The sequence below is a fragment of the Paenisporosarcina sp. OV554 genome (assembly GCF_003058165.1).
Taxonomy (GTDB): domain Bacteria; phylum Bacillota; class Bacilli; order Bacillales_A; family Planococcaceae; genus Paenisporosarcina.
Genome location: NZ_QBUC01000011.1, coordinates 57672 through 114206, shown reverse-complemented (window position 1 = coordinate 114206; position 56535 = coordinate 57672). Strand labels below are relative to the sequence as shown.

Below are 56535 nucleotides of genomic sequence, written 5' to 3'. Positions count from 1 at the left end.
CGACGTGTGCAGCTGACGAATACTAATCGATCGAGGACTTAACCACAATTTTGAATGGCTTTCAATGGCCCGTTTATCCAGTTTTGAGTGAACAAACACTCAATTAGTCTAGTGATAATGGCAAAGAGGTCACACCCGTTCCCATACCGAACACGGAAGTTAAGCTCTTTAGCGCCGATGGTAGTTGGGGGTTTCCCCCTGCAAGAGTAGGACGTCGCTAGGCAATTAGAAAGCCGATACCTGTTAAAAGGTATCGGCTTTTTTGTGTTTGTTTATGAGGGACTAGGACTTTTCAAAGAGGTACTGATTTTATTGTATTCAATTTTCTATAGATTTGAAGGTGTGTGAGAAAGAGGAGGAACAAAGAGTTCGAGGAACCAAGGGGGCGAGTCTCGGAGCGTATTCCATACGCGAGAAACGAGAAGCCCGCAGGTGACGAAGAAATCTGCCGTTCATCGTCTTTCGCAGCCTAGCGCCGATGGTAGTTGGGGGCGCGCCCTGCAAGAGTAGGACGTCGCTAGGCAAGTAAGAAGCCGGTACCGAAAGGTACTGGTTTTTTTGTGTTCATTTTTTCTATTGAGTCGAAGGTGTGCGAGAAAGAGGAGGAACAAAGAGTTCGAGGAAACAAAGGGAAGAGACTCGGAGCGTATAATATACGCGAGACTCGAAGACCTGCGGTTGACGAAGAAATCTGCCGTTCATCGTCTTTCGCAGCCTAGCGCCGATGGTAGTTGGGGGCTCCCCCTGTGAGAGTAGGACGTCGCTAGGCAAAATAAAAAACCGATACCTTCCGAGGTATCGGTTTCTTACCAATTCTTTATGCATCGTAAGCTGGATAATAAAAAATCTCCCTTTAGACTTCGCACTCTAAGTAGCAATAACCATCCACATCGTTACTTAGAAGAATGATAACCTCACTATGTAGGTCACGTTTTGGCAATCCCTATTACAAACTAAATTCATCAATTGCCTGGTCTATTTCGTCCTGAGATATCCCAATATAACGATCTTGTAGTGCAGGATATCCATCTTTTATAATATCATGTCGATATTCCTTAAAGTATTGTGCAAACTCAATGGTAGTTTGGTTATATTACGTAAAGAGTTTACTAGATATAAACTATCGATTTTGAATAATCAGTCTTATTTCGACAAAAAATACTATTATATTATGCTATGTTAAATAATAACAACTAGAATTTCGCAACAGACACCATTGAGTACCTATACTAATTTGTAGAAAGGGGGCAGGTTTTTTTTTATGGACTTCTTGAAGAAGTATCGCAATAAAAATTGGAGGAGAATGAAGTTGAAGATGAAAAAGAAAGGTAATCTAAAAAAAATGTTCAACATTGTTGCGACATTACTCATGGTACTTTCCTTAATTGTACCGGGAATAGCAACTGCGGAACCAAATAAAAAACTGCACCAATCATTAAATGACTCTAACGTACTTTCGGGGAACAAATTGAGCAGTAGTTTACTAGAAACATTCGAAAAAGAGGACAGAGTTACTTTTCTCATAAAATTTAAAGAGAGTGCAGACGCGGAAAAAGTAGCAGAGCAAGCAAAACAAGATGCCGGTAATGCAAATCTTTCGGCAAAAAAATCAATGCTCATGCAACGTTCCGCTGTTGTATCTGAATTGAAAATGACATCTCTTGAATCGCAACAAAATGTAAAACAGTATTTGGATCAGCAAGTGAAGGCAGGGAACGCTAAAGATATTACGTCGTATTACATTGTCAACGGAATGGCTGTTACAGCTACAAAAGAAGTGGCGCAAAAAATAGCGACATTCGCTGAAGTTGAAAAAGTTCTACCGAATGAAACACGGGAACTATATACAACGAAAACCAAAAACGCAGTAACACCTGATTCCCAAATCGCCAATGTAGAATGGAATGTTGACAGGGTCAATGCCCCTAAAGTTTGGGACATGGGTATTGACGGTTCGGGAACAGTCGTCGCGAGCATCGATACAGGTGTCCAATGGGATCACCCTGCATTGAAAGAAAAATACCGCGGCTACAATGCAGCGACAGGTGAAGTGAATCATGATTTCAACTGGTTTGATGCGACTGCAGGACAAGCAGCACCTTATGATGACCAGGGGCATGGTACACATGTTACCGGTACGATGGTAGGTGGCGAGCCAAATGGTTCTAACCAAATTGGTGTAGCACCGGGTGCGAAATGGATTGCTGTCAAAGCATTTTCAGCGGATGGGGGATCAGATAGTGATCTATTGGCAGCAGCGCAATGGATTTTGGCCCCGACAGATGCAAATGGCAATTCACGTGTCGACATGGCACCAGATGTTGTGAATAACTCATGGGGTGGGGGTGCTGGTCTTGATGAGTGGTATCGCGACGTCGTTAAAAACTGGCGTGCTGCACAAATATTTCCTGGATTCGCAGCTGGAAATACAACGATATTTAACCCAGGGGGACCAGGATCAGTAGCATCTCCGGGTAACTATCCGGAATCATTTGCAACTGGTGCGACCGACATTGACAATAAAGTGGGAGCTTTTTCCTTACGCGGTCCATCACCGTATTCGGAAATTAAACCAGATGTCTCTGCACCTGGAGCGAACATCCGTTCAGCAGTCCCGGGGAGTGGTTATGAAGGCGGTTGGAATGGAACATCGATGGCTAGTCCGGCAGTTTCGGCGATAGCGGCAATGCTCCGCCAAGTGAACGCGAACGTAACAGTCGATGAAATGGAACAGATTCTTTTAGATACGGCAGTCCCGTTGACGGATATTGAATATCCACAGACTCCGAACGATGGGTATGGATATGGACTTGTCGACGCTTATATGTCTGTTTCTGCAATCATTAATGGTCTTGGAAAGCTTGAAGGCCAAGTGGCGAAAAAAGGGGAGGATAATGAAGCCCCAACATTCACTCATACTGCGCCGATAGCTACATATGTAGGAATGGATCTCGATTTGAAAATCAAAGTGAGTGACAACATTAGCTTAGCATCCGTCGTACTGAACTACCAAGGTGCAAACGGAGAATGGAAAGCAGTGAATGCCTCTCAGAAGTCTGGAGATTATAAGTCCGGAGAATATGTAGCAACGATTCCAAGTGAGGAAATCGCTGGTGATTCGATCGCTTACAAATGGACAATCAATGACTTCGGGAATAACGAAGTAGTAAGTGAAAATCACAGAATCGAAGTGAAACCAGCTATTACAGTTGGCTATTTCGAAAATTTTGAGAAGACACCAATAGGTTGGGCTTCATTTGGGTTGATGGATACTTGGGAGTGGGGTGTACCGACATCCGGCCCTGGTAAAGCTGCATCTGGTGAAAAAGTGTACGCCACAAATCTTGAAGGTCCGTATGGGAGTAATATGAACGCAACACTCCTTATGCCTCCAATGGATTTGCCTGAAGGAAATGCCTACTTGCAATTCAAACAATGGAATGAATTCGAGCAATCATCAGCAGGGGCAGCTTATGATTACGGACATGTTTTCATATCCACTGATAAGAAGGAATGGACACAACTACTCAAGATTCAAGGTCGATCAAGTGCTTGGTCTGAGACGGAAGTCGATTTGTCAGCGTATAGCGGTCAGCGCGTCTATATCGGGTTCAATGGATTTTCTGATGGAAACGTTGAAGAGGATGGCTGGTATATCGATGATGTCTCTTTAGTTGATACATCACATATATCAAAAGGGATTAAACAAGGTGACAAAGGGAGTAAATTGAATACCGAAAAAAGTGGTCTTGATGGTGTCAAAAAACCAAACAATATAAATCCCGACGTGATTACAGAGAAAGGGAAAGATTTATTCGAAGAAGCGATTGACCCAACAAAAATAAAACCCGCATTGCCTGAAAAAGAAACAACACTAGGCGAAGGGAATTTCAACCCGATGGTCTTACCAATTGGAGCACAAGTGAGTGTACTTGAAACAGGACGTTCAGTCTATTCAAACCTTGCTGACGGGAAGTATTCGTTAATTCATGGCATAGGTACATTTACTACGAAAGCAGAAGCTTACGGATTCCAATCTAAAGAACAAACCGTTAAAATCGAGGCGGATAAATCGACACAAGCGAATTTCATATTAGAAGAACTGCCAAAAGCAACGGTTAGCGGTACAATTACAGACAAATCAACAGGTGAAGGAATTGAAGGAGCGAAATTACTTCTCCTTGAAGATGCAAATATCACACCTGTAGTGACAGATGTAAATGGTAACTATTCCATCACTGCTTATGAGGGGGACTATACGCTTGTAGTGTTTGCAAGAGGTTACGGTGGTCAGAGAACTACCATTTCAATCGGCAACGATACGGCACTGGATCTTGAGCTTGAGCCGTATTATACGTACCCAGGTGGGGAAATTGGCTATGATGATGGAACAGAAGAAAATGCATATGCGTTTTTTGCAGCTGGAAATGCTTGGGGAGTGAAAATGACTCTTCCTGCTGGAAAAGAATCTGCAATCGTATCCGATGGCGTCTTCCGCTTCTCGGATGAGAGTTGGCCTATACCTGGTGGAACTGCTTTTGCAGTAGAGGTGTGGGATGCAACAGGTGCAGATGGTGCACCCGGTAAGAAACTGGCTGGTCCATTTAGCGCGCAAGCAAAACGTGACGGTACATGGACAGTCGTTGATTTGACAGAATACAATATTGAAGTTGATAGCGATTTCTACATGGTCTATGTCCAGACGCAGGGTAGAACGAATGCACCTGGACTTGCGTCAGATACAAATACCCGGAACTCTAATAGGAACTATCAATTTGATGCAGGTTCATGGACGCCTTCACTTACAAGCGAAGGAAACTTCATGATCCGTGCTCGTGTCATCTATGAAGTGATTGAACCGGTTATTACATCACCAGTACAAGGCTTTAGTACTAATGAGAAAAACGGGGTAATCAAAGGAGCAGCGTCTACATCGACGACAATCCAATTGATGAATAACGGAAAAGAGGCAGGTTCTACTTTAGTTGGTGATGATGGAAAATTCGCTATCCCAATGGAATTTGTTGAAGGTGCAAATGAGATGATCGCTGTGTCGAAGATGGGTGGTAAAGTAACAGGTAAATCTGCGCCAGTTACAATCATGCTTGACACGATCAATCCTAAACTGACACTCGACAATCCGAAAAACGGAGATAAGACGAATCGTGAAACGGTGACAGTTGAAGGGACGGTTTCAGATGTCAACCTCAAATCAGTCCAAGTGAATGGTTTTGAGGCAGCAATTGTTGACGGCAAGTATTCGAAGCGGATTTTGCTTGATAATGGTGTGAACGAAATTACAGTTGTCGCAACCGATATTGCGAACAATCAAGTCTCAAAGACAGTTACATTAACAGCAAAATTCAAGCACAAACTATCGCAACGTTAACACCGAAGATCTTCATTTAGTTACTGGTAAGAGTGTGAAAATTGAGTTTGATAGTGAGCCAGGGCATAAGACAAGCTTTTTGTTGTTCAGGCATTCTCACAAAATCCTCTATTATAAAATCAATGTTGGTAGCACTCTTTTATCAAATTTTTACGACCGTTAAAGTAATTGAAAAAATCTATAATGCTATGCTGAAATCAACTCAATCATAGTACGCAAAGCGGAAGCACCGCTAAACAGGGAATCTTCCGTTTAGCGGTGTTTTTATTCAGTCCGTGAGATTACTATTCTTATTAGGATATAAATATGAGATTGAGAAATATCTTGTAATAGTAGTAGTTGTGGTTATCTGTTCAATAGCCCTGATTGTTGGTGCAAGCTGTAGATACATCAATGTTTATAGAGGGAGGTTAATTGAATAAATATAAAATAAACTGATGATAGATAGGAAAAAGAAATGCGTAATAAAAAGGTACGAGGACTACGAAGAAAAACAAAGGATATGATTAATCGAATTGAGGAAGAAACAAAAGAGTTCCCTTCCGATTTTCAGAAGATAACAGGGAATTGGAAAAATATAAATAAAAAATCATCAAAACTATTTACTTACTTTATTCGTCTAATATATGTAAAGGTTTTAGAATATTGAACAACACAAAGGAGATTTTAATCATGAAATATTTAAACACAAAAAAAAATATTCGGAACAATCGCATCAGCTACAATTTTAATGAGTGCATATGGGACAACCTTAGCATCAACATCATCGAAAACACTCAGTAATCTGCACAATTAACTGTTCAACAGCAATAATAATATGATTTTATAAAATACATATTGTATGTTAGTTATTTGTGTTACTCAAATCTATGATAAAAGGGATTTTCCCTTTTTAAGGAAGTCCCTTTTATCGTAGATTAAGAACACCCTTGCTAACCTTCTTAGCAAGAAAACATAAGTAGAACTGTGTTGTTGAAGTCTAATTTATATAATTAAAACTATTTTAAACTAATACGACTTATTTATAGAACACCTTCTAAGAAAGGAGCTTTTTAGATGAAGGGGAATTTGCACATAGAAAAGAAACTTGTAGAATGTATAACCGATAACAAAGAAGCTTTTTATAGATTAGCGTATAGTTATGTGAAAAATGAAAATGATGCAGTAGATATACTACAAGATTCTATACAAAAAGCCATTTCATCAAAACGACACATAAAGAATGAACAATATATAAAAAGTTGGTTTTATCGAATAGTAGTGAATACATCACTAGATTTTTTAAAAAAACAGAAAAAGTTAATGTTTGTTGATGAAGAAGCACTTGAGTCATACGCTGATGGAGTAGAAAATCAGTATTCAAATATTGATCTAGAAAGAGCTTTAGAATCTCTTTCTCTAAAATACCGAAGTGTGATTATTCTTCGCTATTTTGAAGATTTAAAAATAGAAGAAGTCGCAGAAATATTAAACGAAAACCCAAATACAATTAAAACACGATTAACCAAAGCTCTAAAATTACTCCGAATTCAAATGGCATGATCTTATTTTTAGGAGGAAAATGATATTGGATAAAAAATTAGAAAAATTAAAATCTGATTACCAGAACATCCCGATCCCAGATAATTTGGATTTCATCGTAGCGAACGCCATTAGTCGTTCTAACGTAAGAAAATTTCCATTTAAATCAGTAATTGGTTTAGCAGCATCTGCTATTTTTATTCTCTCCATAAATAGTAGTCCAACATTTGCGAAAACATTGTCGGATGTTCCGATTGTTGGAACGTTAGTGGATGTCCTGACATTTACTGAATACACTGTAGATGAAAAAACTTATCAGGCACATTTAAAGGTTCCTGCTGTTTCTAACTTAAAAAACAAGGACCTTGAAAATAGTTTAAATCAAAAATATTTGAACGAAAACAAACAACTCTATGATACGTTTACGAAAGAAATGGACGAGATGAAAAAAGAAAATGGAGGTCACTTAGGCATAGATAGTGGCTATGAAGTAAAGACAGACACGGATAATATTTTATCGATTGGAAGGTACGTAGTGAATACCGTTGGATCTTCATCTACAACCATGACATATGACACCATTGATAAGAAAAAAGAAATCTTATTAACCCTTCCACTACTGTTTAAAGATGAAACATATATTAATTTGATTAGTGAGAACATAAAAGAGCAAATGAAAGAACAAATGAAACATGACGAAAACAAGTTATATTGGTTTCGAGATGAAGGGGATGAAACGACGATTGGATTGTTTGATAAGATTAGTAGCAAACAAAATTTTTATATTAATAAAGACAATCAATTAGTCATTTCCTTTGATAAATATGAAGTTGCTCCTGGGGCTATGGGCATTATTGAATTTATTATTCCATCTGATATTCTTTCGGATGCCTTAGTTAGCAACCACTACATTAAATAGTCACCTAAAAGTCATCATTTATCAAATCGCAATCAGATTTCCTAGATGTGTTGCGGAGCAGTCTGCGAAAACTAATTTGGCTTGTGCTGCGTTTCTCTGCCCTTCGCAGCTTCGGCAGACTTCGCAATTGACAAAGACGCTGGCAAGCCCTGCCCCAACCTGCAATCGAACTGCCGTTGAGGTGTTCGCAAAAACCTCAGACGGCTAGGCTTTCGAGTTGCACAGGTCTTTCCCCTATTTATGAACTCACGTCTGTACCATTACGTTCAAGCCGTATAACTAACAAAAGGAGAATCAGAGATAATGACCAGATCCCAAAGTAAGAAACGCGGACCCTGGATTGATGTTGCCTGTATCAGTATGATTGTAGTTCTGAGTATGACCCTCACTTTTCTCGGATCCTCAAAAGAGAGCGATGCAAAACAAAATACAAACAACGGCCCAGAAGTAAAAAAAGATGTGTCGACTATAGAATCAGCTTTTCCTGGAATACTTATTACAACTGAAGTTAAAAACGATGACTATTCTCCTTATGCCATTCAGTATCCACAAAGTAAAGTAGTCTCATTTAATGATCGTGTCAAAAAATACATAGATGAACAACGGGATAATTATTTAATTGCAATGGAAGAAAATAAGCGAATCGATAGTACGACTCCTGGAGAGTTGAACATTGCTTTCGAAACATTTCCACATGCATCCGGATCGTATTCATTAGTTATGATTTCCGGAACGTATTTAGGCGGTGCAAATGGTTTTAACAGTTTTAACACCATTCATTTTGACCCAGAGTCAGGTGAAATTATTGAGATTGCTGATTTATTTGGACATGACGAATCTAAGCTTGTAAAACTTTCATCACTTGTACGAGATGGCATTCAGAAAGATCCAAGCTTAACAAATAGAGTCCTAAAAGAAGATATGATGTTGGCTACCGAACCGAAGTGGAGCAACTTCGAGAACTTTGCCCTCATAGACGATTCGCTCGTCCTATATTTCGATGAGTACGAAATCGCTAGTGGTGCCGCAGGTGCACCGGTTATTGCTGTGCCACTTGCTGCGCTAACTGAACAATTAGTAGCACCTTATAAACTGGATGTAGAAGAAGTATTACCAAAACCTCCTGTTGAAGAAGTTTCAGATGAAGCAGGAGAAGAACCGATAGAAGAACCGGATGACAGTGATGCGTCTGAAAATATAGTTGTTGTTCAACCTGTAGAAAAGGGTGCGAAGCAAGTCGCCCTAACGTTTGATGATGGTCCAGATCCAAAAGTAACGCCGCAAATCCTTGCCACTCTAGCAAAGTATGATGCAAAAGCAACATTCTTTATGCTAGGCAGTCGAGTAGAATCATATCCGGAAATCGCGAACGATGTGTTGACTGCTGGCCATGAGCTCGGCAACCACACTTGGACACATGCAAACTTAACGAATATGGCGACGGATTCGATTACAAAAGAAGTTTCAAGGACAAATAACATCATCGAACAAGCCACTGGACAAGCACCCACTGTTTTTCGTCCTCCTTACGGTGCTTTCAATGATGACATATTAAACGAGCTGCAATTACCCGTTGTTTTGTGGGATGTAGATACACTCGATTGGAAACACCGCGATGCTGCTCAACTTTTAACGTCTGTGAAAAGTAGCGTCCATGACGGCAGCAACGTTTTAATGCACGATATTCATTTATCGACTGCTCAAGGATTAGACAGTGTGCTTGCTTACTTAACAAGTGAAGGATATGAGTTTGTAACCGTTTCAGAACTAGAATGATAAGTTGAAAGATTGACCCAAGAGCTTGCTGTTGGGTCAATCTGACACAAGTATTGAAATCAGAATTTTCAAACTACCCTTAACTGTTTTATGCAACACCAGTGAAGTTATATAGAGTAATTAATGATGAATACAACTATTCCTTGTTGAGCTAACGGATGCTTTAGTTGAATAAGAAAATATATATTTTTTAAAAAAAGGTATTGAAATTGTGAATAAGATTAATTTGGAGGAAAAGTAGCCGTCTACTTTCCTTTTTTTTTATGTGTTTTTTAAACTCAGTTTATCTCATTTCAGCTTCTCTCCTCAAATTTCAAGTAGCAAGTAAATCTACAACAATTTACACAATATTTACAGAAAATCAATAATGATTGTGTATTATTTGTTTATACAAGAGGTAATTTGTGTGATTGTGTTATATTGTGCCGTCTATTGTCATGTATTCCCCCTATTCTGGGAGGTGAACTTCAAAATATCGGCCTACCAGGATTAAAGCACTGTTTCAGTTTAATGAGAACAGTAGAAGGAGAAATCAAGGTTCCAATATTGGAAACGAAAGGGGGATTTCCGTGACGAAAAATCTCCTCTCATCCCGATCGATAGGAGGATGCCCACCATCCTTGTAAAGAGGGGCGACCTTCTCCAGCACAATGGAGTCGTCGACATAATCGATATAATCAATGAGTTCCGCATCAAAGTTTCGCTACGGTTTTGTTTTTTACTCAATTTTACAAGCTTTTTGAACAGACTCTTAAAATACTTAAAATTTGGAGGTTTCATGTAATGAAAAGAATTTTATCTATTTCACTCGTATTCACGATGATATTCGTTATGTTATCGACCACCGCAGGCGCACTTACAAACAAGTCGGACGACAATATCGTCAAAATCGACAATATGCAGCCGGTTTACGGTCAAACGATCACCGCCGGTGCAATCATGGATCATGGTTCAATGAGCAAAAATCTAACATTTCAATGGCAAGTACAGGAATCACGTATAAGCGATCAATATATTAATGTGAAATCGGGTGGTACATCCAAAAGCTACACCGTAACGTTAAATGATATTGGTAAAAAATTGCGCGTTGTAGTTGGTTTACCATCAAATGGTGACAGAAAAACTTCATTGCCCACGAACGCAGTATTAAATGCCAATCCCCTTATTGCATCGATGAAATTCGATAATAATTTAAAGGACGATGCAAATCAAGAGAACTTGGAAGGGAAAGGAAATTATAGTTATGTAGACGGTGTATTACCTGGGACCAAAGCTCTGCACTTAGAAAGTGGAGACGGCAATTATGTCGGTACACCGCATAGCTTGAATTTTGGTAATGACAGTTATACCACATCCTTCTGGTATAAGGGTGACACTAACAATAATCAGGTAATATTATCAAACAAGGATTTTACTAAGAGCTCTAATGAAGGCTGGGCGATTTATACATCAGCCAATTCGGTCAATATGAATTTAGGATTCCCGACCACATCAGTAAAATTTGGGCGCGACACGTTTAATGCTTCCGATTGGCGTTACGTGACATTTGTTGTAGACAGAGATAAAATGCTCGGATCGTTGTATATTGATGGTTACAAAATGACTGAAACTTCGCTGGGGATCGGATCTTTAGATACATCGAACCCATTAAATATAGGTAGCGACGGATTGGGCAAACATGGCGATAATTCATTCGATATAGCTGATCTGAATGTTTGGAAAGGTGCATTTGGCAGTGATGTAGTTCAAGCTAATTATAAGAGTTACGCTGTAAATAAAGTAGATGTGAATGCACTTAACGACACAATATCAGAAGCAAATACACTAATAGCAGACGGTCTCGGCAACGGCTTCAGCCAAACCGATTTTGATCATTTGAAAAAAGTTTTGAATACGGCAACTACGGTTGCAACAACGCAAAAAGTAAAATTATATACACAGGAAACCATCAATTATTACGAACGTGAACTAAACAACGCCCTATTCATCTATCAAAAAAGCAATAAAACATTAACTCCCGCCGGTTTAAATATGATTATAGACAGCGACCCAGAAATCAGTTCTAATCCCGCAAAAATAGCGCAAATTGAAAAAGGCTACAGAACAGAACTGAGACTATTCCCACAGGCCGACGTACTTTTTATCCCTGGCGACGTTACCGGCGGTAACAATGCCAATGAATATGTGTGGATGAAAAATCTGACAGACATACATACTAAACTTACAAATGAGGGTTTGTTAAAAAATACGAAGTTTTATATGGTAAGAGGCAACCATGATATGGGCGGAGCCGAACAATTTATTCCTGTCGGTTCGGCGGGCGCGTGGAACGAGTCAACGAATTCATACGATAACAATTTCTTTAACGATTCTTATAGGGTAAAGGTAAAAGGATATAATTTTGTAGGTTTTGACGGAAATTATAACAACGAAAAAACGGTGGGAAAAGCCACCAATTTCCTCGACCAAATTAAAAAAGAAGAGGATTACGATCCAACCAAACCCATATTTGTATCTTCTCACTACCCTATAAGCGGAACTGTGTGGGGATCGGCTTGGAGCAGCGCGGCAAGTAATAATGTAGGTAAATATATTGCCAACAATAATTTTTCGCAGGTGGTATATATGTCAGGTCATACGCAATACGACCCGACCGACGAACGTTCTCACTATCAAGGTGCGGCTACGTATCTCGACAGCGGTGCGAGTTCATATTCCAGTTATATTGATAACGGTCCGTACGGCGGATATATAGAAGGCTCGTATATTAACTATAAAACCACACCTCGCATCGTGAATTTCGTAGAGGTTTACGGTTCAAAAATGATCATCAAACAGTATAACTTAAGTACAGATGAATATGTAGGCATACCTTCTGTAAAAGTCGTTGGCGAAGGTAAAGAGGCCTTTACCTATAGCAGGAGCGATATAAGAGAACTCATAGCTCCGCAGTTTGAAGAGGGTATTACGTTCGATTCCTACAAAAACAACGAACTTGCTTTTACAATAAAGCAAGCAAATGACAATGTGCGCGTTTTGGAATATAATATTCAGCTTATCAACAAGCTCACCGGGAAAGTGGACAAATCGTTTAACAGCCTTTCACTGCCGCTAGACAAACCATTCGATGAATACAGACAGTATAAGTTTACAGATTTGTCGCCGACAACTCCATATATACTCAGGGTATTTGCCGACGATTCCATGTATAACCGTTCGTCGCAGGACATTGACATTGAGGCTCAAAGTGTTAATTTAAACAGCATCACTGCGCCTGCTGACATAACAGGGTTGACAATCGGAACGGCGAAGACAGCGGACGCCCTTGGATTGCCAAAGACAGTATCCTTGGATACTGATGCAGGCAGGGGAGAAGCCAATGTGACATGGAATGTAGATGCTTCAAACTATGATCCCACTGTAAAGACTGCACAAAACTTCGCTGTCAATGGAACTGTAACTTTGCCAACTGGGGTGAAAAATCCCAATAACGTCCCTTTGACAACAAGCATTAAAGTAACGGTTAATAAGATCACTCAGTCTCAGATGACGGCAACGGCGACAAGTCAGGAAACGATTGGTGAAAATAATTCAGCATCCATGGCGATTGACGGAAATTCACAAACTTTTTGGCATACAAAGTGGGATAAATCTGATGTTCTCCCTCAATCGATCACCTTAAATCTTGGAGGAACTTACCCAATCGATAAGGTCGCGTATTTACCAAGGCCATCAGGCAACAACGGAAATATTACAGGATATAACGTTTATGTAAGTACAGATGGAGTGACCTTTACTAAAGTTGCAAGCGGAACTTGGGCAAACGACAATGCGGAGAAAGTAGCAACTTTTGATCCGACAGATGCATCATATGTCAAGCTCGAAGCAACGGCGGGTGTTAACGGCTGGGCAGCGGCCGCGGAGATTAGCGTCCTTGAAACAGAAACTGTAAAGAATTAGCTTCTAGCTTAAAAGAATTTATTGAACGCTGGACACGGTGAATTAAGGAAAGACCATTACAAGTGAGGATTGGCACATGGTTAAAGATGCAGATATCAATCATAACGACAAGATTAATTTTGCAGATTTAGTTTGGATCGCCAATAAGATTTTGCAATAGCACCAGATAATAAGGAGAGAAAAGTAAATCTTTTCTCTCCACTTTCTATGAAATGAGGTCCCATTATGATTCGACGTTCATTCCTGTCATTGTTTATCATCTTATTATTTTTTGGAACTGCCACAACTTCGCTTGCGCATTCCATAAATATGAATTACTCGGATTTAAACATTGAAGGGAACGAGATTCTCTATGATCTTTTTATTGAACAAACAGACTTGTTTCCACAATTCGGTACTGACTTGGATAATCTGGTAAACGATGAACTGGCCTCGCAAAAAATCGAATCCTACCTACAGAAAGGTCTTCGCATAGATGCGGATTCGAAGCCCTTAACGATGGAATTGGTTTCGATGAACATGGCGCAAAAGGGTGCCGTAAGAGGCATGGAAATTCAACTGGCGTTTATCGCCGATGAAGAAATCGAACAATTTAATCTTCATTACGATCTGGTGTTTGACGATGCGCCTGCTCATACGAGTGTACTCATGGTCCATGCAGGGGAATATTTTCAGCAGGATATGATTGATAGCACTAATAGAGATATTCTGATTAACCTTTCCCAGGACCTGCCCCAGCCTGAAATTGGATCCGTCCTATGGAAATACTTTGTACTTGGAATCGAACACATTTTGACCGGGTACGATCATTTGCTGTTTTTGCTATCCTTAGTATTAATCGCATCTCGCTTCAAGGATGCGTTGAAAATTGTTACTGCTTTTACAATCGGCCACAGCATAACACTAATCTTGGTGGCCACCGACCGTATTCAGGTCAGTTCGCATTGGGTCGAAGCCTTGATTGCCCTGACGATCTGTTATGTGGCAGTGGAAAATATGTTTGTTCAAAAGGCGAAATGGCGGTGGCTACTGACGGCCTTATTTGGCCTGATTCACGGCATGGGCTTCGCCGGGGCTTTGGCCGAAACGGGACTTCCAAAGAGCAATCTGATTGGCTCACTCCTGACGTTTAATTTAGGTGTGGAAGCGGGCCAGCTCATGTTCCTATGCCTATTACTTCCCGTCTTGCTATGGCTGCGAAGGTTCCCATGGTATCGTAAAATGATGATCTCAACGTCTTGCCTTATTTTTGTGCTGGCATTTTATTGGTTGATTCAAAGATTGTAATTAGGCCATGTATTGATCAATACGAGAGTTAGCGGTATTTTTGCTAGCTCTTTTTTATTATTGCGTGTCTAACCAAGTCAGGTCCTTATATTGATGAGGCATATGAAAAGAGAACTTAATGTTTTACCTTTGAAGTTACCACTCTCAACTATATAGGAACTATTCTTATATTGTGAGCTTTTACGATGAACGAAGGAAACACTCCACTCACGTTGTAAAAATGCGCTTCACGTTGTAATAGTAAAATCATGGAAATTTATATCACTCTATCTGTTCACTTCACACCAACAGAAAGGCTGCTTCCAAACGAAGCGTGCAGCCCTCTTTTAAAATATAAGAAAGTATAAAATTCCGGTGTTACTATGTCTAGCTCCAAGCGCCAGTCTGCATGCCACTTTTCATGGCGTCAAGCTAGAGAGGCGCATTCCGCTTTTCTTACATCTGTTCAAACGGAAGTATAGGGGGATCCAACTGAATTTCTTTATCAGCGTGTATCGTGGAAATTTCCGCTGAGTTTAACAATCTTTTGATTTCGTAAGCGGGGAGCTCCATGGCCACACCATTGTAAACGGTCTTATACGATCTAGTTATCGAGTAAGGGACTTTTTCTTTTTCTAACAGTGTTTGAATGTCTTTATGAAAACGTATATGGCTGTCTTCTACATTTTTCGTTGCTTCTTCTAACGATAATGTCAGTCCTTTTGCCTGTGCTTCTATGACAGCTATCTTAGCTGGCTTAGTTTTAAACTGGATAATTACGGAAACTTGCTTATGGCTCGTTAAATCGATTTCTGGATCAACATATATGGGCGTGTTCATCATTTCTTTTACCTCCAGTTCATTCTCCGTCTTCGTATCCACTTTTCTCCCATCTACAATGTCAAATTGACAACCTAAATAGATGACACATAATCCTATGATAACCACTCTATAATAGTTCTTCATCGCAGCAGGTTCTCCTTTTAATTTTATTGCCAATGCAAACTTAATGAGTTTCAATTTCTAGTACTACTTTACCCTTGTTTAGGACATTTGATCTCTTTGCTAGGTAATTGAACAATAATTCACTCCAATTTATTTTGTCCTTTCAAAAAGTACTGGCGAGAATAGGGCAGTAAAAGAAACGAGTTAAATCTATAATGCCAACTTAAAAGAAAAGGATGGTTTCCAAATCACAAAGGGAACCATCCTTAAAATTGTTTATATAAGGTTTTCTCAATCGTTTCAAAATCCAATATGTGAAAAGAGTTTCTTCTATTGAAACTTTGCAAGAAACATTCAATCGATTGATAGCATTAATAAATGAAATTAAAACTAAAGATGACGAATTCTCATTTTGATTTGTTGAAAGTAAAAGAAGCAGTTAGTGTTGTTGAATCTTTTGAAATAGTAAAGGGAAAGTTTTTTTAACAAGCTGAAGCGAGGGACATAAATTTTTTTTTGCTTCTTTTTGAATTTGGAGTAATCTCTTTCTGTAGATCTAAGGTAATGAATTAGATTTGATGTTTTAAAGTAAAGTTGATTTTTCTCGGTACATTTTATTGATTTTACCCATAATGCACGAAAATCCCCCTAAATACGACAAATTGATAGATTGAATTTTAGTCTGATTTTATTGTGAGATAGAAAAGGCGCTCTATTACCCGAATTGACAGTGTTTTCAGCTTTGTTTATGATTGGGGCAATAAGAGATTGAATTTAATAACTAGCCTTCCGTTCAATGTGCTAGCAAAAAATCCGAAAAGTACAAAAATGGCGAGAAAATCTTGAATCAGCTGACACCTGACAACGTCCAGCAATTCAACAATTGAAGTAGATCAGGGATTTGTCATTACTCCTGGTATTGATATTACTAGTTCGGAAGTCTGTCACGAAGGAAGAGATTAAACCCAAAATGGCGGATTGTATCCCTAAAATTGGGGGCAAATGAAAGTCTGATTCCAAAGGAAATCGCCTAGAGGAAACAGACTTTTTCTAATTGGGGTAACACTTTGAAATATACATCTCTATAGAACTTATATAAACAAAGTTTCATGATAAAAATAATTCCATTCATATTACTTAGGAACATAAGGGGAGATTTATATGTTAGAAGGGAAAATCATTAAATTTTACCGACAAAAAGCGGGTCTAACACAGGAACAATTAGGCAGAGGAATTTGCTCAGTCACTCACGTTAGCAAAATCGAGCGCGGGCAAACGTCTTATTCTTCTGAAATCATCGGATTGTTCTCAGAACGCTTACACATAGATATAGAAGAAGGGATTATCCGTCTTGGGAACATGGAGAAACAGCTCCATCGCTGGCATAACTCAATCATTATGCAAAGGATGAAGGCGGTGGAGAAAACTAAAAAAGAGCTAGAAGAAACCCCATTTATCAGCTTTTCTAACTATGATCCCCTGTACCGATTGCTGCAGGCTAGATATTATATCTTGCAGAGTGATTTCGATAAGACATATGTCATTTTGCAGCATATCAAAAGAGACTATCCAGAGCTACCGCCTTATGAAAAGAACCTGCTATTGCACGTATTGGGCATATATTACATAGCTAATTACAATAGCTCAAACACTGAAAATCATCAAAAGGCTGTAAAAGTCTTGAAGGAAATAGATAAGGATGAGTATGGCAACCCTGAATACTATTACCACTTGGCCGTAGCCTATTACTGGATCGATTCCAAAGTAAAGGCCTATGCATTTGCGGAAAAAGCGTTACGGCACTTCAAGGAAACGAATAACTTCTTGAGGGCAATCAACGCTGAGTCCTTGATGCTTCTACAGATTGGGGGAGATATACATCTTGATTTCAAAGAGATGAAGGAATCCTATTATAATCTGATTCATGACAGTGAAACACTGAATGCACCTGATAAAAAAGGGATGCTCCTGAACAACTTAGGCTATCAATACTTTAAAAGAGAAGATTATGCCAATGCACAGAAGCTTTTTAGAGAGGCGCTCCGTATGGCGGAGAAGCCTTCTGTTTTATTTCTTCAACGTCTGCACAATTATTTGAAAAGCTGCTTTGAAGGAAAGCTGCTGCGAAAAACGGCAATGCTGAACAAGGCTCAGGAAGGGATGTCCGTGGCAAAAGAATTGGACAACCGTTTATACAAAATATTATTCAAGCTTCTCATCTATCGTATAGAGGATAAACTTGATCAGTATTACAGCTTCATAGAGAAGGATGCTATCCCTTACTTCAAGTCCAACAATCATGCGACTTTAACTAACAGGTACTGCAAGCAATTATACTATCACTTCGTGGAGATGAAACAGTATGAGAAAGCTGTCCAAATTTCAAACATCTTTATGAATGCTATATCTTAGAGCACAGTTATTTTTCTCCTTCCGATTCCCGAAAAACTCATGCTGACACGAATGCTTATAGGGAATTGCTTTTTTATTGTACGCCGGTTACAGATTGGATTTTTGGAACTAACAAAAATACTTTAAAGTAACATCACTTATGTATGAGACATAATTAAACCACCATACATCGAACTGTACGGTGGTTTAAGAGGTAGGTAGGGAAGTCATTTCCCTATTTGACTATATATTAGTTGTTGTTATCATCTGTATCGTCGTAATAAGTTCCAGCTGTTTGCTCTGCGTTAAACTTCCAATCCACTTGTAATTTATCGCCTTGGAATTTGTTTTGATCTTGTCCATTATCTACAAACTCGAACAATACGAACATCTTTTCCTTACCTGCAGCAGGAATTCCATCTGGTTTCGTAGTATTGCCTTCGTATACATCAATTGCAGTTAAATCTGGCTTTTGATTTTGTAGGTCGTATAGTGTTGTCTCAACAATGGGAGTAGTCGCACTGCTCGTGTTATACATAATGGTCACTTTAATATGTTTTGCGAAATCATCAGTATTATCTGATTTCAAATCTTCGACATTATATTTAGTATCTAGTAATACTTTACTAATATCTAATGTACCGTTGTTTTCTAAAGTAAACTCACGGTAAATTTCATCGCCTGGTTTAATGTTGTCGATATTTACAACAAAATTAGGATTTACTGCTAAATCTAATGTACCCGCAGCAAATGTGTTCTGTGTATTAACAGTATCGCTAAAGTATGCAAATGTTCCTCCCCCAACTAATGATAATCCTAATGCAGCTGTCATAACACCTTTACTTACCGTCTTTGTAAAGCTCATTCTTAAATCCCCCTTATTATTATTGAATCAAAATTTATTAAACTCTTATGTATTTTTGTAGGTACATAGGAGATATAACCAAATTACAATGCTTTTTTTACTTCTAGCTGTTTAATTGCACCAAAAATGGAACGTAATGCAGAAATGATCAACAGTATACCAGGAACTATTAACAAAAGAGCTGACCCTGCTTTAGAATTCGCATAATTCATAGCATATCCTACATAAGGAATCGTATAGTTCGTGTACTTTCCAACTACATCTTGTGAGGAAACAGTCCATAAATCAGGACCGTCATTATTATCACCTTTTGTTTTATAAGATACTTGTCCATTCGCTTGCTTTACATCCAAAATTCTATGTGTAATTAACTTCTCATCAACGCGAAAAGTTATAATATCACCTTTTTTATAAGAAGAAGAATTTCCTAACTTGATAGAGATGATAGAACCTGTTTGAAATGTAGGTTCCATCGATCCTGATAATACTGTTTTTACTTGGTATCCTGAAATTGTTGGTTCACCTCCTGATACTCGAGAAGAAAGAACAACAAATGCTAATAAACATACGGCAATTAGGAAAACGCTTCTAATGATGCTACTCACTGCGCTCAATATTTTCTTCTTCATGTTCTGTCACCTCCTCATTATTATTTGAATTCGTTGATGCTTCTTGATTAGATGTTATTTCATCCGGAGATTCAGAGTTGTCTTGATGTTGATTGACTTGTGTATTTTCCTCGGAAGCTGTTTCTTCTGATGTTGTTCCATCTGGAGATTCAGAGTTGTCTTGATTTTGATTGACTTGTGTATTTTCCTCGGAAGCTGTTTCTTCCGATGTTGTTTCATCCGGAGATTCAGAGTTGTCTTGATGTTGATTGGCTTGTGTATTTTCTTTAGAAGCTTTTTCTTCCAGTTCATTTATTTGCAATGTGATAGTAGAGCGAACTGCTTCTAGTTGTTGAAAATCAATCGTTCCTTGTACTTCTTGCAAAATTCTATCTATGTTTTCAAAACCCTTACGTACATATTCAAATGTACGGTTATCAGCTTCTCCTTGATCTTGAATCTGATTATTATATGTGGACATTTCATCATAAACATTCTTTAGTGTGCCTAATTGGAGGTTTAATTCCTGTTCGATTTCTGTGATTTCAGCAAGCCTTTCATATAATGCTTGTAATGATAAACCTGGTGAAGTAGCAATGATAGTTTCAAAGTTGACATGCATAAGCTTTGCAATCTCTTGTGCATATTCCTCTAACTGTTTAATGGTTGCTGGAAAAACAAATGCTGCAGACATTGTTATGGGATCTGATGAAACTTGGCTAGAAAATGACGCTTCTGTTTCTCCTACTATCTGAATTCCTGCATAGAAGGAAACGCAACATAAGCAGGGAAGTATGACAACTCTATTGAATGTTCTCTTCATTTGTACCCTCCTTCGTAAAGCAACTCTATCTTTCTGCCCTCATTATTTCAGAATTGAGCGAATATTTAAATGGGGTTATTTTTATCATAAAACAAGGCGGAATTTTGTCGAAATTGCTTATTGGAGCAGATAAATGCTAATAGCCGCATTAAAAATAACCCAATAGGGAGTTGGCTAGAACCGATTGACTTTGTTTAGAATTTTCTAAATAATTCTAATTGTGATATCACATTTTAAAGAAGGGGTGAGTGTATTGAAAAAGAAAGATCAGAAGAAGATGAGTAAAAAAGTTGTTATTCCTGCTGTATTGGCTCTGGCAGTTACATTTGGAGGAATCGTACCAAATGCAGCTACATTTGCTGCTCAACCAGCAAGCGCATCAACTTTACTATTTAAAGCTGAAGGATTAAGTAAGCAAGAGGTTGTGAAAGCTTTCCTTCAATCACAAGTAGCTGGAATTCAAACGAAGGCAACTTCAGGGGATCAATTCAAAATTATTAGCGAGCAAGCGGATAGTACAACAGGTACATACCATGTACGTACTATTGAGCAATACAAAGGAATTCCAATTTACGGTTCTGGACAAGTTGTTGCATTAGATGCAAACAATAACGTATATGCATCTTTTGGCAAAGTAACACAAAAACAATTAGCGCGTTCGATTATTCCAACCGAAGCATCTATTTCAAAAGATGATGCAATCGCAATTGCCAAAGAAGGTGTTGAATCACAAATTGGTGCAGTAAAGAATTACGATGGAATTGACTCTGAGTTAACAATCTATAATTATGGAGGGCAATATCATTTAACTTACCTAATCAAAGCATCTACTTCTATTCCAGCGCCTGGATACTTCCATTACTTTGTAGATGCAACAAACGGAGAAGTAATTGATAGCTTCAATGCAATTCATGAGGCTGATGCACCGGCAGTTACTCCAGTAATGGCAAGAGGGTTAGACGTAACCGGTACTATGCAAAACTTTATTGCTGTAAAAGATGCTGCATCTGGTAAAAACTATTTACAAGGTGCTGCTATTGCTGGTGGCACAACCGCTAACCCTAATATTGTATCTGTCAACACTTTCGACGCGAGACGCATGGGTGAAAATTCTTTCATTCTCCTGTCAGCATTTTTTGGATTCACGGGATTTGAAGTAGAAACAAAAACGAACTTCTTTGCAGATCCTGCTGCTGTTTCAGCGCATACAAACTCTATTAAAGTGAACAATTATTATCAAAATATTCACAAGCGTAATAGCTTAGATGATAAAGGTACGGGATTGATAAGTACTGTTCATATTGGGTCGAAGTGGAATAACGCCGCTTGGAACGGAAAGCAAATGTTATACGGAGATGGTGATGGGGTTACATTTAGCTCATTAGCTGGTGGCATGGATGTCGCTGGTCACGAAATGACGCATGGTGTTATTTCAAATACTGCAAATTTAACGTATCAAGATGAGTCTGGTGCCATCAATGAATCACTAGCTGATATTTTTGGCGCATTGTCTGAAATGCATTCTAATGGCGCTACTAGCCCAGCAGAATGGGACATGGGTGAAGATATTTACACTCCAAATAAAGCCGGTGATGGTGGTCTTCGCTCACTAAGTGATCCAAGATCTAAACTTCTTTCTCCGGCATATGGGATGAGAGATAATCGTTATCCAGATCATTATCAAGATCGCTATCAAGGTACGTTAGATAAAGGTGGCGTGCACATTAGTAGTAGCATTAACAACAAAGCTGCTTACTTAATCTCTGAAGGTGGCGAGCACTACGGAGTAAAAGTAACAGGAATTACTCGTTCAAAAACTGAAAAAATCTTCTACCGTGCTTTAACAAAATATTTAGTACCTTCTTCTGGTTTCAAAGAAATGCGTCAAGCTGCTATCCAAGCTTCTAGAGATCTTTACCCAGATAAGAATGGTGTACCATCACTAGAAACTAAAACAGTAATTGATGCATATGATTCTATAGGCGTTCCAGCAGAATAAAACTTAAAAAACCATGAACGAGTGAATCTGTTCATGGTTTTTTTATCTTCTAGTTTGCTAACAATCTGATAGTTTGCAGAAACAAATAACTATACTGGGTCTTATTAAAGTTGCTGAAGAAAATCTATTTCCTATTTGTTAAATAGATCTTCAAGAACTTCGGCATCCCATGAATTTCTTCTTCGACTAGCATGGAAGTTATTTTGGGAAATATAAAAATCCACGTCTCCAAAAATTATATTACTTAAAGCCCGTTCAATTTTCCCTTTTAATTCCTGATATTCTGCAGCATCATACATTTGTATCATGGTCTGACTGATTGCTTCTTTCGATTCCCAGTTTTTTAAAGGCAAGAAACTGGTAAATATACTGGTGTATTTTTTGCCGTCTTCAAAGGCAGAATCCCGTATTACTACTCCTTGGCTCCGCAATGCATGTAAAAGTTCCAGTCGTTTTTTCTGATGAAGTGGACCCACTTCGATTTTTAACATTAGGCGCTGGTTGCTGTTAACAAACCATGCGATTAACCCTCGGTCTAACCACCATTTTTGACGTAGATCCTCTCGGCTATATGCACCAGCCCATTCTCTTTCTACGAAGGATGGGAAGCGATGATGGGCTGTAAAGTTGTTAATTTCCATATCTTTTTCGGATGCAAAAAATTTGAAAGCTTCGGATATAATGCTGTTGCCAACTTTTACAATATAGTCAATTGCTTAGGTGTCTATTCTTTCGTCCACCGAATTTAAAGAACTTTGATTGTGTAGGTTGGAGGGAAGCGTAAGACGCAAATCTACCGCTGGATTGTCTGTAGAAACAGAAGAACGAGCTGTGACAAAGTCACAGCTCGTTTTTTTCGTTCTTTAGATTATGGTGCAGTCAGGTTTGCAGTCTAAAGCGACTCGGAAACGATGATCCATTGCATAATTAAAAGTGTTGTTCATTGTTTAAAATACTGTCCTTTGAGCACCCTTTAATCTTAGTGGCTGAAGTTCATTTTTTGTTTATATAAATAAATTTTTGTTAACAATGAAAATAAGAGATTTGTCATTTCTGGTTTGCTCTTAACTTGAAAAACGCGAACCTTAATTGTCTTTTACTTTGACGTATAGCCGAACAAACAAGAATCTAAAAATACGAAGGTTCTAATTTCAAAGGATACCTCTGGATTTCTTTAAACAGGAGACGGTGAGTACAGTGAAAAAGTGGTTTCAAAAGAAAAACAAAGAATCAAATGAATCAAATGAATCAAAGGAATCAAATGAATCAAAGGAATCAAAGGAATCAAAGGAATCAAAAGAATCAAAAGAATCAAAGGAATCAAAGGAATCAAAGGAATCAAAAGAATCAAAAGAAAATCTTTCTGAAATCATGAGTCGATTGAAGAAATCTAGTGATTTTATTTGCTATTCCAATAACCATTCTTTGAATCCTTTTTATATTTCTTATTGTAAATCGTTGGTTAACGTAGAAATATTACATCGTGATATTCTTGCTCTCATCAACGACAAGCCAATTCGAACGTATGAAGAATTAAAGGGTGCCATATTGGTTGAAGATATTATTATTACAAGTGAGATTGATAAAATTGAAAAATTGATATTAAACGGATTTGTCATGATTCAATTGGATGAAAAGGATAATATGTGCGCGTTAGCCCGGGCGGAATTGCAAATTGGTCGCAATATTTCAATTCCTGAAGTGGAATTTAGCGTTATTGGACCAAAAGAATCATTTGTAGAATCTTTAGATAGCAATCTTAATCTGATTCGTAGACGACTGCCTATTTCTGATTTGCAAATTAAAGAGGTAATGGTTGGCACACTTACAAAAACGAGAGTGGCTGTTCTTTATATTGAAAAAATTGTAGATAAAGAAAACGTGAATACCGTTATTCAGCGGATTAACGATATTGAATTTGATCAGATTATAGATAGCGCTTATATTGCACAGATGATTGCGGATAACCAGAATTCGCCGTTTCCACAGCTGTTGGATACGGAACGGCCCGACCGGGTGGCTGGTGTATTAGCGGAAGGAAAAGTAGTAATCCTTGTAAACGGGTCACCTCATGCTTTGATAGGCCCAACCACACTGATCGAATTTTTTTCTTCATTTGAAGATTATTTTTTATCGTGGCATGTTGCATCGATTTTCCGTATTATACGGCTTTTTGCGGTTACCTTTTCTATTTTCTCGACCCCGATTTACGTGGCTGTTGTTACCTATCACTATGAATTAATACCAAAAGAGTTAATGGTAACGCTTGTCACGTCAAGAAGCAATGTGCCATTTCCACCCATACTAGAAGTGATTTTTTTGGAAATGGCAATTGAGCTGTTACGTGAAGCTGGGGCAAGATTACCCACAAAGATTGGTCAAACAATCGGTATCGTTGGAGGTATTGTAATTGGAACTGCGGCCGTTGAAGCTGCGCTGGTGAGCAATGTCTTGCTTATTATCGTAGCTCTAGCCGCTCTCGCATCGTTTACCACTCCCGTTTACAAGATGAACAATACGATCCGATTGATTCGTTTTCCTTTTCTCTTATTTGCCCAGTTATGGGGATTAGTCGGTTTGGTTCTCTGTTTTTGCTTTTTGCTTGTTCACTTAATTCGGTTGACATCGTTGGGTAGGCCATTTTTAGAACCTATTTACCCGCTGCGTTGGGCAGATTTGAAAGATGCATTTATCCGTTTGCCCTTCTCATCGCAATCGAAAAGACCTATTCTGTTGAGGACAAAAGAACCTAATCGTTTTAATAAAAAACAAGCGAAAGAGAAGAAAGATATCGATGAATAAAATTCCGATGGTTAGTTAGGAGGTGGGAAGATGCCAACAGCTATTAAAGAACGATTTCTTGTATCGCCTTTTCTTGTTTTTTTTCTTGTTAATTCCATTCAAATAGGAATTGGAGTACTGGGGTTTCAAAGATACATCGCCAAATCTGCAGGTTATGACGCCTGGATCGCTGTATTGGCTTTTGGGTTTATAGTCAATCTCCTGATTTGGATGATCTACAACATTATGAAAAAGGGAAACGGAGATATCACGGTCATTCATCGGGATCTATTCGGAAAATGGATAGGCGGACTATTTAGTTTATTTTTTGTCGTTTACTTATTATTTTTTACGATTACCGTCCTCCGTACGTTTATTGAGGTTATTCAGGTTTGGATGTTTCCAGAGATAAAAGTATGGGCATTTAGCCTGGTGTTTCTGATACTCACCTATTATGTGGTTTCCGGGGGATTTCGAACTGTAACCGGGATGAGCTTTTTGGGAGTAGTTTTGCCTTTATACTTGCTGTTAACCCTATGGTTTCCGCTAGAGTTTGCGAATTTCAGAAATTTATTACCAATCTTGGACCACAGCTTAAAAGAACTCGCCATCTCCACGAAAGACACAGCATTAAGCTATCTCGGATTTGAAACGCTGTTCATGTTTTATCCCTTTATCAAACAGCCGGAAAAATCTCAAAAATGGGCGCATTTCGGTGCTCTTTTTACGACATTAATTTATCTTGTGTTAACGATCGTATCGTTTGGGTATTACAGTGAAAAACAGCTGGCCGGCACTGTCTGGGCTACATTAAGTATATGGAAAATTGTGGAGATGCCATTCGTCGAGCGATTCGAATATATCGGGATAGCAACCTATGTGCTGGTGATATTGCCCAACATCTGCCTCTCAATATGGTCTTCCAGCCGAGGGGTTAAGCAATTGTTTGGCGTCAAGCAGCATACGGCCTTAATCGTATTGCTTGTCATTATCTTTGTTGTGAATTGTTTGCTAACTAATCGTACTAGTGTTGATATGCTAAATACAAACGTATCCCATATTGGCTTTTACATCATTGTCCTTTATATTCCATTTTTATTTATCATCTCCCAAATCCATCATAAAGTGAGGAAAAAAGGATGATAAAAACAATTATCATTCTGTTATTATTTATTTCATCTATACTTACAGGTTGTGTAAAGACACAAATATTGGATGATCTTCACTTAGACTCTGCAATAGGATACGATTACGTAGCCAAAGACCTCATTCAGGGGACAGCTGTTATTCCCGTCTATAATCCTGATAAGTCCATTTCGAGTGAAACGTTTACGGAAACTTCATCTCTCAGTAAAGAATTTCTCATCAAAATAGATACGAAATCTCCGAAAACTGTAGAAACCGGAAAGCTGGAATTGGTTCTCTTCAGCAGCGAGCTTGCGGGTCATGGAATTTTTGATCTTGTAGATAATTTCCAACGCGATCCAAATATCACGACAAATCTTTTGTTGGCAGTCGTAGATGGTGAAGTGAGAGAGATGTTAACCACACAATTTAAGAACGAGGACACAGGGAGGTATGTTTCCCAAATCATCGAACAGAATACGAATCTGGGATTGCTACCAAAGAAAAATCTACATCAATTTATGTTTGATTATTATTCAACAGGAATGGATCCATTTTTGCCTTTACTGAAATTAGAGAATGATCAAGTAACGGTTAGCGGTATCGCTCTGTTTGATAAGGATAAATTTGTGGATCAAATCGATTTCAGTGATTTATTTGTTTTTACTGTGTTATCTGAAACATCGGAAAATGGTTCTTACAAGGTACGAACTGATACTTATGTCCGAAATCTTGGTTCAAAAAGAAAATTTCTAGTCCGTAACATCAAGACAACCCCTGAAATCACAGTAAATCTACAGATTAATGGAATTATCAGGCAACACTCCGGTAAAAAAATTCAACAGAAGAAGATGTATAAAAAGGTCGAACAACAAATGGAACAAGATGTTAAGGAGCAAGCCGAAAAGATGATTAAAAAGTTTCAAACGTTAAAGATTGATCCGCTTGGGTTTGGGGAACAGGTACGGAGCCGGACAAGGAATTGGGATGAGAAAAAATGGAACGATATGTATCCAACGATTAATGTAAACGTAAAAGTGGATGTAAAGATCACGGAGTCAGGAGTGTTTGAGTGATAATAATCAGTGTCCCTAGGATGAAAGAAATTCTGATTATTCGCTGCAATTAATTGATGTGAAGACAACTTCAATCTAATTTTAGCCTGATTGAAATTGTCTTCTGTATGACTATGTGTTTGTATTAGGGGACAGTTGGTGGAGAAGTCTTGATAGTAAAATTTTGGTGCAGTACCGATTGATAATATAAAAGGAAAAGTATTAGGATATAAAAAAATAACATTATCTTTTGTTACACAAGGAGGTCTTGGAATAAAATCCAAGACCTTTTTTAATTAATTAATAAAAGCAGGGCGTGGAGTCCAAGCTATATCAAAAGAGTAAAGTCTGTTCTTAATCTGAGGGAAAAGTTTGGTCAACTAATGGGAAAGCTTAGTTAAATATAATACTTTTAGTTATGTGATAATATTAGGTTTATTAAATAAAGCCAAAGTAGGGAAATCAAATTGGAATTTATTACAGAAAAATTAGTATTTATATTTTTATTTATTTTTATAATCCACTCAATAGAAACGCTTGCCTACGCCGTTAGGTTATCGGGTGCAAGGGTGAAAATGATTGCTTCAGCTTTATCCTTATTTAATCTAATGGTCATTGTTTCAAGGTTAGCTAATATGATGCAACAGCCATTTACGGGGAGTCTAATAGATACGGCACCTAAGGAAAACACTTTAGAGTTTGTTGAAAGTCAATATAGAGTTCTTATTGGTGCTTCAACAATGGGGACATTACTTGGCATTTTTCTACTTCCTACTTTTATTGCCATATTTTCAAGAGCAATAATCCATTTATCAGAAGAGAAAGGGTCAATTCCAGCTTTAGCTAAAAAGGGACTAACCCTGGAATACATGAGGCGAGGATTAAAGCATTTTAGTTTACCAAAGCTTGCCTATTTGAAAGATATTAAGATAAAAGAAATCCCTTATAAATTATTTTTAGTCAATATGATAATAACTGCAATATATACAATTGGGGTATTATCTGCATTGTACGCAGCATTATTAGCACCAGATAGAGCTTCAACTGCTATTATGGCATCTGGGCTAATAAATGGAATTGCTACTATTCTTCTTGTGATATTTATTGACCCTAAAATTTCAGTTCTTGCCGATGATGTAGTTAATCAAAGGGGAAATTATCTTTCACTAAAGAGCATTTCTTTAATGATGATTACTTCAAGACTATTTGGAACATTACTTGCCCAATTATTATTTATTCCAGGTGCTAAATACGTAGCTTGGTTTACTAAATTTATGAACTAAAAGCTATCGAGATTATTCACTAACAGCTACCTTTTACACATGCAGCCTTCCTCTGTGGTGTAGCGCTCGCTTTTGTTAGATGGAAGGCCAACGGGTGCTTCGTATTATAAGGTTAACCAGTTTTTATTGGTTGACCTTTTTTAATAGGGTTTAAGTAGGGGGGTGACAGTTTAGTTGACGGCATCATTGCCCCACTCACCCGCAGGTTCTACGCTGGCATCTGCTTAGTTGAAGAACCGGCTGCCATTATAGGACTGCTTTTTCTTATGGATTATCAAGTTGAATACTATTCGGGTGTTATCTCAACCTGTAGGGCCCATTTTGGATTCATTAAATGATTTTATACACAATGAGGTCTTGGAATAAAATCCAAGACCTTTTTTTATTAAGTAATCACAGCAGGACGGTTTTTTTCCTTACTCTTGAACTCGGGAAGAACAGCATCCAACGGGGACTAACCTCGCTTGATCATCAAGAGAGTTTCTAGGTAGGTGCACCTTTAATCTATTGCGCGGGAAACTCTATATATCGAACTGCAAGTCCACTGGCTTTTTGATACTGAGAGGTTTTTCGATAATATTGAAAAAGCTCCTTTTCATAGAGGGTGATTAAAATGCTATTCCCTGTTTCCCGTAAATGGGGGAGGAATGTGTTTTCTGAAAATGGGTAATAGTCCTTTTTATCCTCATCATGCAATAGAATATCCAGCATATGGAACACATATTCATAGGTTTTATTTTGAGTTTTTTTAGCAATCTCCTGTCCATCACAAATACAATTTTTTAATTCTTCCTTGTTATTTAGATTCTCTATGTAGAGACAACTGTGTACGTATCCTCTTAACGCGCTTAGTTTTAAATGAGGATTTTGGAATGATTTACACATTTCAAGTACTTTTTTATATACGTCAACTGCTTCTTTGTAATATTCCTTTGAAAAGTATTCAACTCCTAAATTGTGCCATACGTTAATTTCCTTTGCCTCTTCTTGATAAGTTCGGCAGCTTTTGATTAACGACTGATATTGCTGAACTGTATCTTCGAAATGATCAAGGTCGTTAGATCCCATTTGTGCTAACATTAGCATTTCTGAATCCAGGATTCTTTTGAAATTATTCGTTTTTCGAAAATAAGATAAGGCAAGATTTCCATAATAGTAGGACTTTACTTTAGCATTTGTGTAATGAGAAGCAGACGCAAGATGAAAATAAAATTCATGGTTATTGTACTCCATCGGGTTAATTTTCTTCAAATGATGAATTGCTTCTTTACTTTTATTTAAAGTAAGGTAATAGATTCCCAATGTATGTTCCAACAAATTTTTTTCATAACGATCCAACTCATTCCAATGAGCTTGGCAGCTCTTTAAAATGTCTTTTCCTTTTTCCACATCCCCTTTTAATAAGAAATAGCGTGCTACTAGGATACGATAAAAATGATGTGCTTCTGATACATGTACAAAAGTGTTGTCTTCGATTTCTTGTTTGAGAAGTTCTATATCTGCTATCTGTTGTTTGACCATTACTTCCAGCCATTCATTCAGCTTCTTTTCTAATAATTCATTTTGTTCTAATTCTTTTTGTAAATCGATGTTAAGTCGCTCACAAATAAGATTGATAATTTCTTTTGAACATTGGGTAAGTCCACGTTCAATTTTACTTACATGAGTGACAGAACAAATCCCTTTTCCCAGTTGTGCTTGTGTCAAACCTGCTCGTTCACGATACAGTTTAATAATTAATCCTTCATCCATGTTCCATCAACTCCTTTATTCTGTTTTACATGTAACATGTTTAGAAGAAATAGATATAACAGATGTCTGTTTTTCACATAAGAAAGCTAGGAGGAACAATACTTTAATCCGACTAACCCATTTGGAAAACGAGTATTTGGGGTAATTAATATGAAGAAAATGCTCTATCAAAATACTATTTGTAAGAAGATGTAAGTTTTAGAGGCGCTTTTATCTAGTAAAAATATTTTTTTTACATATTTTAGTTAAAATGTTATAAGTAAATTCCTATTTATTTCCAACTGATTACCCCGATTTACTTCCTATTAGGCTAATACTACAATTATATATGAAAGATTCTTAATTTTGAAACTATTAAAAAATTGAGAAGTAAATATTTTTTTGTTTTTTGTAAAAAACGGGGAAGGGTGAAAAAAATGAAAAAAAGAAGAAAATTTCCGTACAAGGTATTTGCAACGACGACTTTGACTGCGATGTTGTTAACGACAACAGTGTTTGCGGAAGGGCCTCAGAATAATTCGGTTTCCTCTCCAAATGTAGAGGAGATTGCGAAGCAAGGATTGAAAATTTTCCAAGATGAACAAAACCAAGCTGCTGAAGAAGCAGCGGATAGGCTTGGATATAAGAATTTGAAAAAAGACGGCTTAGCTAAACCGTATAAGCCGGATGAAAAGGTGCGTTTGATTGTGGAGGTAGAGCAGCCAATAATATTGGAAAAATCTATCCAAAACAAAAAAACGCAGTATAAACAAAAACAAGATCAAGTAATTGCACAAATTTCTAAGGAAAAATCAGCTTCTAAAGTAAAGCATCGATTCTATGAAAGCTTTAACGGCTTTAGTATGGAAACTGAGTTTAGTAATGTAAAAGAAATTCAGGCAACTCCAGGTGTTATAAACGTGCATATCGCAAGGACGTTCCAACCATCTATGGGGGCAAGCAAAGAATTGGTACAAGCACAAAAGGTATGGGAACAATACGGATATGAAGGAGAAGGATTGCTTGTTGCGATTGTCGACTCCGGACTAGACTATACTCATAAAGATATGACGTTGACGAAAAAAGGAAAAGAAAAAGAGAAGTGGACGCAAGAGAACATTCAAGGGGAACTCGCAGAAACAGCAGTAAACGAAGTATGGTACAGCGACAAAGTTCCGACAGGTTATGACTGGGCTGATAAAGATACAGACGTAATACCACGCGGTCAATATGGAAGTTCACATGGTATGCATGTTGCAGGAACTGTAGGAGCTAATGGTGATGAAGCAAACGAAGGAGTACAAGGGGTTGCACCAGGTGTGCAGTTGTTGGCAGAAAAAGTTTTCTCCGATAATGGCGGTGGAGCTTATGAAGATGATATTATCGCAGGTATCGAGCACGCGGTAACATTGAGCGCCGATGTTATCAACATGAGCTTAGGTTCTGACGCGGGATTCGTTGGCGAAGAGAACGACCCAATTCAAAAAGCAATTCGTCAAGCAACTGAACAAGGCACGCTAGTTGTTGTTGCGGGTGGTAACGCTGCTTACAGCACAAAAAACAATCTCTTGCCTTCTTCCGAAAAACCATATGCTGAGAATCCGGATATTGGAACAGTTGGGGAACCAGGAGTAAGCCCTTATGCGTTATCTGTTGCTTCCTATGAAAACACAAAAATGCATAAGACCACGCTGGCAGAAGAAAACGGTTTACAGCTTCCGTACCAAGACCAAACGCAATTTAATTTTAAACTCTCCAGAGTACTAACTCCTAGTGAAAGCTATGAAATGGAGTATGTAGGGGAAGGAAGAACGGCAGACTTCGCTGGAAAAGACGTCGCAGGCAAAATAGTAGTTGCGAAACCGCATGTACCCTATACATTTTATTCTTATATTCAATTTGAAGCAAAGAAGAATGGTGCCAAAGCAGTTATTCTTGTACCGCCAACCACGATGGAAGATTTCCCATATCTTGGTTTCAGCTATCTAGCTACTCCAGCTGCTACAACAAGTAAGGTGGCAGGAGATGCGTTAATTGCAAAACTTACAAGTGGTCAAATTGTGAAGATGAATATGACAAAGGGTATTTGGCTTGATAATCCTGATAAAAATACCATTTCCGACTTTTCATCTGTCGGAACACCGCATACGTTAGACTTTAAACCAGAGCTTTCAGCACCGGGCGGCAACATTTATTCAACTGTTGCGGGCAATGAATATGAGGTTATGAGTGGAACATCCATGGCAACTCCTCATGTTGCAGGTGGTTCTGCATTGTTAATGCAAGCATTATATGAAAAAGGATTATCTCATTCAAAGAATACAGCACTAATGGCAAAAATAGCATTGATGAATACAGCGCAGGTTGTACAAGATCCGCGCACAAATAATGAAGTACCATACTCACCACGTGTACAAGGATCCGGCTTAATGAAAATTCAAAATGCGATTAAAACACCTGTTATTGTGACAAGCAAAGATACTCGGTTAGAGCAAGCCGGAGCTGTTGCGTTAAAAGAGATTAATAGAAAAAGTACGAATTTCAAGTTGAATGTGGAAGCCTTAAAAAATGTAGATGTAAAAGATTTAGAATACACGGTCTTTGTAGATGTTTTGACGGATGGAAAAGAAACAAAAGAATTTGACTTAGACGAAGACGGGAAATTGGATTCTAAAGAATATTTAACTTTAACAAGCAAGCGTGTAAAAGGTGCTATTTCATCTATAAATGGCGAGAAAGTGACACATACACAAGGTGCGAAATTGAAAATTAAACCGGGTCAAGAAAAGAATCTAGACGTAAAACTTGTATTACCTGAAAGCTTGGAGGAAGGGACGTTTGTTGAAGGATTTGTTCGCCTAGTGCCAACAGGCAAGAACAGCAAGGCGGCAGTTCCGTTAACCGTTCCGTATATGGGCTACTATGGAGATTGGGGTCAGCCGCAGAACATTGATCCTGTTGCATGGGATAAAGATGCATTCTTAGGATATACCGTGCTTTGGAACGATGAAGGAGCACGATTCCCGTTGGGATATGACCCGTATACGGGAACCTTTAATATGGACCGAATTGTCATTTCTCCAAACTTTATCTTGCCAGGTGTATACCCAACATTTACAGCACTTCGCAACTTAAAGAAGACAGAAATGTACGTGGAGAATGATAAAGGGAAAATGGTTCAAGACCTAGGCGATTTTAGTGAATATACTGGGAAACCGTGGAAGTTCCGTAAAAATGTTATGGCATACGGTGATTATATGAATAGTGGTTATTTATGGGATGTAAAAGACCAGGCAGGACAAGCAGTCAAGGATGGCACATACAACTTTGTTATTAAAACAACACTAGATTACCCAGATGCAAAGCCACAAGAAGTGAAGCTTCCAATCCATGTTGATTCTGTTGCCCCAGTTGTATCTGATATTCAAGTGCAGCCAAAAGAAGGACAATATGAAATTTCTTTCAAGGCAGTGGACAACAAGGGAGGTAGCGGATATAACGCAGCAATCATCTGGTATAACGGTAAGTATGAATCCCTACAGCCGGGACAAACGTCTTTACTAGTAAAAGAAGAGCCGAAGAGTGTGGTAGTGTTAGGTACAGACTATGCTTTTAACCACAGCTATACGGTTTGGGGAGATCCTTCTTATATTAATGAAGAAATGCTTGTAAGTTATTTCTCCGTGTATCCAAACGACAACGTAAACACAACCTCCCCTGCCCAAATTAATGCGTTTGCCAGTAACCGTGTGAACTGGACAATAAACGTTAAAGATGTAAACGGCAAGGTAGTGGACACGATTGTAGCTGAAAATGAGCATGAAATTCACTTGAAATGGACTCCAGAAGCGGATGTTCCAAGCGGTACGTATACAGTTTCAGCAGAAGTAGTAAACAAGCAAGGCTTTAAAGTAACGACAAGTCCGCAAACAGTAACTGTATTGCAGCAATAATTAAAAATAAGAGCCGGCCTCACTATTACTATTAGTGAGCCGGCTTTTTCTGTAAAGTGATCCGAAAACTGCAAAACATAACTCTACACGTAAATTCACACACGACCTCATTCATCTCTCTGACCGAGAGTCAATTTGATAATCATAATAATAGCAAAGAGAAGCCTGTATTATTGGCTACTCTTTTTTTGTTTAACCATAAATACTGTGAACCATTAGAGCATGCATCCCCCCTTCAGTTCCCGTAAACAACGTATTCAAATGAAACATTAAATGGGAAGCGGGGTTAATAGCCTCGCTTTTGTTGTGTGGATGTATGTTGTGCAGCGCCAGGTTGACGAAGTGATGCTCCAGGTTGACGAAGTGATGCTCCAGGTTGACGAAGTGATGCTCCAGGTTGACGAAGTGCCGTTCCAGGTTGACGAAGTGATGCTCCAGGTTGTACAAAATCCAAAATTACTTCACTCGAACTGTACCTTTTATTTCTTCCGCATGCGACATATCGCCAATCATGGTGAGTTCTCGTCGATCAGTATCAATTTCCAGCATAGTCAAACTTGTGCCGTGGATAAAAGGGGGATCCCAAAGTGAATGGTGGGAAAAGTTGATGCAACTGATATCAAGTTTGTCCAAACTAACTATCTTAAAGTTAATCCATTTGTAAGTAATTCGCCAACACCAGTGGATCAAGTGAATGGAAAAACACTAGAAGATATTCTCAAAGAGTTAGGCGTAGCTTTGTAAAACAAATGGCGATAGTCTTTATCGCTGTTCCGAAAAGTATTAATATAAAACAGCCCAAAGCATTTTATTAAAGTGAAAAGGCGATTTTCCCAATACTAAGGGGAAATCGCCTTTTTTGAACCTTCAATTAATGAAAAGCAACTTGTAAAACCCCGATTATTGACCCTTGTTTACACTTTCCCTCAATTTACACTATTTGAAAGCAGTATTTCCAGCCGGAATATAAAATTCAAACGTAGTAGAAGGCTGTGAATGAACGAGTGTGTCATTTATTTTCCGAATGGTCAATATTGCGTTTACTGTATACATTCCTGCCGGCACTCTCTCCGCTTCATTCGTTTTGTAATTCCACATACTTTCAAATTGAATTTGTTCTCCTTTGTTTAACGTTTTATATTGAAGTGCTTGGAGAAACATTTTCCCTTTACTAAAATGATACACTCGTTCTCCTTGGGCATTATACACTGAATAGTCATAAGACTGACTCGTTGGAAATTCTAGAATTATTGGCTGCTCACTATTATTTTTAACCGTAAAAGTAAACGTAGCTTGATCTACATCTACGGTGACTTTTCCATCCCATTTCAATTCTGTTATGACCCTAACCTCCGTATTTAAAGTTTTATGGTTCCTTACGACGAAAATCATCCGAAAATTGGACAGCAATTCTCCACGAAATGATACCCCTTACTTATCAAATAATGATTAAACGAGTTCGTTATTTTTTCGGCACTTCTCCAAAATAGGCAATGCATATTTATTAGCTAGGTCCATTTCTTCTCTTTCCATATAATAGTCAAATAATTTTATCTCATAAGTCTCAGCTGCAAGGGCATAACCCATCTGCTTAAAATACGGATAACCCTCTGTCTCTAGATAATGGTAATATAGTTCTTTTTGATTTTGAATCTTATATATATGTAACTGGAAATAGTGTTTAAACATGGTATCCATTAATTTAGTAGCTAGCAAGAAACCCTCATTGGCTAAACGCAACAATTCTGTGTCAGATGTTATCCCAAGCTTTGTGGAGGCATTCAAATATCCTTCCAATGACACTAAATACTGTGAATTGGATGGCTCTAATATTTTCAAGGCCTTCCTATAGTTTTCAACAGCCTGGTCATAGTACCCATACCTAAATTGCTGATAGGCATAATTGTGGAGGAGTTTGGCTTTTTGATCGTCTAAACCCAAATCATCAGCCATCTCAATTAAACTAGGATACCCTGAATCCGTTTCGTCAAAATATTCTTCTTGCTCAACTTGAATCAGCATCAACATCTCTGTTTCGATTATTCGAGTAAAACTATGTGCTTTTGTAAAAAAATGAAGAGCCTTATTAGCGTAATAATATGCTAGTACTCGGGAATCCATGCAATGGTAGGCAATAGATAAATGGTAATAATATTCGGGATTGTTGTAATACGTTAGGTTAATTTTTTTTAAATAAAAAATTGCCTCACTATATTCTTTTTGGTAATTTAAACAAAATTCTCCTTTAATGTGTAATAGCATATTTTGATCGTACGGAGTAAGATTTTGCCAACTATCCATTTCTTTAATCAAGGTCTCAGCAAGTGTACTTTCCCCAATCAATAAATAATACCTGGTAAGTATCAGCGTATTGGAACGATAAAAATCAGGTATTTGTAAGAGAACAATGCCCTCCAATTGCTGCTTAATGTTTTCCGCTTTTGCGTTCAGTTTTAGAATTATAGATTCATGCCATTCTTTTAATAACAAATCCACTCTCAAGTAGGTATCAATCTCTTCATTCATGTCTATGCGAAGCCTCTTGGACAATACCTCTATTGTATCTTTTGATACTTCTGTAAGACCCCGTTCAATCTTGCTTACATGCGTTTTAGAACAAATGCCTATCCCTAACTCTGATTGCTTCAAGCCTTGAAGTTCACGGTGAAATTTGATGATTTTTCCTTGAATCATGATGACCTCCTTCTTGCAAATCCCAATAAAATCCGAATAAGAACCAAGAACCCCAATTCTAAGTTACTATTTTAGGGATTTTTCTACTTATTTTGTTGAGAAACACTCCTTTTTCATATTTTTATTGATTTTATTAGACATACGGTCGTAACAAAACCCCCATTGCCAGTAAGTGGGGAGAAAGGACTCTTTGATTATCATGCTAATTATATATTTATTATGAATATTTAATAAGTATTAAATTTTTTTTAGATTCATTGATTAGCTGCATTGAAGCGTATATGCATGTTTATTTTGCTCATATCGTGTCTTCAGCTACTCACTTTTTATTTGAAAAATCCGAATTTCAAGGAGTTGAAGTCTATTAAACTATTTTTTTATAAGCATCCTTATGCACTCAAATTCATAATAACCTAATAGTTTTAGAAGAGGAGAATAATTGATGAAAAATCCAAAGTTAAAGAAGTTTGTTGCGACTATGGCAGCAACGGCAATGTTATCCGTTCCTGCCATTCAAGCTATTGCAAACGATCCATCTTTCAATAATCAAAAAGCCTTCAATGTAAAAGCAGTTGATACAAAATCGACTGGTGAGCGCTCTGATTCTAGCAAAGGCAAACATGTCATAACACTTATTACAGGCGATATTGTTACAGTGACAGATCTTGCAGATGGAAAGAGTGTCATAACTGTCGAACCTGCTGATAAAGCCGGTGACGGAGCTCGTATTATGACAGTCGGTAAGGATACTTTTGTTATTCCTAATCAAGCGATGTCATATTTAGCTTCCGATCTTCTGGATAAAGATTTGTTCAATATCACGGCGCTCATCGCTAACGGTTATGATGATGTGAAGCGATCTACACTGCCCGTGATAGTCCAATATGCTCCAACAAAATCTCGTTCCAAGGTTGCTTTGCCTGCTACTCCTGAGGGATCTGAGCGTACTCATGTTTTAGAAAGTATTGGAGGTGTTGCAGTATCTGCGGATAAGGAACAAGTTAAAGCGTTCTGGAACGATATTACTCAACGTTCAACAGAAGCGAAAGGTATCTCACCAATGGGAGCTTCTTCTCTAGAGGAAACAGTGCAATTGAATGATGGTATTGAGAAAATCTGGCTGGATGGTCGTGTAAAAGCGAACCTTGAACAAAGTGTTCCGCAGACTGAGGCACCACAGGCTTGGGCATCCGGTTACGACGGAAAGGGAGTTAAGGTAGCCGTACTTGACACTGGCATAGATACAGAACATCCAGATGTGGCTGGTCAGCTAGATGAGGCTGTGAGCTTCGTTCCAGGGGAAGATGTGCTCGACCACCATGCACACGGTACACATGTAGCATCCACTGTACTTGGAACAGGATCTGCATCTGAAGGACTCAATAAAGGGGTAGCCCCAGGAGCACGCTTACTTGTAGGTAAGGTGCTTAGTAATGAGGGTTATGGTCAGGATTCCTGGATTATTGATGGAATGGAATGGGCTGCCCACAATGCAAAAATTGTTAGTATGAGTTTAGGTGGCACGGAGCCTAGTGACGGAACTGACCCAATGGCTCAAGCAGTGAATCAACTTAGTGAAGAGACAGGTGCATTGTTTGTTATTGCTGCCGGAAACACTGGCGCTGAAGGTATTGGTTCACCTGGAGCTGCAGATGCTGCACTTACAGTTGGTGCAGTTGACAAGTCTGATAGTCTTGCTTGGTTCTCCTCTAGAGGTCCGAGATTTGGGAATTCAGGATTAAAGCCTGATCTAGTAGCTCCTGGTGTAGGAATAGTAGCTGCCCGTTCCCATTTATCAAGTCGAGGTAGCGGTTCTTATCTCAGTCTTGACGGTACGTCCATGGCAACACCTCATGTAGCTGGAGCTGCAGCCATTCTCTCACAGCGCCATCCTGATTGGACAGGTTCTCAACTGAAGGATGCCTTGATGAGTACGACAAAGAAGCTGGATAACATTAAACCGTTTGAGGGGGGAACTGGCCGTCTTGACGTTGCTGCAGCCACATTTGGTACTGTACGTGCCACAGGATCCTTGGACTTTGATTTCTTTGATTGGCCGCATGAAGGCGACGTTCCTGTCGAAAAAATTGTTACGTATACCAACGATAGCGACAAGTCTGTAACACTGGATCTCTCAGCAACTTTTACAGATAACAACGGTTCAGAGGCACCTGCTGGTTTATTAACACTTTCAGCTAATAAGATTACCGTACCAGCTAAAGGAAGTGCTGAAGTTTCAGTGACACTTGACCCTGAACTTGCTGCTCTAGGAAGCCGATATCAAGGACAGCTTTCTGCCGAAGTAGACGGCAAAACGGTTGCACATACGGCAATGGCTGTGATGAAGGAAGAGGAGAGATATTCTCTTACAGTTAATGCAACAGATCGTGACGGATCTCCTAACAGAACCATTATTTCTCTTGTTGGTCAGAATAAAGAGCCAGATTTCTATGTAGTTGAGGGTACAAAGGAATTTCGACTCCCAGCTGGAGTCTATTCCGTCATGTCATTGATGGATGTCGATGTGAACACGGACCACGCAGGTGTTGCACTCGTTGGTAATCCTGAAGTTAATCTGAACGAATCAAAAACTGTTGAACTTGACGCTCGTAATGCACGTGAATATACAGTAAACGTTCCGGAAAAGAATGAAGCAAGTTTTAGGAGAATGGAATATTACCGCACCTTTAATGGATCAAAAACTATAAATGCCATGTACATTTTGCCGGTATGGGTGGATAAAATGTACGCACAGCCAACTCAAACCGTTAAAAATGGAGAACTCGATATGTCCACACGCTGGCGCCTTATCAAGCCGTTATTGACCATTAACTTCAATGGAAATGAGCTAGATGATATACCACAGGTAGGAAGCAAACTTTTAGAAGGTAAACATCATTTAGATGCTGTTTATGCAGGAAAAGGAGCTCCTGAAGATTATAAACGCCTCAATGCGAAAGGCAATGTCGTTTTAGTTGATCGCAGTGATGAAATTTCTGGCTCTGAACGTGCAGCAGCAGCCCATGCAGCAGGTGCAAAACTTTTAATTACAGTTAACGATGGCCCAAGGGAGCTTAGTGAATGGGTTGGAATTGAAAATGAAGATTTTACACTTTCAGATGCCCCTATCGCCTTCCGTTAGCGCAACAGAAGGCGATAAACTTATTAAAGCTGCCCGTTCTGGAAAATTAAAATTAAATGTTGAGGGTACACCCGACACACCATATGTTTATGATCTTGTAGAAGGACACCAAAACGTTGTTCCGAAGGATTTGACCTATTCTCCTAACAAGATTGAGCTTGTGAAAATTAATTCTCAATATAAATCAGACCGCTCAGCTCCAGGAGCAGAATTCCGTTGGGATATTCGACCATACAGCACATATGGAGCTGGATTCCTTTATAATTTATCTCTTCCTTCTGTCCGCACCGAGTGGGTGTCAGCCCAGGAAGGCACATCTTGGTACCATCAGGCAAACGTACTTGACGGCTCTTGGGAAGTACGGCAACCAGTAGTCAAATACAAGCCGGGTCAGCAACTGGATGAGGAATGGTTTGCACCAGTTGTACGTCCTCGCTTCGGAGAGGGTTACTGGACACCTAAACGTTCAGGAAATTACATGCAATTTAATGTTCCTGCTTGGGCGGATTCAGGAGCAGGGCATACGGGGTCAGTTAAAACTTATCCCCAAGAGCAAACACTGAAACTATATCAAGGATCTACTCTAGTAAGCGAACAAAATGGGGCACAAGATCTCCATGTATTCAATAATTTCCCAACGGAAAATACTCAGTATCGCTTGGTAAGTGATGTAACTCGTGATGCGGAGCGGTGGGCAACATCTGTTAGCACACATACAGAGTGGACTTTTTGGTCTAAACAGCAAGAAGTATATAATTCAGATCTTCCGCTGATTTCACTGGATTATGAAGTAGAAACCGACATGAGCGGAAATGCATTTGCAGGACACACAACCAAGCTGAACTTAACCGCATCACAATTGGCTGATGCACCTGGAAATGGAAAAATCGATTCCGCTTCTCTGGAAGTATCGTTTAACGAAGGCGAGTCGTGGAAAAAAGTGAAATTGGTTCGTGAAGGAAATGGCTGGACAGCCGATATTAAGAATCCTAGTAAGAGTGAATCCTTTGTCTCACTCCGAGCGAGTGCATGGGATGATGCAGGCAACCGCATCGACCAGGAGGTTATTAAAGCTTACGGATTAAGGTGAAAACTAGAATAATGAATATAGAGAAGTTTTAACAAAACGACGCCCTTAGAATCTATCGGTTCTAAGGGCGTTATTATTAATTGACAACACCATTGAAAAATCAAAATCAATAAATTTGGAGATTTGACGAAAAGGTAGTTTGTTTATTGATTTAACAAGGTTAACACACACATTCATAGCATTTAATTTATTAAAATAAAAAAGGGAAAAGCGATTTAGTGCTTTTCCCTTTTCTGTTTTCATTTTGCAGTGCCGTCTTTACAGGGCTTTTTCATAGTCAGCCACTGCATATCAAGACGAAACTATCTTCATGGACGTGTAAAATCTTTCAATCCTCGGTCCAGACGTTAAACTTAGTAACTCAATAATCCTTTATAACTATGTAAAACCCCATCTTATGAACAATTTCATAAGGTTATTTAGAATAAACCTACAATAAATAAGCTGTTTTAGAGGTTTTATTTAATCAACTAGATAAAAAGACCTTGAATAAAACCCCAATAGCCATAAAAAGAAATGCAAACTATAATCTTATTAACATTGTGAAAAAGGAAACCCCAACTTGAAAGACAACATTATTAAATAGATACACCAATTAAAATTAAGGAGAAATATGGAAATTTTAAATGATAAAACATTGATAGAAATATACAAAAAAGCAGTTGAACTGAATATAAACAAAGATTTTCTTTATATTATTACAACTGAGATGATGGGAAGAGGTTTATCTTTCGAAATTGAGATAGACTCTTGAGTACCTAATCTTTTCACGATTATGTGAACTATATCAAGAATAGGTTTTAAATAACAGAATATTATAAACTTATCTAATATTAATTTTCTTAGAGAGATATGTTAATAACTATTTCGGAAAAAAGGAAATAAATTATGCGAATTAACCAATTATTGATTATCAATGATATTGCCAATTCTAAATCAATTACTCGATCCTCAGAAAGATTGTATATATCAACTTCAAATATTAGCCAAGCCATAAGCAGCTTAGAAGAAGAACTGAACATTAAAATATTCACCCGATCAAGAGCAGGTTTAATTCCAACTATTCCAGGTAAAGAGATAATAAATAAATCCACGGAAATTATGGAAAAAATTGAAGAATTAACACAAATAGCTATTCAACATTCTGATAACCAAATTTCGAATCTTGCAATTTCATCGGAATGGAGTATTGCTAGTGATGTGACTTCTCAAATCATTAATGTTACAAATCGATATGAAAATTTTAATATCACGGTAAACGAAGGGGGTACAAGTCAAGTTCGCAATGAAGTATTATCTAAAATGTCAGACTTTGGTATTATTAGTGTCCCTCGCTCTTATAAAGAATCGAATAAGTATTTAACGAATACCTATTTATTTGAAAGTCCCATGGTAGCATTGGTCGGAAAAAATTCTGAACTTGCACTTAAGGAAACACTTACTCTTTCTGATATTGTGAATCACCCCATTGCATCCTTGGAGAGTATCCAACAAAATCATCCGGAAGTATCCGAATATCTTGAAAAACAAGGTAAACTTCTTTTGTTTAGTACGACCAGTCCAAACATAAGAAATTTACTCGTTTCACAAAGGAACGCTGTAGGTTTTGATTCTGAATTTTCTGTGTCTAAAAATCCATACATACAAAATGGAGATATCATCGTAAAGCGAATTGTATCTGAAATAGCTATTCCAAAACGAGCGTTTTATTTAATAAAACTGAAACAAATCAACCTTTCAGGAGCAGCACAGGAGTTTTTCGATGAATTACAAAATCATTATACAAATGACATTAAAAACTAAAATTTTACTTACGGCTAATATTTGATCGTTACTTTCTGTAAGGTTTTTTTCACGCTGTTGATTGAAAATTAGATTGCTAGGAAATCGAGTGATTATCGGATTCATATTTATCGGATGGATTCTTTCAAAACGTAAATATAAACACCAAAAACCTCTTTTAGAGGTTTTTTTACGGTGTGCTTTTTATATATTTTTCCCCATATACAATTCATTTATATATTCCTCGTTAATCAATAAAGAATTACTTCGTGTGCCTTCTACTACGTATCCCATCTTTTTATAGATAGCTAGAGTAGGTTCTTTTTTTTCAACAACTGTTAATTCTAATCGAGAAATGCCAACTTTAAGTGCCCAAACTTCTGCTTTTTTCAATAACGATGTCCTAACACTTTTTCCATAGTACGCTCTGCTTACACCAATTGTAATAGTAGCTCGGTGACTTGCTCGGGGAGAAGGACCGGGAACTAAAGCCACAAAACCCGCGAATTCTCCGTTCAAAATACCGACAAATAAACTGGTGCTCTTTGATTGTTTCCATTCGACAATTCTTTTGCGAATGGATTGAAGAGACATTTTGTACTCATCTTTCCCAAACAGTATAAAGTCGAATTCTAAGTCAACCTCATGTTGAAGCTTAATGAAAAAACGCGCATCATCTAATTCAACAGGACGAATGATTAAAATATCCTCTGTATTAGTTGAACTGACATTTATTACATCAGTTTCTTTAACAAAAGTCACGGAACTACCTAATTTAATTTCTTTAATTGTAAAATCAGAATTCATCCAAGCTGAAAAGTGTGTGGAAGGTGGTTTCGATTTCTTCCACCATGTAATATTTAAATACGCGGCATTTGGTAATGGTAGACCCACAATATTTTCGATAGCAGTATAAGTCAGAGTGACTTCGTTGTGTGTAACTTTTGTAAAAAACGAAGCAAGAGGGAGATACTTAGTCTCTACTTTCGTTACCATAAATAACCTCATTTCTAATTAAAAAGATATGGAGACTGATTGCTACAAATTTGTCAATTTCACTAGTAGGCTAAAAGATTTTTAATGAAAAGAACCCCACTTCATAGAAGAGCAAAGAAATTCCCTTTTGAAGTTATTATTAGCTGTGAAAGCTTGCCTTTATGTCCTGCGAGTAAAATTTACTTCCTCAAAGAGGAGGCAAGTTGTTGAATAGATTTTTACACCATGTAATGAATCGGAACTTTGCCTTAGGAGCACTAGCCAATGTCTACTTAAATGCTTGTGTATCATTGGTTTATTCTTAAGATATTTCTCGAAATGTATTTTTCTTATGAACTTGAAATCTAGAAAAATAGTAGATATTCTCTATTGAATTACCACAACCGTCTTGAGAACATCTTTATTGTTCTTTGATTTCTTTAATGACACTAGTGTAATGTATTCTAATGGAATAGACATTTCGACTTTCGGGATATTGTTTCACAAAAAAAGAAGTGACTTTTTTCTATGTCACTTTAGCGTTTTTAGTTAGAGGTTAAATGGAATATTTTAAGTTTTATAGTTAATGAGAAATACAGCTAAATTAATCTAAATAAAAAAGCATCTACTTTTTTGTAGATGCTCATTCATTAGAAGGGACAGGGTTAAAATTATATATCAACTTTTATAGTTTTCGCTTTTTCAATGCTTTCGTCCTCGTTGTTAACAACATCGCTAGTTAGAATTTCAATTGATTTAATATCATCCGTGTTTTCCACAATGAAACCAATATTACCTTTCTTACCACCGTTTGTTTGTATTTCTCCAGTCAATTCCTCGAGGAATATGTCATCTTCCCATGTTTTTAGCTCACCGCTGCTCGTTTTAACAAAAGCAACTGGTGTGAATTTTATGTCCTCATTAGATGTATTTTTAACTTCTATTCCTACCTTTACAAAGTCAAATTCTTCTTCATGAGTATAGGCATGAAAAAAGTCAATCATGCTGTAATCTGGAACATAATGCATCAGCTTGGCTTCTGTTAAAACCATTTCTACTCCGCCCATATTTACAGTTTTATTTATGTTTTTATAAGATTTTAGTGTAAGTTCACCTTTATCATCAGTTACGGTTTCTCCAACTGTCACAAGATTAATGTCATCCGTTATTTGCGGGTTCGGTACATAGACGTCTTTTTTTACACTTTGGACTTTTTCCGTTTGGTCGATTGTTTTCACTGGATCTCCACTAGTTTGATTTTCAGCGTTATTTTCTGCTGAACAGCCCGTGAGAAGTAGTAGGAACATCAGGATATAAGACAATTTTTTCATATGAATCCCCCTAAGATCAACATGATAAAAGCACCCGTTGCTTTTAAAGAGCAACGGGATTTTTTATGCTATGTGTTATTTTTTATTTTTTTGATTCACCTAAAAGCTCGAAGATAATATTAGCATTATCTGTATTATCAATTTGTCCTGCAAATCGTTCTTTGTAAGGTCCGTAGGCATATACAGGTACGTCTTCACCTGTGTGACCTCCAGTTGTCCAGCCAGTATGTGACCGCTCGTTAAAGATTGTTTCGATTGCATTGTCAATTTCAGTGACTTTTTTAGTTTTTTCTGCATCTTTAACAGATTGAATTTCTTGTGCACTTAATGCTAATAGATTTTGATCAATATACGTTTTTAATGTTTTTTCAACATCCGCACCTTTAGCAATTTCTTCTGCCATAAAGTCAGGTGTGCGCTTAGCCGCTTTTAACGGTTGGCCAAACCAGTTATAATTCCCATCTGCACCAATAGAATATCCGCCTGTGGAATGGTCAGCTGTAATGACAACTAGTGTATGCTTGTCCTTTTTAGCATACTCAATTGCGGCATGTGCTGCTTTTTCAAAGTCTTCCATTTCACTCATTGCACCTACAATATCATTATCATGTCCTGCCCAGTCCACCTGACTTCCTTCTACCATTAGGAAGAAGCCGTCTTTATCTTTGCTTAAGCGTTGAATTGCTGATGTTGTCATATCTTGAAGAGAGGGAACTTCTTTTGTACGGTCAATCATTTTTGGCAGCCCACCAGAAGCAAACAATCCAAGAACCTGTCCGTTTTTATCCTTTGAAAGTTGCTCTTTGTTTGTTACATAACTAAATCCTGACTCTTGGAATTCTTCTGTAAGATTGCGGTCAGGGCGAACAAAGTTTGCAGAACCGCCACCCAGAAGAACGTCAATTTTATGTTTGCCATTTACTAATTCATCATAGTAGTCATCAGCAATAGCATTCATATTTTTACGGTTTTCATCGTGAGCACCAAATGATGCTGGTGTTGCATGTGTAATTTCAGATGTAGCGACAAGGCCTGTTGCTTTACCTTTTTCTTTTGCCGCCTCTAATATGGTTTTTACTTCGGATTTATCGTTATCCACCCCAATAGCCGCGTTATATGTTTTTATCCCGGCAGACATTGCTGTTGCAGCGGCAGCAGAATCTGTTACGTTTTGTGCAGGATCTTCTGGATAAGTCATCTGTTGTCCAACGAGGTATTTATCAAATACTGTTCTTTCAACAGCAGCTGTTGAAGAATAATCTTTAAAATAACGATAGCCTGAAGTATAGGTGGAACCCATTCCGTCCCCGATCAAGAAAATAACATTTTTGATTTTCGCATTATTACTTTTGTTTTCTTCAGCTTGTACATACGTATTGGGGATTGTTCCAGCCAAGCCACCCAACGCAAGTGCTGAAATTACACAAACAGGGAGAAGCTTCTTTGTTATTTTATTATTAAACATATGAATAACCTCCAAATTTCAATTTAATATGACTCTAAGATTTACTATAAAGGAAGATTGTTAATCTCCTATTAAGCCTACGTAAAGGTAGATTAAAAGCATGTAAATCTAAGTAATTATTGAACATGTAGTAAAAATGGTTGTATGATCGAGAGCTCGATTCATATGCGTAATTGAAAAAAAGAGCATCCACTATTAATGGACACCCAAATTAATATGAATATTTAACTGTAGTAAGTGAAATAGGATAGGTGCGTTTTAGAAAGAATGACGACAGCGATATTAGACCGTTTACTACATTTGATTTTTTATTTAAATGCCAGGAGTCTCTTAGTAAACATTTTTCCCCATATACAATTCATTTATATATTCCTCGTTAATCAATAATGAATTACTTCGTGTGCCTTCCACGCTATATCCCAATTTCTTATAAAGATCTAGCACGGGTACGTTATTTTCAACAACTGTTAGTTCTAAGCGAGAAATGCCAACCTCTTGTGCCCAGGCTTCTGCTTTGCTCATTAACGATGTCCAAACACTTTTTTTATAGTACGATCTGTGTACACCAATTTCGATAGTAGCTCGGTGACTAGCTTGGGGAGATGGCAAAGTAACTAAAGCCACAAAACCAACGAATTCTCCGTTAAGAATGCCTACAAACATTCTGGTATTCTCTGATTTTTTCCATTCACCAATTCTCTTGCGTATGAATTGGATGGACATTTTTTGCGCATCTTTCCCAAACAACATAAAGTCGGATTCTGTATCAATATCTTGTTGAAGATGAATAATAGCATGCGCATCATTTAAATCAACCGGACGAATAATTAATATATTGTCTGGAATAGAAGAACTACCAACATTTATTGCATCAGTCTCTTTAGTGAAGGTCACTGAACAACCTAATTTAATTTCTTTTATTGTATAATCAGAGTCGATCCAAGCTAAAAAGTGTGTGGCAGGTGGTTTCGTTTTCTTCCACCAACTACTATTTAAATATGCGGCATTTGAATCATCTTTTTATTACTGGTTTCGAGACTGAATTTTGTTGTATGTTTACGGCTATTTCTGCATTTGATAGGGGATATAAAGTGACATTTATTGAGAATGCAACCGGAACAGGTAATACAGATGAAACATACGAAATGCAAGGATTAGAAAAATTTGTTGGAAAAGTCCTCCAATGGTCGAATGTTATTGAAGTATTAGACTACGAAGAATATGTTGAGGAATACAAAGCTGAGAATACCATTTGAGAAAAGGGATGTTAATTCATCCCTTTTCTTTCATAAACGTTCAACTCTTTACCTTGATTGCATGGAGTCGTTATGAATGCTACTAACAAGTAGACACTATTAACGTGTTGCAATTGACCTACTTCTGGTTATATAAATAAATGGAACCGAACATCAGCAAAATTGCGATTGCTTTTTTTATGTTTAAAGGATATGTTTGGCCTCCTAATAAACCGAAATGGTCAATGATGGCTGAAATCAAAAGTTGTCCAGCAATAATTGAAAAAAAAGTAGCGGTTACGCCAATTTTAGGAACTGACATGACCAGTATAAATACATAAAAAGCTCCCAGCAATCCACCAATCAATTGCCATTTAGGAACTTCATTGATGGCGAACAAATTGCCTTTTCCAAAACATAGCATCGTAACCAATAAAGCAATTGTTCCGATAAAAAAGGATATAAAAGACGCTTCGATAGTGCCCACTTTCTTACCTAATCCACCGTTAACAATCGCCTGTATGCCAATTGCGACTCCTCCAGCGATTGACATCAATAAATACATCCACTTCATCGATCACAACTCCTTCATATATTCCATAACCCTATCATACATCGAACAATGTCTATATTAAACTACTGAGTCTGTCCTCACACTCGCGGATGAGTGTAGAGTATCTTGTTTATTAAATGAAAAGAATCAATAAAATATCGTCCCTAGTTTAAATACAATTGTGTTTTTTTCTACATAAAAAAAACCTCCAATCAACACGGCTCTTTCATTCAATGAAAAGATATATATAAACACCTTTTATATTATCTGAAAAATTAAACAAATTATTTGTAATATGTTACCATTGTTATAGCTGGATAAAAAAACGTTATTAAATTTATTAATTGACTTGGGGGTAAACAGATGAAAATTCTTGATGCAATTTATAACAGCAAGAGTGATAGAAAGCTAATTAGCTTGCGGGAAATCACGACAGAAAAATATATGAAAAAATACAGAAAAAAAATTTTCTGTGCAACTAGGAATTGTCATGCCAGACTTTGTTTTGTAGCTAAATCAGGCAATAAGAATTACTTGAGAACCTGGAGAGAGAGTAAACATGCTAAAGAATGTCCATTTTTCTTCGATAAAGAAGAGTGGAGAACTGGTATCAGGAAATCAGGTACTGTCATCGGGATTGTATCTGGTGATCAAATAAAAAAGTCTCTAAAAGAGGCTTATGAAATGGAAAGTATAAGTGAAGAAGAAAGATGGAAGCAAGCAGAAGAGAAACGTCAATCCCTCACCAATAAAAGTAAGAAACCAAAAGTAAATGAAACGTCACAACAGTTGACCCTTACCATTGTTTCGGATCCCACTAAAATGACTGCAGAAGCTCAATCAACTAAAGGACGACTATACAAACGTGATGTCGATTCACTGAAAGAAACCGATGTAGGACAGACGAGAACAGTTACAGGAAGAATTCACAGTGTTGAAGTTTCTAATGGAAACCCTGCAATAAGGGTTATTAAAAATAACATCTTAATGAATGTGCATTTTGCAGATGCTTTTTTTGCACATGCAGAGCAATATTATGACATGTTTACATTCGTTGAACGCCTCAGAAAAGACATGGGCTCAGCTATAATAAATGCAACAGGTGAGGTTGGGAAGAGTAAGAAGAATGATGAATTTGAGCTAATCGTGTTTGATCGGGATGGTGTGTTGGTTGAAGGAATGTCATTGACTTCACTTGTATCCTATTATTCTACTGAGCAACTTTCCTTTTAAATCTTGCCTACAGGTTGACGAAGTGTCCCTCTAGGTTGACGTAAGCGCACAACAGGTTGTACAAAATCCTGAAATTGCATCTTCAGCAAAGAACTTTGATCGTGTGGGTTGGTCGGAGGGTAAAACGCTAGACGCAAATTGTAACGACTAAGAAACCATAGCTATTTTCAAGCGGCTTGTATTAATAAGTCTTAAACGATTGACAAGTGATAAAATACATGTTAAATTTATCTCAGGTTCAAGATAAATATATTAAAGATAAATATATTAAAGGTAAATTGAAAGAAGGGAAACGAATGGTATCAGCTAATAATAAATTAAAAGCAGTTACAGTCATGATTCGTGCCTCCCAAGCCGTTCAAGAAGTTCTGAAAAAGAATATAGCCTTACATGGTTTGAATCAAACCGAATTTGCTGTTTTGGAATTGTTATACCATAAAGGTGATCAACCGATACAAATTATCGGGAAGAAGATTCTTATTTCAAGTGGTAGTATCACGTATGTAATAGATAAGCTTGAGCAGAAGAATTATGCAATTCGCAAAGCTTGTCCAAGTGATCGTCGTGTGACTTTTGCTGCTATCACTAGTTCTGGGAAGGCGTTTATGGATGAACATTTTCCTCAGCATGAAGCGAAGATTGATGAAATCTTTGAACAGTTATCAGATGAGGATATTAATGACACGATTGAATTACTTAAACGGATTGGACTTCATGCAGCGACATTGTAAAATTTTTTTAATATAATATCTCGAATTTAAGATAATTTAATTAAGGGTAAATTAAAGGAGGAGAAATGATGAATCATTTAAAAGGAATTCACCATGTAACAGCTATCACAAGTAGCGCAGAGAAGAACTATGAATTTTTCACATATGTCCTAGGTATGCGATTAGTGAAGAAAACAGTCAACCAAGATGATATTAAAACCTATCATTTATTCTTTGCAGATGACAAAGGAAGCGCTGGAACGGATATGACGTTTTTTGATTTCCCAAACATTCCAAAAGGAAAGCATGGCACAAATGAGATTTCAAAAACATCATTCCGAGTGCCAACTGATGAAGCACTCGACTACTGGGTAAAACGTTTTGATCGCCTACAAATTGAACATACTGGTATTGAAGAACAGTTTGGTAAAAAGACATTATCATTCGTGGATTTTGACGACCAACAGTATCAAATGATTTCTGATGAGTTTAATGAAGGAGTCGCTTCTGGTACACCTTGGCAGAAAGGGCCGATTCCATTAGAGTTTGCAATCACAGGTTTAGGGCCGATTTTCATACGTATTGCGAATGTTAACTACTTTAAACAAATGTTAGAAAAAGTTCTACTGTTTAAAGAAATTGCTACTGAAGGAACATATCACTTATTTGAAGTTGGCGAAGGTGGCAACGGAGCACAGGTTATTGTCGAGCATAATGATTCATTGCCAGATGCTCAACAAGGATTCGGTACAGTTCACCACGTTGCCTTCCGTGTAGAAGACAGAGCGGTATTAGATGAGTGGACCGAAAGACTAGAATCCTTTAAGTTCCAAACATCTGGTTATGTGAATCGTCACTTCTTTGAATCACTTTATACACGTGTTACACCACAAATTCTATTTGAATTTGCGACGGATGGTCCAGGATTTATGGGCGACGAGCCATATGAAACTGTTGGTGAAAAGTTATCTTTACCACCATTTTTAGAACCAAACCGTGTCCAAATTGAAAAATTAGTTCGACCGATCGACACGGTAAGAAGCACAATAGATTTCGAGAAAAAATATGAATAACGAGGGATTATGATGGGTTTTATTAAAAATTTATTTGGTTTAAACAAAAATACACAACAAACAGGAGGAAATGACATGTTAAAAATCGGGATTGTTTTAGGTAGTACACGTGAAGGAAGAGTTAGTCCACAAGTAGGTGCATGGGTAAAAGAAATAGCAGATAAACGTGGAGACGCTGAGTACCAAATCATCGACATCGCAGATTTCAAATTACCACTATTAGGTGAAGCGGGAGGCGATGCTTCAGGAGCAGCGGCATGGTCAACACAAATTAATGGATGTGACGGATTCGTATTCATCGTTCAGGAATACAACCACTCAATCACTGGCGCACTAAAAAATGCTTTAGATTACTTACGTGTCGAGTGGAACAATAAAGCAGCTGGTATCGTATCATACGGTTCAGTAGGCGGAGCTCGTGCAACAGAACATTTACGAGGTATTTTAAGTGAATTATCTGTAGCGCATGTTCGCGTACATCCCGCGTTGTCACTATTCACTGACTTCGAAAATGGTTCAGTATTTAAACCAAAAGATGTGCAAGCAGATTCAGTAAACCAAATGTTGGACCAAGTAATTCCTTGGACAACAGCATTAAAAACAATACGTTAATCAATGTACACCAGACAATATGTGCACATGTGCATAAGCGCATATGCACATATTGTTGTTTTAATAAAAGGGTGAATGTTGGGCAAATGAATCAATGAGATTGCATCATTTGCGCAGCATTTACAAGTAACGTAGGCCAATGAAAAAATTAGTGAGTGGTAAGACTTGCAAATGAACCATAGGCATAGATGTTAGGTATACGTCCACTAGACTAATAAAGGAAGGATTTGAGAGAAATGATTTCAATTGATCCAAAGCAAAATAGTGAGCGGGAAAATTACAAACTACTAATTGGTTCTATCATTCCTAGACCCATAGCATTTGTCACGACCCAGTCAGCCGATGGTGTTTTAAATGGTGCACCGTTTAGTTACTTTAATATTGTTTCATCAAACCCGCCAATGATTTCTTTAGCGGTACAACGCCCAAATGGACGCATGAAAGATACGGCAAATAATATTTATGCTACTAGTGAATTTGTTGTGCATATCGTAGATGAGAAAAATGTGGCGCAGATTAATGAAACAGCAGCGAATTTACCAGCTAAGGAAAGTGAAATTGAATTGGCAAAGCTAACTGCTATTCAAAGTACACAAGTTTCGGTACCGGGAATTCTGGAGTCGAAAATTCGTATGGAGTGTAAGCTCGTACAAGCGATTCCCTTAGGAGGAGAAAGCGAGCCAAGTTGTGATTTATTCATCGGCGAAATTCTCCAATTTCATCTCGATAAAATGATTTACTCGGAAGGACGAATTGATCCAAGAGCTTTACAAGCAGTCAGTCGCTTGGCTGGGACGGATTATGCAACCATTGGTGACATTTTCTCAATTGATAGACCGGAATAGACGTAAAGATGTTTACAGAAAGCAATAACTTGTAAGGGAGAGTTAATTAATGAAACATATTTTTAAACAAGGTTCAGATTCTACAAAACCAGTCCTCTTGTTATTACATGGTACAGGCGGAAATGAACAAGATTTATTGCCTTTAGCAGGCATTGTCGATAAAGAAGCTTCTGTTTTATGCGTCCGAGGCAATGTATTAGAAAATGGGATGCCTCGATTCTTTAGAAGATTAGCAGAGGGTATATTTGATGAAGAGGATTTAATTTTCCGTACAACAGAACTAAATGAATTTTTAGATGAAGCAGCTACCAAGTATGAATTTAACCGCCAAAACATTATTGCTATTGGTTATTCAAATGGTGCTAATATTGCAGCAAGCCTTTTATTCCACTTCAAAGATTCAATAAAAGGAGCAATTTTACATCATCCAATGGTACCAAGACGAGGAATTACACTTCCTGACTTATCAGGCAAACATGTATTTATAGCGGCAGGGAAAAATGATCCCATTTGCTCACAACAAGAATCAGTGGATCTTCATCAATTGCTGGAAGGTGCAAATGCAACGGTTAAAGCACATTGGGAAAACCAAGGACACCAATTAACAATGAGTGAAGTCGAAGCGGCAACAAAATGGTACCAACAAATAGTAAGTAATTGAGGAGAAAAAAATGTATAAAAAAGAATTAGGAGCACTTATTGTGCGTGTAGTATTGGGTGTTATTTTTGCAGTACATGGTATCGTGAAATTTCAAGACGGCATTAGTAATACAGTTGGATGGTTTGAAAGCATTGGTTTACCAGGCTTCTTAGCTTATGGTGTAGCTAGTGTTGAAATAATTGGTGGACTTCTGTTGATCATAGGATTAGCAACACGCATTGTAGCAGGGGTATTTTTATTATTATTGGTAGGAGCAATTATAACAGTGAAACTTGCTGTTGGATTTGTGAATGGCTATGAATTTGATTTAGCACTAATGGCAATGGCAGCATTTTTAGCAATGGCTGGCAGTGAACTATTTGCGGTAGATAATCGTATTAACCCTATAGAAAATAAAATAGTTTAGAATAAACTGTACCCCGAATCTCGGACACTTTAAAATGTCCTTGTTTCGGGGTATTTCCATGTTTGCTCAATAATCTTCGAAATGAATGTACTAAACAGGTTCATTTTACCCTTTTTTAGAATATCCTTGTTTTACTAAATCCTTATGGTAGTATAATAATTGATTGACAATTATAACTATTCTAATATATTATTTAATCTACTACTGGGGGGATACATATGAGCAAAAAATTGATTATTGTTATTCTAATTGTTTTACCTTTTATATTTATGCTTGGCGCCATACCTTTTGTAAATCGAATTGAACCGATCATTCTTGGATTACCATTTCTTTATTTTTGGTTATTTTTAGGAATGATCCTTACTCCATTATGTACGTATATCATTTATCGAATACAGAAGTCAGAAGGGAGTATTGATTGATGCAAGGGAATTTAACAGCTTTATTAATTACAAGTTTCATTGTTTTATCAGTCGTACTAATTGGATTTATCGCTGGACGAGACAAATCAAGTAGAAGCTCTGTTGAAGAGTGGTCAGTTGGTGGCAGACGTTTTGGACCATTACTTGTATGGCTCTTAGTAGGTGCTGATTTATATACAGCTTATACATTCTTAGGATTAACGAGCACAGCGTTCGCAGCTGGTAGTATTGCGTTCTTTGCCATTCCATATACGATTATTGCGTTCTTTGTTTCTTATTTTTATCTACCTAAGTTATGGGAAGTTTCGAAAAAACATAAATTAACAACCCTTGCCGATTACGCAAAAGGCAGGTTTGATAGCAGATTTTTATCATTGCTTATCGCAATTGTTGGTGTATTTATGCTAATTCCTTATATTGATCTGCAATTAGCTGGTATTCAAGATACGTTAACCGTAGCTGGTACAGGCTATATTAATATCAAGTTTGTTGTTATTATATCTTTCCTATTAGTTGCACTATATACGTTCTTTAGCGGAATAAAAGGACCAGCCTATACAGCTGTAATTAAAGACATTTTAGTGTGGGTCATTATGTTATTCCTAGTGGTGTCCATTCCAATCATACATTTTGGAAGTTGGGGATCGATGATAAATAAAATCGTGGTAGAATCTCCGGAGCTATTAACCATCCCAACCACTGGTCCAAAAGGAATCCCATGGTTCCTCACAGCTTCATTAGTTTCAGGACTCGCATTATTTATGTGGGCTCATGCAGTAACTGGGGTATTCACAGCGAAAAATGCTGACGTACTTCGAAAAAATGCAATCTATCTACCATTTTATAATATCGTATTGATTCTTGTTGTCTTCCTAGGGTTTGCTGCATATATTGTTTTGCCAGAAGGAAGCGATCCACGATTTGCATTACTACATCTAATTCAAATGTCTTACGGTGGAGTCGTACAAGGATTAGCCTATTCTACCATTGCACTTGCTTCACTAATCCCTTGTTCAATCATGGCAATTGGTGCGTCGAATCTATTTGCGAATAATATTTACCGTGATTTCATCGATCCGAATGTAAAACCTGCAAAATTAACGATGATTACACGTTCAATGGTATTTGTCGTTATTGGACTAGCATTAATCTTTGGAATGCTTTTCCCAACAGCACTTGTATCTCTTCAACTTCTAGGTGTATCTGGAATGGTTCAAATATTCCCAGCAATCGTCTTTAGTTTGTTCTGGAGAAACCAGACAAAAGAAGCGACAATCATCGGATTACTTGTCGGTCTTACTGTGACCTTTACCGTGTACGCTACAGGAAATTCATTCGGTATTTATGAAGGTTTCTGGGGATTGCTAGCTAACATTCTAGCTCTATTTATTCTAAATCCTTTATTCGTTAAGAAAGCAAAAAATAAAACTAACCCAATAATGGACCAATTGTTTACTAAACAACCAGTCTCAGATAAAAAAATATAAGATCAGTAGGAAGAAACGAGCAGTGATTAGTCACTGTTCGTTTTTTTCGAAAGATAAGTAGAAAGTATAAACTTTGAGAATACAGTGAACCCAAGATAAAAAAGCTGATTTGTTAAGGACATCCCCCTTTGCTGGATGTCCCCTTTTTTTGCTAAACGCGAATAGACGACAGAGAACCGCTTATAGTCGACAAAATTCCGCTCATAGACGACAAAAATGCGCGCATAGACGACACGAAACCGCTCGTAGGAAGTCTATGTTACGAATTTTGCAGAAGCGCTAGCATATAAGATTCCTTACATGGGTCAATCCACCGATACAGCTGGAATAAAGTGCGTGATTCCAGTGTGCCTCTCCCGTTTTAGTAATTATAATGCTGTGGATTAGGTGGATTTTGATAGTATTGCTGATTATATTGTTGAGTTGCAT

General features: G+C 37.7%; 42 protein-coding genes, 1 rRNA gene and 3 pseudogenes (1 of these 46 cut by a window edge). 31 read left to right on the top strand and 15 right to left on the bottom strand.

Translation table 11 applies throughout. The features are described from left to right. The first annotated feature begins 107 nt into the window (after window positions 1–107). From rrf to C8K15_RS11490, 9 genes and pseudogenes are all read left to right on the top strand, one after another. Window positions 108–223 (top strand): 5S ribosomal RNA (rrf, locus tag C8K15_RS11530). 1092 nt (window positions 224–1315) lie between these two features. Further along, entirely contained in the window at window positions 1316–5389 is a 4074-nt protein-coding gene (locus tag C8K15_RS11525) for a S8 family peptidase (protein WP_108586558.1), read from the top strand. 457 nt (window positions 5390–5846) lie between these two features. Further along, a pseudogene (locus C8K15_RS20795) lies at window positions 5847–5939 on the top strand (DUF3916 domain-containing protein); the annotation flags it as partial. A 506-nt stretch (window positions 5940–6445) separates the two neighbouring features. Further along, window positions 6446–6931, top strand: coding sequence for an RNA polymerase sigma factor SigV (locus C8K15_RS11515; protein ID WP_108586551.1), 486 nt, complete (start codon window positions 6446–6448; stop codon window positions 6929–6931). 25 nt (window positions 6932–6956) lie between these two features. Next, complete coding sequence (gene rsiV / locus C8K15_RS11510) at window positions 6957–7829, top strand: anti-sigma-V factor RsiV (RefSeq protein WP_199224101.1); 873 nt, start codon at window positions 6957–6959, stop codon at window positions 7827–7829. Between the two features lie 75 nt (window positions 7830–7904). Next, window positions 7905–8069: pseudogene (locus C8K15_RS21405) on the top strand (pentapeptide repeat-containing protein); the annotation flags it as partial. Between the two features lie 63 nt (window positions 8070–8132). Continuing rightward, window positions 8133–9605, top strand: a complete 1473-nt coding sequence (locus C8K15_RS11500) for a polysaccharide deacetylase family protein (protein ID WP_108586550.1) — start codon at window positions 8133–8135, stop codon at window positions 9603–9605. A 783-nt stretch (window positions 9606–10388) separates the two neighbouring features. Then, on the top strand, window positions 10389–13565 hold the full coding sequence (locus tag C8K15_RS11495; protein WP_108586549.1) for a discoidin domain-containing protein: 3177 nt from the start codon (window positions 10389–10391) through the stop codon (window positions 13563–13565). Between the two features lie 225 nt (window positions 13566–13790). Continuing rightward, window positions 13791–14852, top strand: a complete 1062-nt coding sequence (locus C8K15_RS11490) for a HupE/UreJ family protein (protein WP_108586548.1) — start codon at window positions 13791–13793, stop codon at window positions 14850–14852. A gap of 435 nt (window positions 14853–15287) precedes the next feature. On the opposite strand, the gene C8K15_RS11485 is transcribed toward C8K15_RS11490, so the two are convergent. Further along, window positions 15288–15797 (bottom strand): protease inhibitor I9 family protein, encoded by a 510-nt coding sequence (locus C8K15_RS11485; protein ID WP_233260458.1) that lies wholly within the window; start codon window positions 15795–15797, stop codon window positions 15288–15290. 1140 nt (window positions 15798–16937) lie between these two features. Here C8K15_RS11485 and C8K15_RS11480 point away from each other — a divergent pair. Beyond that, complete coding sequence (locus C8K15_RS11480) at window positions 16938–18188, top strand: helix-turn-helix domain-containing protein (protein WP_108586547.1); 1251 nt, start codon at window positions 16938–16940, stop codon at window positions 18186–18188. 229 nt (window positions 18189–18417) lie between these two features. On the opposite strand, the gene C8K15_RS11475 is transcribed toward C8K15_RS11480, so the two are convergent. From C8K15_RS11475 to C8K15_RS11465, 3 genes are all read right to left on the bottom strand, one after another. Continuing rightward, window positions 18418–19032, bottom strand: coding sequence for a TasA family protein (locus C8K15_RS11475; protein ID WP_108586546.1), 615 nt, complete (start codon window positions 19030–19032; stop codon window positions 18418–18420). 83 nt (window positions 19033–19115) lie between these two features. Beyond that, the gene (sipW, locus tag C8K15_RS11470) at window positions 19116–19661 is read right to left on the bottom strand and encodes a signal peptidase I SipW (protein ID WP_108586545.1); all 546 of its coding nucleotides are present in this window, start codon (window positions 19659–19661) and stop codon (window positions 19116–19118) included. Beyond that, complete coding sequence (locus C8K15_RS11465; RefSeq protein ID WP_108586544.1) at window positions 19630–20463, bottom strand: DUF4047 domain-containing protein; 834 nt, start codon at window positions 20461–20463, stop codon at window positions 19630–19632. The genes sipW and C8K15_RS11465 overlap by 32 nt, the downstream gene beginning before the upstream one ends. Before the next feature lie 277 nt (window positions 20464–20740). On the opposite strand from C8K15_RS11465, the gene C8K15_RS11460 reads away from it, so the two are divergent. Continuing rightward, window positions 20741–22462, top strand: coding sequence for a M4 family metallopeptidase (locus C8K15_RS11460; protein ID WP_108586555.1), 1722 nt, complete (start codon window positions 20741–20743; stop codon window positions 22460–22462). 131 nt (window positions 22463–22593) lie between these two features. On the opposite strand, the gene C8K15_RS11455 is transcribed toward C8K15_RS11460, so the two are convergent. Beyond that, window positions 22594–23103, bottom strand: a complete 510-nt coding sequence (locus C8K15_RS11455) for a hypothetical protein (protein ID WP_108586543.1) — start codon at window positions 23101–23103, stop codon at window positions 22594–22596. A 730-nt stretch (window positions 23104–23833) separates the two neighbouring features. On the opposite strand from C8K15_RS11455, the gene C8K15_RS11450 reads away from it, so the two are divergent. The 4 genes from C8K15_RS11450 to C8K15_RS11435 all read left to right on the top strand — a co-directional run bounded on the left by C8K15_RS11450 (window position 23834) and on the right by C8K15_RS11435 (window position 28706). Then, window positions 23834–25264 carry a spore germination protein gene (locus C8K15_RS11450; protein WP_108586542.1) on the top strand — a complete coding sequence of 477 codons (1431 nt, stop codon included), beginning with the start codon at window positions 23834–23836 and terminating at the stop codon, window positions 25262–25264. Window positions 25265–25294: 30 nt separating this feature from the next. After that, entirely contained in the window at window positions 25295–26386 is a 1092-nt protein-coding gene (locus C8K15_RS11445; RefSeq protein ID WP_108586541.1) for a GerAB/ArcD/ProY family transporter, read from the top strand. Then, entirely contained in the window at window positions 26383–27444 is a 1062-nt protein-coding gene (locus C8K15_RS11440; RefSeq protein ID WP_108586540.1) for a Ger(x)C family spore germination protein, read from the top strand. Before C8K15_RS11445 ends, C8K15_RS11440 begins: the two co-directional genes overlap by 4 nt. A 446-nt stretch (window positions 27445–27890) precedes the next feature. Continuing rightward, complete coding sequence (locus tag C8K15_RS11435; protein ID WP_108586539.1) at window positions 27891–28706, top strand: lipid II flippase Amj family protein; 816 nt, start codon at window positions 27891–27893, stop codon at window positions 28704–28706. Between the two features lie 504 nt (window positions 28707–29210). Here the strand turns inward: C8K15_RS11435 and C8K15_RS11430 are convergent. Continuing rightward, window positions 29211–30458 (bottom strand): helix-turn-helix domain-containing protein, encoded by a 1248-nt coding sequence (locus tag C8K15_RS11430; protein ID WP_108586538.1) that lies wholly within the window; start codon window positions 30456–30458, stop codon window positions 29211–29213. A 416-nt stretch (window positions 30459–30874) separates the two neighbouring features. Between C8K15_RS11430 and C8K15_RS11425 the strand changes: the two genes are divergently transcribed. Further along, a complete protein-coding gene (locus C8K15_RS11425) occupies window positions 30875–34390 on the top strand; it encodes a S8 family serine peptidase (RefSeq protein ID WP_108586537.1) in 3516 nt (1171 codons plus the stop codon). Window positions 34391–34676: 286 nt separating this feature from the next. Here C8K15_RS11425 and C8K15_RS20320 read toward each other — a convergent pair whose 3' ends face one another. Further along, window positions 34677–34844 carry a hypothetical protein gene (locus C8K15_RS20320; RefSeq protein ID WP_158268305.1) on the bottom strand — a complete coding sequence of 56 codons (168 nt, stop codon included), beginning with the start codon at window positions 34842–34844 and terminating at the stop codon, window positions 34677–34679. Window positions 34845–34981: 137 nt separating this feature from the next. Between C8K15_RS20320 and C8K15_RS20315 the strand changes: the two genes are divergently transcribed. Further along, a complete protein-coding gene (locus tag C8K15_RS20315; protein WP_158268304.1) occupies window positions 34982–35134 on the top strand; it encodes a hypothetical protein in 153 nt (50 codons plus the stop codon). Between the two features lie 192 nt (window positions 35135–35326). Here C8K15_RS20315 and C8K15_RS11415 read toward each other — a convergent pair whose 3' ends face one another. Both C8K15_RS11415 and C8K15_RS21500 read right to left on the bottom strand, forming a co-directional pair. Beyond that, complete coding sequence (locus C8K15_RS11415) at window positions 35327–35722, bottom strand: BsuPI-related putative proteinase inhibitor (RefSeq protein ID WP_233260457.1); 396 nt, start codon at window positions 35720–35722, stop codon at window positions 35327–35329. Window positions 35723–35839: 117 nt separating this feature from the next. Then, window positions 35840–37084: a helix-turn-helix domain-containing protein gene (locus C8K15_RS21500; protein ID WP_108586535.1), complete on the bottom strand. Its 1245-nt coding sequence runs from the start codon at window positions 37082–37084 to the stop codon at window positions 35840–35842. Between the two features lie 442 nt (window positions 37085–37526). Between C8K15_RS21500 and C8K15_RS11405 the strand changes: the two genes are divergently transcribed. From C8K15_RS11405 to C8K15_RS11395, 4 genes are all read left to right on the top strand, one after another. After that, entirely contained in the window at window positions 37527–40226 is a 2700-nt protein-coding gene (locus tag C8K15_RS11405) for a S8 family serine peptidase (RefSeq protein ID WP_233260456.1), read from the top strand. Beyond that, window positions 40183–41316, top strand: a complete 1134-nt coding sequence (locus C8K15_RS20785; RefSeq protein ID WP_233260455.1) for a hypothetical protein — start codon at window positions 40183–40185, stop codon at window positions 41314–41316. Before C8K15_RS11405 ends, C8K15_RS20785 begins: the two co-directional genes overlap by 44 nt. A gap of 613 nt (window positions 41317–41929) precedes the next feature. Beyond that, window positions 41930–42070: a sporulation histidine kinase inhibitor Sda gene (gene sda / locus C8K15_RS21390; protein ID WP_108586534.1), complete on the top strand. Its 141-nt coding sequence runs from the start codon at window positions 41930–41932 to the stop codon at window positions 42068–42070. A gap of 134 nt (window positions 42071–42204) precedes the next feature. Then, a complete protein-coding gene (locus C8K15_RS11395) occupies window positions 42205–43119 on the top strand; it encodes a LysR family transcriptional regulator (protein WP_108586533.1) in 915 nt (304 codons plus the stop codon). 183 nt (window positions 43120–43302) lie between these two features. Here C8K15_RS11395 and C8K15_RS11390 read toward each other — a convergent pair whose 3' ends face one another. The 4 genes from C8K15_RS11390 to C8K15_RS11375 all read right to left on the bottom strand — a co-directional run bounded on the left by C8K15_RS11390 (window position 43303) and on the right by C8K15_RS11375 (window position 47763). Further along, the gene (locus tag C8K15_RS11390; RefSeq protein ID WP_108586532.1) at window positions 43303–44094 is read right to left on the bottom strand and encodes a GNAT family N-acetyltransferase; all 792 of its coding nucleotides are present in this window, start codon (window positions 44092–44094) and stop codon (window positions 43303–43305) included. Between the two features lie 650 nt (window positions 44095–44744). Next, the gene (locus C8K15_RS11385) at window positions 44745–45404 is read right to left on the bottom strand and encodes a fimbrillin family protein (RefSeq protein ID WP_108586531.1); all 660 of its coding nucleotides are present in this window, start codon (window positions 45402–45404) and stop codon (window positions 44745–44747) included. An 82-nt stretch (window positions 45405–45486) separates the two neighbouring features. Beyond that, window positions 45487–46869, bottom strand: coding sequence for an alkaline phosphatase (locus C8K15_RS11380; RefSeq protein ID WP_108586530.1), 1383 nt, complete (start codon window positions 46867–46869; stop codon window positions 45487–45489). 330 nt (window positions 46870–47199) lie between these two features. Continuing rightward, on the bottom strand, window positions 47200–47763 hold the full coding sequence (locus C8K15_RS11375) for a GNAT family N-acetyltransferase (protein WP_233260454.1): 564 nt from the start codon (window positions 47761–47763) through the stop codon (window positions 47200–47202). Between the two features lie 116 nt (window positions 47764–47879). Between C8K15_RS11375 and C8K15_RS11370 the strand changes: the two are divergent. After that, window positions 47880–48125, top strand: a pseudogene (locus C8K15_RS11370) (cysteine hydrolase family protein); the annotation flags it as partial. A 118-nt stretch (window positions 48126–48243) separates the two neighbouring features. Here the strand turns inward: C8K15_RS11370 and C8K15_RS11365 are convergent. Then, window positions 48244–48678 carry a DMT family transporter gene (locus C8K15_RS11365; RefSeq protein ID WP_108586527.1) on the bottom strand — a complete coding sequence of 145 codons (435 nt, stop codon included), beginning with the start codon at window positions 48676–48678 and terminating at the stop codon, window positions 48244–48246. A 342-nt stretch (window positions 48679–49020) separates the two neighbouring features. Between C8K15_RS11365 and C8K15_RS11360 the strand changes: the two genes are divergently transcribed. From C8K15_RS11360 to C8K15_RS11320, 9 genes are all read left to right on the top strand, one after another. Continuing rightward, window positions 49021–49890 (top strand): hypothetical protein, encoded by an 870-nt coding sequence (locus tag C8K15_RS11360; protein ID WP_108586526.1) that lies wholly within the window; start codon window positions 49021–49023, stop codon window positions 49888–49890. Between the two features lie 296 nt (window positions 49891–50186). Next, complete coding sequence (locus C8K15_RS11355) at window positions 50187–50621, top strand: MarR family winged helix-turn-helix transcriptional regulator (protein WP_108586554.1); 435 nt, start codon at window positions 50187–50189, stop codon at window positions 50619–50621. Between the two features lie 68 nt (window positions 50622–50689). Then, window positions 50690–51673: a ring-cleaving dioxygenase gene (locus C8K15_RS11350; protein ID WP_108586525.1), complete on the top strand. Its 984-nt coding sequence runs from the start codon at window positions 50690–50692 to the stop codon at window positions 51671–51673. 12 nt (window positions 51674–51685) lie between these two features. Next, window positions 51686–52285: an NADPH-dependent FMN reductase gene (locus C8K15_RS11345; protein WP_108586524.1), complete on the top strand. Its 600-nt coding sequence runs from the start codon at window positions 51686–51688 to the stop codon at window positions 52283–52285. Window positions 52286–52521: 236 nt separating this feature from the next. Beyond that, window positions 52522–53130, top strand: a complete 609-nt coding sequence (locus tag C8K15_RS11340) for a flavin reductase family protein (protein WP_108586523.1) — start codon at window positions 52522–52524, stop codon at window positions 53128–53130. Window positions 53131–53179: 49 nt separating this feature from the next. Continuing rightward, entirely contained in the window at window positions 53180–53791 is a 612-nt protein-coding gene (locus C8K15_RS11335) for an alpha/beta hydrolase (RefSeq protein WP_108586522.1), read from the top strand. A 10-nt stretch (window positions 53792–53801) separates the two neighbouring features. Next, window positions 53802–54197, top strand: coding sequence for a DoxX family protein (locus C8K15_RS11330; RefSeq protein ID WP_108586521.1), 396 nt, complete (start codon window positions 53802–53804; stop codon window positions 54195–54197). A 218-nt stretch (window positions 54198–54415) separates the two neighbouring features. Beyond that, window positions 54416–54619, top strand: coding sequence for a DUF3311 domain-containing protein (locus C8K15_RS11325; protein WP_108586520.1), 204 nt, complete (start codon window positions 54416–54418; stop codon window positions 54617–54619). Further along, window positions 54619–56106: a sodium:solute symporter family protein gene (locus tag C8K15_RS11320; protein WP_108586519.1), complete on the top strand. Its 1488-nt coding sequence runs from the start codon at window positions 54619–54621 to the stop codon at window positions 56104–56106. Before C8K15_RS11325 ends, C8K15_RS11320 begins: the two co-directional genes overlap by 1 nt. Before the next feature lie 361 nt (window positions 56107–56467). Here the strand turns inward: C8K15_RS11320 and C8K15_RS11315 are convergent, their stop codons facing one another. Further along, window positions 56468–56535, bottom strand: partial view of a cupin domain-containing protein gene (locus C8K15_RS11315; RefSeq protein ID WP_199224100.1) — the 3' end only. The gene runs 595 nt beyond the window's last position; the window shows 68 of its 663 coding nt (coding positions 596–663); its start codon lies off the right edge, out of view — the gene reads right to left on this strand; the stop codon is at window positions 56468–56470.

Coding starts and splice junctions, on each gene's coding strand:
- C8K15_RS11485 (WP_233260458.1), bottom strand. CDS start 15,797: ATGAAGAACTATTATAGAGTGGTTATCATAGGATTATGTGTCATCTAT.
- C8K15_RS11340 (WP_108586523.1), top strand. CDS start 52,522: ATGATTTCAATTGATCCAAAGCAAAATAGTGAGCGGGAAAATTACAAA.
- C8K15_RS11325 (WP_108586520.1), top strand. CDS start 54,416: ATGAGCAAAAAATTGATTATTGTTATTCTAATTGTTTTACCTTTTATA.
- C8K15_RS11330 (WP_108586521.1), top strand. CDS start 53,802: ATGTATAAAAAAGAATTAGGAGCACTTATTGTGCGTGTAGTATTGGGT.
- C8K15_RS11440 (WP_108586540.1), top strand. CDS start 26,383: ATGATAAAAACAATTATCATTCTGTTATTATTTATTTCATCTATACTT.
- sda (WP_108586534.1), top strand. CDS start 41,930: ATGGAAATTTTAAATGATAAAACATTGATAGAAATATACAAAAAAGCA.
- C8K15_RS11480 (WP_108586547.1), top strand. CDS start 16,938: ATGTTAGAAGGGAAAATCATTAAATTTTACCGACAAAAAGCGGGTCTA.
- C8K15_RS11475 (WP_108586546.1), bottom strand. CDS start 19,032: ATGAGCTTTACAAAGACGGTAAGTAAAGGTGTTATGACAGCTGCATTA.
- C8K15_RS20315 (WP_158268304.1), top strand. CDS start 34,982: ATGGTGGGAAAAGTTGATGCAACTGATATCAAGTTTGTCCAAACTAAC.
- C8K15_RS11515 (WP_108586551.1), top strand. CDS start 6,446: ATGAAGGGGAATTTGCACATAGAAAAGAAACTTGTAGAATGTATAACC.
- C8K15_RS11405 (WP_233260456.1), top strand. CDS start 37,527: ATGAAAAATCCAAAGTTAAAGAAGTTTGTTGCGACTATGGCAGCAACG.
- C8K15_RS11495 (WP_108586549.1), top strand. CDS start 10,389: ATGAAAAGAATTTTATCTATTTCACTCGTATTCACGATGATATTCGTT.
- sipW (WP_108586545.1), bottom strand. CDS start 19,661: ATGAAGAAGAAAATATTGAGCGCAGTGAGTAGCATCATTAGAAGCGTT.
- C8K15_RS11450 (WP_108586542.1), top strand. CDS start 23,834: ATGAGTCGATTGAAGAAATCTAGTGATTTTATTTGCTATTCCAATAAC.
- C8K15_RS11490 (WP_108586548.1), top strand. CDS start 13,791: ATGATTCGACGTTCATTCCTGTCATTGTTTATCATCTTATTATTTTTT.
- C8K15_RS11365 (WP_108586527.1), bottom strand. CDS start 48,678: ATGAAGTGGATGTATTTATTGATGTCAATCGCTGGAGGAGTCGCAATT.
- C8K15_RS11355 (WP_108586554.1), top strand. CDS start 50,187: ATGGTATCAGCTAATAATAAATTAAAAGCAGTTACAGTCATGATTCGT.
- C8K15_RS11455 (WP_108586543.1), bottom strand. CDS start 23,103: ATGGAAATTAACAACTTTACAGCCCATCATCGCTTCCCATCCTTCGTA.
- C8K15_RS11430 (WP_108586538.1), bottom strand. CDS start 30,458: ATGGATGAAGGATTAATTATTAAACTGTATCGTGAACGAGCAGGTTTG.
- C8K15_RS11390 (WP_108586532.1), bottom strand. CDS start 44,094: ATGGTAACGAAAGTAGAGACTAAGTATCTCCCTCTTGCTTCGTTTTTT.
- C8K15_RS11500 (WP_108586550.1), top strand. CDS start 8,133: ATGACCAGATCCCAAAGTAAGAAACGCGGACCCTGGATTGATGTTGCC.
- C8K15_RS11395 (WP_108586533.1), top strand. CDS start 42,205: ATGCGAATTAACCAATTATTGATTATCAATGATATTGCCAATTCTAAA.
- C8K15_RS11320 (WP_108586519.1), top strand. CDS start 54,619: ATGCAAGGGAATTTAACAGCTTTATTAATTACAAGTTTCATTGTTTTA.
- C8K15_RS20785 (WP_233260455.1), top strand. CDS start 40,183: ATGAAGATTTTACACTTTCAGATGCCCCTATCGCCTTCCGTTAGCGCA.
- C8K15_RS11525 (WP_108586558.1), top strand. CDS start 1,316: ATGAAAAAGAAAGGTAATCTAAAAAAAATGTTCAACATTGTTGCGACA.
- C8K15_RS11465 (WP_108586544.1), bottom strand. CDS start 20,463: ATGAAGAGAACATTCAATAGAGTTGTCATACTTCCCTGCTTATGTTGC.
- C8K15_RS11460 (WP_108586555.1), top strand. CDS start 20,741: ATGAGTAAAAAAGTTGTTATTCCTGCTGTATTGGCTCTGGCAGTTACA.
- C8K15_RS11425 (WP_108586537.1), top strand. CDS start 30,875: ATGAAAAAAAGAAGAAAATTTCCGTACAAGGTATTTGCAACGACGACT.
- C8K15_RS11350 (WP_108586525.1), top strand. CDS start 50,690: ATGAATCATTTAAAAGGAATTCACCATGTAACAGCTATCACAAGTAGC.
- C8K15_RS11380 (WP_108586530.1), bottom strand. CDS start 46,869: ATGTTTAATAATAAAATAACAAAGAAGCTTCTCCCTGTTTGTGTAATT.
- C8K15_RS21500 (WP_108586535.1), bottom strand. CDS start 37,084: ATGATTCAAGGAAAAATCATCAAATTTCACCGTGAACTTCAAGGCTTG.
- C8K15_RS11385 (WP_108586531.1), bottom strand. CDS start 45,404: ATGAAAAAATTGTCTTATATCCTGATGTTCCTACTACTTCTCACGGGC.
- C8K15_RS11345 (WP_108586524.1), top strand. CDS start 51,686: ATGGGTTTTATTAAAAATTTATTTGGTTTAAACAAAAATACACAACAA.
- C8K15_RS11335 (WP_108586522.1), top strand. CDS start 53,180: ATGAAACATATTTTTAAACAAGGTTCAGATTCTACAAAACCAGTCCTC.
- C8K15_RS11360 (WP_108586526.1), top strand. CDS start 49,021: ATGAAAATTCTTGATGCAATTTATAACAGCAAGAGTGATAGAAAGCTA.
- C8K15_RS11445 (WP_108586541.1), top strand. CDS start 25,295: ATGCCAACAGCTATTAAAGAACGATTTCTTGTATCGCCTTTTCTTGTT.